This window comes from [Clostridium] ammoniilyticum (assembly GCF_025566905.1).
GTDB classification, from domain to species: Bacteria; Bacillota_I; Bacilli_A; order Erysipelotrichales; family Coprobacillaceae; genus Faecalibacillus; species Faecalibacillus intestinalis.
On sequence record NZ_JAOQJR010000001.1, the window covers coordinates 330,179 to 387,849 of the forward strand.

61 protein-coding genes (2 of these 61 running past the window's edge) are annotated in these 57,671 nt (G+C 29.9%); 45 read left to right on the plus strand and 16 right to left on the minus strand.

Going from position 1 to position 57,671, the window contains the following annotated elements; all coding sequences use genetic code 11:
• Positions 1-876: the 3' portion of a ketopantoate reductase family protein gene (locus OCV55_RS01665; protein WP_032090376.1), read on the plus strand. 72 nt of this gene lie to the left of the window's left edge; only the last 876 of its 948 coding nucleotides appear in the window; its start codon lies off the left edge, out of view; it ends in the stop codon at positions 874-876.
• A 218-nt stretch (positions 877-1,094) separates the two neighbouring features.
• Positions 1,095-2,438, plus strand: coding sequence for a magnesium transporter (mgtE, locus tag OCV55_RS01670; RefSeq protein WP_147579619.1), 1,344 nt, complete (start codon positions 1,095-1,097; stop codon positions 2,436-2,438).
• Between the two features lie 32 nt (positions 2,439-2,470).
• Here the strand turns inward: mgtE and OCV55_RS01675 are convergent, their stop codons facing one another.
• Complete coding sequence (locus OCV55_RS01675) at positions 2,471-3,322, minus strand: Cof-type HAD-IIB family hydrolase (RefSeq protein ID WP_147579620.1); 852 nt, start codon at positions 3,320-3,322, stop codon at positions 2,471-2,473.
• A gap of 124 nt (positions 3,323-3,446) precedes the next feature.
• Between OCV55_RS01675 and OCV55_RS01680 the strand changes: the two genes are divergently transcribed.
• Positions 3,447-4,793 (plus strand): MATE family efflux transporter, encoded by a 1,347-nt coding sequence (locus OCV55_RS01680; RefSeq protein WP_032090372.1) that lies wholly within the window; start codon positions 3,447-3,449, stop codon positions 4,791-4,793.
• Here the strand turns inward: OCV55_RS01680 and OCV55_RS01685 are convergent.
• Both OCV55_RS01685 and OCV55_RS01690 read right to left on the minus strand, forming a co-directional pair.
• On the minus strand, positions 4,790-5,719 hold the full coding sequence (locus OCV55_RS01685; RefSeq protein ID WP_147579621.1) for a 4-hydroxy-3-methylbut-2-enyl diphosphate reductase: 930 nt from the start codon (positions 5,717-5,719) through the stop codon (positions 4,790-4,792). The genes OCV55_RS01680 and OCV55_RS01685 overlap by 4 nt on opposite strands.
• Positions 5,720-5,740: 21 nt before the next feature.
• The gene (locus tag OCV55_RS01690; RefSeq protein WP_107029031.1) at positions 5,741-6,043 is read right to left on the minus strand and encodes a hypothetical protein; all 303 of its coding nucleotides are present in this window, start codon (positions 6,041-6,043) and stop codon (positions 5,741-5,743) included.
• A 138-nt stretch (positions 6,044-6,181) separates the two neighbouring features.
• Between OCV55_RS01690 and OCV55_RS01695 the strand changes: the two genes are divergently transcribed.
• The gene (locus tag OCV55_RS01695; protein WP_147579622.1) at positions 6,182-6,592 is read left to right on the plus strand and encodes a PTS sugar transporter subunit IIB; all 411 of its coding nucleotides are present in this window, start codon (positions 6,182-6,184) and stop codon (positions 6,590-6,592) included.
• Here the strand turns inward: OCV55_RS01695 and OCV55_RS01700 are convergent.
• The gene (locus OCV55_RS01700) at positions 6,584-7,510 is read right to left on the minus strand and encodes a DUF1848 domain-containing protein (RefSeq protein ID WP_147579623.1); all 927 of its coding nucleotides are present in this window, start codon (positions 7,508-7,510) and stop codon (positions 6,584-6,586) included. The two genes, OCV55_RS01695 and OCV55_RS01700, sit on opposite strands and share 9 nt — an antisense overlap.
• A gap of 120 nt (positions 7,511-7,630) precedes the next feature.
• Between OCV55_RS01700 and OCV55_RS01705 the strand changes: the two genes are divergently transcribed.
• A complete protein-coding gene (locus OCV55_RS01705) occupies positions 7,631-9,010 on the plus strand; it encodes a DEAD/DEAH box helicase (protein WP_032090367.1) in 1,380 nt (459 codons plus the stop codon).
• Positions 8,997-9,857 carry a deoxyribonuclease IV gene (locus OCV55_RS01710; RefSeq protein ID WP_147579624.1) on the plus strand — a complete coding sequence of 287 codons (861 nt, stop codon included), beginning with the start codon at positions 8,997-8,999 and terminating at the stop codon, positions 9,855-9,857. The genes OCV55_RS01705 and OCV55_RS01710 overlap by 14 nt, the downstream gene beginning before the upstream one ends.
• On the opposite strand, the gene OCV55_RS01715 is transcribed toward OCV55_RS01710, so the two are convergent.
• The 4 genes from OCV55_RS01715 to rpsT form a co-directional block, all read right to left on the minus strand.
• The gene (locus OCV55_RS01715) at positions 9,833-10,087 is read right to left on the minus strand and encodes a hypothetical protein (RefSeq protein ID WP_032090365.1); all 255 of its coding nucleotides are present in this window, start codon (positions 10,085-10,087) and stop codon (positions 9,833-9,835) included. The genes OCV55_RS01710 and OCV55_RS01715 overlap by 25 nt on opposite strands.
• A gap of 44 nt (positions 10,088-10,131) precedes the next feature.
• Positions 10,132-11,190, minus strand: a complete 1,059-nt coding sequence (gene ispG, locus OCV55_RS01720) for a flavodoxin-dependent (E)-4-hydroxy-3-methylbut-2-enyl-diphosphate synthase (RefSeq protein WP_119363562.1) — start codon at positions 11,188-11,190, stop codon at positions 10,132-10,134.
• A gap of 25 nt (positions 11,191-11,215) precedes the next feature.
• On the minus strand, positions 11,216-12,985 hold the full coding sequence (gene pepF / locus OCV55_RS01725; protein WP_147579625.1) for an oligoendopeptidase F: 1,770 nt from the start codon (positions 12,983-12,985) through the stop codon (positions 11,216-11,218).
• Between the two features lie 121 nt (positions 12,986-13,106).
• On the minus strand, positions 13,107-13,367 hold the full coding sequence (gene rpsT, locus OCV55_RS01730) for a 30S ribosomal protein S20 (protein ID WP_022002730.1): 261 nt from the start codon (positions 13,365-13,367) through the stop codon (positions 13,107-13,109).
• A 113-nt stretch (positions 13,368-13,480) separates the two neighbouring features.
• Here rpsT and gpr point away from each other — a divergent pair, with 113 nt between their 5' ends.
• Genes gpr through fmt form a run of 4 tightly spaced genes read left to right on the plus strand, consistent with a single transcriptional unit; the run spans position 13,481 to position 16,440 of the window.
• Positions 13,481-14,434: a GPR endopeptidase gene (gene gpr / locus OCV55_RS01735; RefSeq protein ID WP_147579626.1), complete on the plus strand. Its 954-nt coding sequence runs from the start codon at positions 13,481-13,483 to the stop codon at positions 14,432-14,434.
• 39 nt (positions 14,435-14,473) lie between these two features.
• Positions 14,474-15,190, plus strand: a complete 717-nt coding sequence (spoIIP, locus tag OCV55_RS01740) for a stage II sporulation protein P (RefSeq protein WP_032090361.1) — start codon at positions 14,474-14,476, stop codon at positions 15,188-15,190.
• Positions 15,187-15,471: a hypothetical protein gene (locus tag OCV55_RS01745; RefSeq protein WP_022002727.1), complete on the plus strand. Its 285-nt coding sequence runs from the start codon at positions 15,187-15,189 to the stop codon at positions 15,469-15,471. The genes spoIIP and OCV55_RS01745 overlap by 4 nt, the downstream gene beginning before the upstream one ends.
• 15 nt (positions 15,472-15,486) lie before the next feature.
• Positions 15,487-16,440, plus strand: coding sequence for a methionyl-tRNA formyltransferase (gene fmt / locus OCV55_RS01750; protein ID WP_032090360.1), 954 nt, complete (start codon positions 15,487-15,489; stop codon positions 16,438-16,440).
• A 10-nt stretch (positions 16,441-16,450) separates the two neighbouring features.
• Here fmt and OCV55_RS01755 read toward each other — a convergent pair whose 3' ends face one another.
• Positions 16,451-17,416: a D-2-hydroxyacid dehydrogenase gene (locus OCV55_RS01755; RefSeq protein ID WP_147579627.1), complete on the minus strand. Its 966-nt coding sequence runs from the start codon at positions 17,414-17,416 to the stop codon at positions 16,451-16,453.
• Positions 17,417-17,824: 408 nt separating this feature from the next.
• Here OCV55_RS01755 and OCV55_RS01760 point away from each other — a divergent pair, with 408 nt between their 5' ends.
• From OCV55_RS01760 to OCV55_RS01780, 5 genes are read left to right on the plus strand one after another with little or no spacing between them, the layout of a single operon-like run.
• Entirely contained in the window at positions 17,825-19,126 is a 1,302-nt protein-coding gene (locus tag OCV55_RS01760) for a pyrimidine-nucleoside phosphorylase (RefSeq protein ID WP_147579673.1), read from the plus strand.
• A 12-nt stretch (positions 19,127-19,138) separates the two neighbouring features.
• On the plus strand, positions 19,139-19,969 hold the full coding sequence (locus tag OCV55_RS01765; protein ID WP_147579628.1) for a Cof-type HAD-IIB family hydrolase: 831 nt from the start codon (positions 19,139-19,141) through the stop codon (positions 19,967-19,969).
• Positions 19,970-19,984: 15 nt separating this feature from the next.
• On the plus strand, positions 19,985-20,740 hold the full coding sequence (locus tag OCV55_RS01770; protein WP_032090356.1) for a MurR/RpiR family transcriptional regulator: 756 nt from the start codon (positions 19,985-19,987) through the stop codon (positions 20,738-20,740).
• Between the two features lie 13 nt (positions 20,741-20,753).
• Complete coding sequence (locus OCV55_RS01775) at positions 20,754-21,509, plus strand: MurR/RpiR family transcriptional regulator (protein WP_032090355.1); 756 nt, start codon at positions 20,754-20,756, stop codon at positions 21,507-21,509.
• A gap of 22 nt (positions 21,510-21,531) precedes the next feature.
• Positions 21,532-22,089, plus strand: coding sequence for an NUDIX hydrolase (locus OCV55_RS01780; protein WP_032090354.1), 558 nt, complete (start codon positions 21,532-21,534; stop codon positions 22,087-22,089).
• On the opposite strand, the gene bilS is transcribed toward OCV55_RS01780, so the two are convergent.
• The 4 genes from bilS to OCV55_RS01800 all read right to left on the minus strand — a co-directional run bounded on the left by bilS (position 22,086) and on the right by OCV55_RS01800 (position 25,212).
• A complete protein-coding gene (bilS, locus tag OCV55_RS01785; protein WP_032090353.1) occupies positions 22,086-22,523 on the minus strand; it encodes a flavodoxin family protein BilS in 438 nt (145 codons plus the stop codon). The genes OCV55_RS01780 and bilS overlap by 4 nt on opposite strands.
• Positions 22,507-22,857, minus strand: coding sequence for a hypothetical protein (locus tag OCV55_RS01790; protein ID WP_032090352.1), 351 nt, complete (start codon positions 22,855-22,857; stop codon positions 22,507-22,509). The genes bilS and OCV55_RS01790 overlap by 17 nt, the downstream gene beginning before the upstream one ends.
• Before the next feature lie 69 nt (positions 22,858-22,926).
• A complete protein-coding gene (locus OCV55_RS01795; RefSeq protein WP_147579629.1) occupies positions 22,927-23,820 on the minus strand; it encodes an ROK family protein in 894 nt (297 codons plus the stop codon).
• Positions 23,821-23,868: 48 nt separating this feature from the next.
• Positions 23,869-25,212 (minus strand): FAD-dependent oxidoreductase, encoded by a 1,344-nt coding sequence (locus OCV55_RS01800; protein WP_147579630.1) that lies wholly within the window; start codon positions 25,210-25,212, stop codon positions 23,869-23,871.
• Between the two features lie 101 nt (positions 25,213-25,313).
• On the opposite strand from OCV55_RS01800, the gene OCV55_RS01805 reads away from it, so the two are divergent.
• The 22 genes from OCV55_RS01805 to OCV55_RS01910 all read left to right on the plus strand — a co-directional run bounded on the left by OCV55_RS01805 (position 25,314) and on the right by OCV55_RS01910 (position 46,539).
• The gene (locus tag OCV55_RS01805) at positions 25,314-25,856 is read left to right on the plus strand and encodes an LOG family protein (RefSeq protein WP_147579631.1); all 543 of its coding nucleotides are present in this window, start codon (positions 25,314-25,316) and stop codon (positions 25,854-25,856) included.
• Between the two features lie 55 nt (positions 25,857-25,911).
• Complete coding sequence (locus OCV55_RS01810) at positions 25,912-26,646, plus strand: HAD family hydrolase (protein ID WP_147579632.1); 735 nt, start codon at positions 25,912-25,914, stop codon at positions 26,644-26,646.
• A complete protein-coding gene (locus tag OCV55_RS01815) occupies positions 26,646-27,440 on the plus strand; it encodes a MurR/RpiR family transcriptional regulator (protein ID WP_032090347.1) in 795 nt (264 codons plus the stop codon). Before OCV55_RS01810 ends, OCV55_RS01815 begins: the two co-directional genes overlap by 1 nt.
• A gap of 118 nt (positions 27,441-27,558) precedes the next feature.
• The gene (locus OCV55_RS01820) at positions 27,559-28,011 is read left to right on the plus strand and encodes a heme-binding protein (protein ID WP_032090346.1); all 453 of its coding nucleotides are present in this window, start codon (positions 27,559-27,561) and stop codon (positions 28,009-28,011) included.
• Complete coding sequence (locus OCV55_RS01825; protein WP_147579633.1) at positions 27,992-28,726, plus strand: HAD-IIB family hydrolase; 735 nt, start codon at positions 27,992-27,994, stop codon at positions 28,724-28,726. Before OCV55_RS01820 ends, OCV55_RS01825 begins: the two co-directional genes overlap by 20 nt.
• Positions 28,723-29,643, plus strand: coding sequence for a Gfo/Idh/MocA family protein (locus OCV55_RS01830; RefSeq protein ID WP_147579634.1), 921 nt, complete (start codon positions 28,723-28,725; stop codon positions 29,641-29,643). Before OCV55_RS01825 ends, OCV55_RS01830 begins: the two co-directional genes overlap by 4 nt.
• Positions 29,643-30,620: a Gfo/Idh/MocA family protein gene (locus tag OCV55_RS01835; protein WP_147579635.1), complete on the plus strand. Its 978-nt coding sequence runs from the start codon at positions 29,643-29,645 to the stop codon at positions 30,618-30,620. The genes OCV55_RS01830 and OCV55_RS01835 overlap by 1 nt, the downstream gene beginning before the upstream one ends.
• A complete protein-coding gene (locus tag OCV55_RS01840; protein WP_147579636.1) occupies positions 30,610-31,641 on the plus strand; it encodes a Gfo/Idh/MocA family oxidoreductase in 1,032 nt (343 codons plus the stop codon). Before OCV55_RS01835 ends, OCV55_RS01840 begins: the two co-directional genes overlap by 11 nt.
• A 1-nt stretch (position 31,642) precedes the next feature.
• The gene (locus OCV55_RS01845; RefSeq protein ID WP_147579637.1) at positions 31,643-32,419 is read left to right on the plus strand and encodes an HAD-IIB family hydrolase; all 777 of its coding nucleotides are present in this window, start codon (positions 31,643-31,645) and stop codon (positions 32,417-32,419) included.
• Between the two features lie 156 nt (positions 32,420-32,575).
• Entirely contained in the window at positions 32,576-33,289 is a 714-nt protein-coding gene (locus tag OCV55_RS01850; RefSeq protein ID WP_147579638.1) for a transposase, read from the plus strand.
• A 770-nt stretch (positions 33,290-34,059) separates the two neighbouring features.
• Positions 34,060-34,506, plus strand: coding sequence for a DUF6568 family protein (locus tag OCV55_RS01855; RefSeq protein ID WP_147579639.1), 447 nt, complete (start codon positions 34,060-34,062; stop codon positions 34,504-34,506).
• Positions 34,507-34,518: 12 nt separating this feature from the next.
• Positions 34,519-35,799 (plus strand): FtsX-like permease family protein, encoded by a 1,281-nt coding sequence (locus OCV55_RS01860; protein WP_147579640.1) that lies wholly within the window; start codon positions 34,519-34,521, stop codon positions 35,797-35,799.
• Positions 35,780-36,529 carry an ABC transporter ATP-binding protein gene (locus OCV55_RS01865; protein WP_032090339.1) on the plus strand — a complete coding sequence of 250 codons (750 nt, stop codon included), beginning with the start codon at positions 35,780-35,782 and terminating at the stop codon, positions 36,527-36,529. Before OCV55_RS01860 ends, OCV55_RS01865 begins: the two co-directional genes overlap by 20 nt.
• Positions 36,530-36,636: 107 nt before the next feature.
• Positions 36,637-38,043 (plus strand): ROK family protein, encoded by a 1,407-nt coding sequence (locus OCV55_RS01870; RefSeq protein WP_147579641.1) that lies wholly within the window; start codon positions 36,637-36,639, stop codon positions 38,041-38,043.
• 4 nt (positions 38,044-38,047) lie between these two features.
• Complete coding sequence (locus tag OCV55_RS01875) at positions 38,048-38,647, plus strand: MBL fold metallo-hydrolase (protein WP_147579642.1); 600 nt, start codon at positions 38,048-38,050, stop codon at positions 38,645-38,647.
• A 429-nt stretch (positions 38,648-39,076) separates the two neighbouring features.
• Positions 39,077-40,153: a M24 family metallopeptidase gene (locus OCV55_RS01880; RefSeq protein WP_147579643.1), complete on the plus strand. Its 1,077-nt coding sequence runs from the start codon at positions 39,077-39,079 to the stop codon at positions 40,151-40,153.
• Between the two features lie 493 nt (positions 40,154-40,646).
• Positions 40,647-41,819: an MFS transporter gene (locus OCV55_RS01885; RefSeq protein WP_147579644.1), complete on the plus strand. Its 1,173-nt coding sequence runs from the start codon at positions 40,647-40,649 to the stop codon at positions 41,817-41,819.
• A 178-nt stretch (positions 41,820-41,997) separates the two neighbouring features.
• On the plus strand, positions 41,998-42,567 hold the full coding sequence (locus OCV55_RS01890; protein WP_147579674.1) for a manganese efflux pump MntP: 570 nt from the start codon (positions 41,998-42,000) through the stop codon (positions 42,565-42,567).
• A 13-nt stretch (positions 42,568-42,580) separates the two neighbouring features.
• On the plus strand, positions 42,581-43,525 hold the full coding sequence (locus OCV55_RS01895) for a calcium/sodium antiporter (protein ID WP_119363531.1): 945 nt from the start codon (positions 42,581-42,583) through the stop codon (positions 43,523-43,525).
• A 77-nt stretch (positions 43,526-43,602) separates the two neighbouring features.
• Complete coding sequence (locus tag OCV55_RS01900; protein WP_147579645.1) at positions 43,603-44,442, plus strand: HAD family hydrolase; 840 nt, start codon at positions 43,603-43,605, stop codon at positions 44,440-44,442.
• Positions 44,430-45,143, plus strand: coding sequence for a DUF554 domain-containing protein (locus tag OCV55_RS01905; RefSeq protein WP_147579646.1), 714 nt, complete (start codon positions 44,430-44,432; stop codon positions 45,141-45,143). The genes OCV55_RS01900 and OCV55_RS01905 overlap by 13 nt, the downstream gene beginning before the upstream one ends.
• Positions 45,144-45,216: 73 nt before the next feature.
• Complete coding sequence (locus tag OCV55_RS01910) at positions 45,217-46,539, plus strand: NCS2 family permease (RefSeq protein WP_147579647.1); 1,323 nt, start codon at positions 45,217-45,219, stop codon at positions 46,537-46,539.
• 102 nt (positions 46,540-46,641) lie between these two features.
• Here OCV55_RS01910 and OCV55_RS01915 read toward each other — a convergent pair whose 3' ends face one another.
• On the minus strand, positions 46,642-46,860 hold the full coding sequence (locus tag OCV55_RS01915; RefSeq protein WP_107030335.1) for a hypothetical protein: 219 nt from the start codon (positions 46,858-46,860) through the stop codon (positions 46,642-46,644).
• Positions 46,861-46,984: 124 nt separating this feature from the next.
• Here OCV55_RS01915 and OCV55_RS01920 point away from each other — a divergent pair, with 124 nt between their 5' ends.
• Positions 46,985-47,248, plus strand: a complete 264-nt coding sequence (locus OCV55_RS01920) for a hypothetical protein (RefSeq protein ID WP_032090323.1) — start codon at positions 46,985-46,987, stop codon at positions 47,246-47,248.
• 42 nt (positions 47,249-47,290) lie between these two features.
• On the opposite strand, the gene OCV55_RS01925 is transcribed toward OCV55_RS01920, so the two are convergent.
• Positions 47,291-48,592 (minus strand): fused HPr family phosphocarrier protein/2-hydroxyacid dehydrogenase, encoded by a 1,302-nt coding sequence (locus OCV55_RS01925; RefSeq protein WP_147579648.1) that lies wholly within the window; start codon positions 48,590-48,592, stop codon positions 47,291-47,293.
• Between the two features lie 137 nt (positions 48,593-48,729).
• Here OCV55_RS01925 and OCV55_RS01930 point away from each other — a divergent pair, with 137 nt between their 5' ends.
• The 7 genes from OCV55_RS01930 (at position 48,730) to OCV55_RS01960 (ending at position 56,947) form a co-directional block, all read left to right on the plus strand.
• A complete protein-coding gene (locus tag OCV55_RS01930; RefSeq protein WP_147579649.1) occupies positions 48,730-50,295 on the plus strand; it encodes an L-lactate permease in 1,566 nt (521 codons plus the stop codon).
• A gap of 206 nt (positions 50,296-50,501) precedes the next feature.
• Positions 50,502-51,926, plus strand: coding sequence for an extracellular solute-binding protein (locus tag OCV55_RS01935; RefSeq protein WP_147579650.1), 1,425 nt, complete (start codon positions 50,502-50,504; stop codon positions 51,924-51,926).
• Positions 51,927-51,941: 15 nt separating this feature from the next.
• On the plus strand, positions 51,942-54,902 hold the full coding sequence (locus OCV55_RS01940; RefSeq protein ID WP_147579651.1) for a bifunctional diguanylate cyclase/phosphodiesterase: 2,961 nt from the start codon (positions 51,942-51,944) through the stop codon (positions 54,900-54,902).
• Positions 54,903-54,959: 57 nt separating this feature from the next.
• Positions 54,960-55,592, plus strand: coding sequence for an HD-GYP domain-containing protein (locus tag OCV55_RS01945; protein WP_147579652.1), 633 nt, complete (start codon positions 54,960-54,962; stop codon positions 55,590-55,592).
• A 69-nt stretch (positions 55,593-55,661) separates the two neighbouring features.
• Positions 55,662-56,042, plus strand: coding sequence for a D-alanyl-D-alanine carboxypeptidase family protein (locus OCV55_RS01950; protein ID WP_147579653.1), 381 nt, complete (start codon positions 55,662-55,664; stop codon positions 56,040-56,042).
• Positions 56,043-56,444: 402 nt separating this feature from the next.
• Positions 56,445-56,606: a hypothetical protein gene (locus OCV55_RS01955; RefSeq protein WP_175301072.1), complete on the plus strand. Its 162-nt coding sequence runs from the start codon at positions 56,445-56,447 to the stop codon at positions 56,604-56,606.
• 89 nt (positions 56,607-56,695) lie between these two features.
• The gene (locus OCV55_RS01960; protein ID WP_117346789.1) at positions 56,696-56,947 is read left to right on the plus strand and encodes a hypothetical protein; all 252 of its coding nucleotides are present in this window, start codon (positions 56,696-56,698) and stop codon (positions 56,945-56,947) included.
• Between the two features lie 187 nt (positions 56,948-57,134).
• On the opposite strand, the gene OCV55_RS01965 is transcribed toward OCV55_RS01960, so the two are convergent.
• Positions 57,135-57,671: the final stretch of a cation-translocating P-type ATPase gene (locus tag OCV55_RS01965; RefSeq protein WP_117481324.1), read on the minus strand. Its footprint extends 2,052 nt past the window's final position; 537 of the gene's 2,589 nt are visible here — the last part of the coding sequence; its start codon lies beyond the right edge, outside the window — the gene reads right to left on this strand; the stop codon is at positions 57,135-57,137.

The following is a 57,671-nucleotide window of genomic DNA, read 5'->3' on the forward strand; positions in this document are numbered from 1 at the left end:
AAAGTAAAATTAGGTGTTATTGGCGAAGGGGAACGTGCTAAACGTCTACAAAAGGGATGTTTGATCAATGATCAAATGTATTATCCTGAAGTATGGTCACCGACAGAAGCACATGGAGTGGATTTACTGATTGTTTCTTTAAAATATTGTGCTTTAAAAGATGCCTTAAAATCTATTCAAACGATTGTTGATGATCATACAATTGTCATGTCTTTAATGAATGGCGTAGATAGTGAAGAAATCATTGGAGAAGCCATTGGAAAAGAACATCTTATGCCATCTTTAATTAAGATTGCTTCACGTAAAGAAAATGGTTATCGTTTTGATCCTGAAACAACTATTGGAATTATTTTTGGAGAATTACAAGCACATTGTCAAAGCAAACGTGTACAAGCAATAGTATCATTATTTGAAAATACAGGAATCCACTTTCGTGCAAGTGAATATATTCAAGAAGAAATTTGGAGTAAATTTCGTTTAAATATTTGTAATAATTTACCTCAAGCTATTTTAGGTGCAGGAGTAGGATGTTATCGAGATAGTGAACATATGAAATTTATTCAAGATGGTTTACGTCATGAACTTGAAACTATTGCACACGCTAAAGGAATTGATTTAAGTAAAGCTGATTCTTCTTCGTCGCGAGGAAGTGCTGTGCCAGCAAGTGCTCGTTATTCAACATTGCAAGATTTAGATGCTAAACGTCATAGTGAAATTGATATGTTTTCTGGAGCGTTGATTAAAATGGGGAAGGAGCTTCATATTCCTACACCTTATAATGAATATACTTATCATATGATTAAAGCACTTGAAGAAAAGAATGATGGTTTGTTTGATTATGATCAAGAAAATCAAAGAAATATGTGTTCTAAATAAGAAGATACCAAATGTTATCTTCTTTTTTTATAAAATCAATCTTTTTATTATGTAAAAAATGATTTTTTTCTTTAAAAGTTTGAACATTATGATAAAATGAACAAGGTGGAGGTGGTAATAATGATAGTAGACCCGTTATCCGGTGGACACAATGGTAATAGTGAGGATCATTTACCACCGTCGGTAAAGTTCCTCTTTAAATAAGAGGGGGAAAATAAATGATAAAACAAATGACTTCTGAAGAATTAAAAAATTTAATTCTTCATGGGAATAAAGAAATAATTAAAGAAGTTTTAGAAAATATTCACCCGGCAGATATCCTTGATATTTTACATGAAGATGAAGATTCATCAAAAGAAATTTTAGAACATTTACCAAATGAAGTTATTGGTGATATTTTAGATGAAGAAGATGATGAAGAACTTATCTTAGAATGGTTGAATTTATTTTCAAAATACAAACAAAAACAAATCTTAGATGAAGTAAGTCATGACGTTATTACGGATGTTATCGGATCAATCGAAGATGAAGATGAAAAAAATGCTTTTTTAGAGTTATTGGAAGATGACGATAAAGAAGATGTCAAACAGTTATTACAATATAACCCAGAAACTGCTGGGGGAATCATGACAACTGAATATTTAGATATTCATGCAAATAATACAGTCAAAGAAACATTGTTATTTTTGCAAACAACGGAAGAAGAACCTAGACATTATCTTTATGTTGTAGATAAAGATAATGTATTAAAGGGGGTTGTTTCTTTAGGTGATATCGTTACAAGTACCTTTGATACACAAATGCTTGAGATTACAAATCAAAATGTTAAAGCTGTTTATTATTATGAAGACCAAGAAGAAGTTGCGAAGACTTTTAGTAAATATGGATATATTTTGATGCCTGTTATAGATGAACAACATCATTTATTAGGTGTTATTGATATCGATGATGTTATGGATGTCATCGAAGAAGAAACAACAGAAGACATGAACTTATTAGGAGGTGTTGGTTCTGAAGAACGTTTAGATTCAACACTTGTAGAATCTTTTAAAAACCGTATTCCTTGGTTGATTGTCAATCTTTTTACAGCAATTATGGCTTCAAGTGTTGTTAGTGTTTTTGAAGGAACAATTGCGAAAGTTGTTGCTCTTGCAACGATTAGCCCGATTATTACAGGAATGGGTGGTAATGCCGGAACACAAACTTTAACTATTGTTGTTCGTGGTTTATCACTAGGAGAATTAGATAAAGAAAATGCTCGCAAAGTTTTATTAAAAGAAATTGGACTTGGTATTTTAAATGGTGTTATCATTGGGGCATTAGTTTCAGCAGGGGCTTGGTTCTTTGCTGGTAATCCATGGTTTGGTGTTGTAGCTGGACTCGCCATGATTTGTAACATGATCGTTGCCACACTTGCAGGTTATTTTGTACCGGTTATTTTAGATAGATTTCATGTTGATCCAGCCCTTGCCAGTGGGGTTTTTGTAACAACATGTACAGATATGTTTGGCTTCTTTGCATTTTTAGGACTTGCAACCATTTTAATGTCACATTTACTCTAAAAAAAAACATTGGAAAAAAAGCCAATGTTTTTTTATATAAGTTGATATTTTTTCATGGTTTTATAAATACCATCTTCAGCAATATCATCACATACTTCATCAGCAATTGCTTTTAAACCTTCTTTAGCGTTACCAACAGCGATACCGATATGGCAATACTCTAACATATCAGCGTCATTCATGCCATCGCCAAAGGCAAAAGTATTTTCTTGAGGAATGTTTAAATGATTGATAAGTGCTTCAATGGCGCTTGCCTTGTTAACACCAACAACGGATAATTCTCCTGAGTCATCTCCAAAAGAAGGAACGGTACAATGAATAACATTGAATGCATCAGAAAAGTTATCTATAATTGTTTGAAAAGGAATATCTTTATTTTCTAAAAAACAAATTTTATTGACATCACTACGATACATACTTTCTCCCTCTATTAAAGATGTAATAAAGTGACTTGGTTGTTCAGCTTTTTTCTTTCTAGCCTTTTCGTCATTTTCTAAATCGCCATAAGTAATCATTTCTAAGCGAGATACTAAATTTTCACTAGCAAATAATCCACCATTACTTTCAAGATAGTAGTCATAATCATTTTCTTCAAAGAAATCAACGACACGATGTACATCTTTGTTAGATACTTTTTTATGATAAAGCATTTCATCACCAATGGTTACAAAGCCACCACCAGCACCAATGATGCCATCAAAACCGATATCTAAAATATGTGGGTAGATTTCAGCAAGTGATCTTCCTGTACATAAAAAACATAAATTCCCTTTTTTTCTTGTTTCTCTTACTGCTTTGATTGTTGATTCTGGTACATATTCTCTTGCAGGTCTAACATCAACGAGAGTACCATCAACATCAAAAAAGATAATTTTTTTATTCATAACTAACCTCCAACTTAATTTTATTATAGCGAAAAGAATGTATTGAAATTAATTTTTTTCATTTCGTGCAAATATTTTTGTTTTCAATAAAATAAGAGTAAAATTATAAATGGAAGGTGAATGTATGAAAGGAAATACACAGGATTTAACAAAAGGAAGTATTGTCAAAGCAATTATTTTGTTTTCAATTCCTTTATTAATAGGTAACTTATTTCAACAACTTTATAATGCAGTCGATTCTTATGTTGTAGGAAATTATGTTGGAAAAGTTGCTTTAGCGGCAGTTGGTGCAAGTACACCAATTATTAATATGTTGATTGGTTTTTTTATGGGCATTTCAACAGGGGCAGGAGTTGTCATTGCTCAATTCTTTGGAGCTGGTAATACTTGTAAAATGAAAAGAGCAATTCATAATAGTATCGCTTTAACTCTTGTTATGGGAGTTGTTTTAACGATTGTTGGTTTATTATTTAATGATCCAATTTTAAAAGCAATTGGTGTTCCTAGTGAAGTGTTTTCTGAAGCTTCAACGTATTTATCTATTTATTTTTGGAGTCTTATTTTTGTAATGGTCTATAATATGGGATCAGGTATCTTACGTTCGGTGGGAGATTCTAAAAGACCGCTTTATTTTTTGATTTTTTCAAGTGTTGTTAATATTATCCTAGACTTTTTATTTGTTAAATATTTTCATTTTGGTGTAGCTGGTGCAGGATATGCGACTTTAATTGCTCAAGCTATTTCAGCAATTATGGTCATGTATGTTTTAATGAAAACAGAGGATGATTATAAAGTTATTTTAAAGGAAATTGGTTTTGACAAAGAAATTTTATTAAAAATTATAAAAATTGGTTTACCTACAGGTTTTCAACAAAGTATTGTTTCTTTATCAAATGTCATTGTTCAATCTTATATTAATGTTTATGGAGCCTCTGTTATAGCAGGTTATTCTGTAACGATTAAAATAGATGGTTTTGTTAACTTACCTTTACAAGCTTTTAATATGGCTATTACAACTTTTGTTGGTCAAAATATAGGAGCTAAACAGTATGACCGTGTAAAAAAAGGAGCTTATATTACAACAGCATTAGCAACACTTACCATTGCTTGTTTTGTAGTAATTATGTATTTCTTTGGTCGTGATTTTATTGCTTTATTTAATCAAGAAAAAGATGTGATTGATGCTGGAAGATTGATGCAGTTAACATTCTTACCATTCTATATTGTTTTACCAATCAATCAAGTTATCAATGGAGTTTTACGTGGAGCTGGACGTTCAGCTGTTCCAATGTATGTGATGATATTCTCTTTTGTTTTCTTAAGACAAATTTATCTTTTCTTAATTACAAAAGTAACAAGTGATATTGTTTATGTCTTTTTAGGATGGCCTACAACATGGGTCGTATGTAGTTTGATTTTTATTATTTATTTTTTCAAAGTACAATGGTTACCACAAGAAAAAGATGCCTAGGCATCTTTTTGGTTTAATATTTTATTTTTATCAATGATAGGTTTTTGATATGTTTTAGAATCATTGATATCAAATTGTTTTAAATAATCAATTACTTGATTTGTAAGATATGTTGGTGTAGAAGCTCCTGAGCTTACAGCAGCGTATCTTTTATTTTTTAACCATTCAATTTCTAAATCTTCAATACTTTCAATCATATAAACATCACATGTATGATAATCATGAGCAATACTTGCAAGTTTTCTTGTGTTGTTTGAATGAGGATCACCCACAATAAAGATAATATCAACATCATCTTCAATGTTTTTAATAGCTTCTTGACGTATTTTAGTAGCTGTGCATGTTTCTTTTTCAATTTCTACAAAAGGTAAAATTTCTTTTGCTTTTTCGCATAAATCATAAACATCATAAAGAGACATTGTTGTTTGATTAGTCATAACATATTTTTTAGTAGGATCTATTGTTTTTAAATCATCTCTATTTGTTATTAAATGAATTCTTTTTTCATCAATTGAAATTGCGCCTTCTGCTTCAGGATGTCCCTTTTTACCAATATACAAAATTTCATAACCTTCATTTAATTTATCTTGAATAAGATCATGAGTTTTAATTACATCTAAACAAGAGGCATCAATTACTTCTAAACCTTTTTCTTTCGCTTTATCAAATACTTTTTGACTTGCTCCATGAGCAGTAATAATGACTTTTCCTTCATTGATTTCATCTAATAGTTCTAATCGTGTTTTTCCTTTGATATCAATTGTTTGAATTCCTAAATCTTCTAAGGCATTTACAATATATTGATTATGTACAATCATTCCTAGAATATAAACAGGTGTTGTTTGGTGTGCTTGTTTTTTAGCTATTTCAATTGCACGAACAACGCCTTTACAATAACCTCTAGGAACAATACCTTTTACTAACATCTTTTATCACCTCAAAGATGATTATAACATATTTTCAAATATTTCATTGTTTTCTTTAGAAATTGGTTTTAATTCCTTTTCTATTTCATCAAAATCTATGTCATTTAAATGATTCATTGCTTTTAATAAAGTCAAACCTTGTTTGGTATTATCAATTAATGGTTTTACTTGATAGATAATAGGAATAACTTGATTTGCGATTTGAATACCTCGTATCGTTGTATGAAGAGTATGTTGTAAATTAAATTTTTTAGGCATTCTTTGAAAATAAGGATACATCTGAGGTTGATAGTAATAATAATTGGGGTTTTGATAAGGATACATAAAATCACCTACTATAAAATATGATAAAAAGATAAAAAAGTGAAACTTAAAAAGATAAGATAAAAATTACAAAGAAAAATAAAAACCCTTACATTGAAATAGAGGGTATGTTATACTCACAAATAGTGAGGTGTTTAAATGATTAGAATATTATTATGTTGTGGTGGGGGCTTTTCTTCAAGTGCTATTGCAACAAGGATGAAAAAAGAAATTAAAGAAAAAAATTTAGAAGATAAATACAGTATTGAATTTTTACCATTTGGTTTAGGATTAAAAGAATTAGACCGTTTTGATGTTGTTATTTTATGTCCACATTTGAAGGTAGAATTAGATAGAGCTTTAAAAAATCAAACAATTGATAAACCACTTTATTTACTTCCATCTAAAATGTATGGACTCATGAAATTTGATGAAATCATTGTCGATATTGAAGATGTAATGAAAATGTATCAAGAAAATCCAGTCGTACCTTTGAAATTTCCTGGAGAAGATAATTTATTACGTATTACTAGAGGTGTTGCTTATCGCCACGCACATCCCTTAAAATAGGGAAAGTTGTCGATCAATATAAGAAACCTGTTTTGCTTCTTTAATAATATCGTCTTTTTGAAAGTCTCCAATTAAAAAAGGGGACTTTTTATTATGCTTTTTAATATTTTTTAAAACAGTTACACGATCGTAATTGGCATAACAATAAAGGCAACTATGTAAACACGTATTATAAACGCCAATATCATTATTTAATAAACAACGGCATCCTTGTCTAGCTTCATTTATTTTAGGTAGTTTTAATGAATGACCTAGAGCTCTTTCAATAATTTGTTGATTCATACATCCACTTGTATAAACACCTGTTGTTTTTAAAGCTTCATTTTCGTGACACGTATAGATTTCAAAGTTATATTTTTTTCCAATTTCTACAAATTTTTGACAAAGATAGACCTGATCTTTTTGATTTACTTCTTGAACTTCTTTAAAATTCTTTTTTGTTTTTTGATATAAATCGATAAAACTAATGACACATTGATGAGTATATCCAGTTAGTTTTTGACACATTTTTTCAAAGATTCGAAGATGATATTCAATGGTATAATAATCATTTAAAAAGATAGGGTCATAACGCCAACCAATACAATGACTTCCTATTTTTTTAGATAGTTCAATGAAGCTACGAATAATTTCATTTTTATTGGGAACATAGGGTTCAATCGTTTGATTGTAAGGGGTGATTGTTACAAACCAAAATTGTTTATAGTCTTTAATTAAATCTAGACGTGAAAGCATTGGTTTAGGATTTTTAGTACAAAAACAAATAATATCAATGACTTGAGGATCTAAAATATATTTTGTGACTTGATGAGGGAAATAGGGATTACGAACACAGACAAAACCTTCTTGAATACGATTAAAAAACCAGTCACTAAAAAAGGCAGGAATATCTGTACGATTACCAGTATTTAAGATCATCTAATCACCTCCAACAAGAATATTATAGAATAATTATAAAAATCCATCCATAATATTTGTTGAAATGTATCAAAAATATGGTATAATAACGTGACTAAAAAAAGAAAAAAGGAGGATTTTATGGCAACTTTTCAAGATTTTAAATTACAAGAATATTGTAATCAAGTAATTAAAGAGTTAGGTTTTAAAAAGCCAACCCCAATACAAGAAAAAGTCATTCCCCTTGTATTAAAAAATAGAGATATTATCGGGATTTCACAAACAGGGACAGGTAAATCACATGCATTTTTATTACCAATCATGTCTCGTATTGATGTCAATAAAGATTGTGTGCAAGCTGTTATTACAGCACCAACAAGAGAACTTGCTTCTCAATTATTTAATAACGCTAAAACATTTACAAAATATTTACCAGAATTACGTGTTTCATTGATTGTTGGAGGAAGTGACCGTCAAAGAGCTGTTAATAAACTTTCAACACAACCACACGTGGTTATTGGAACACCAGGACGTATCAAAGATTTATCTTTAGATGCGCAAGCTTTACAAATTACAACAGCAAAAACTTTTGTAGTCGATGAAGCAGATATGACATTAGAATTTGGTTATTTAGAAGATATTGATGCTGTGGCAGGAAAAATGGCTGATGATCTACAAATGATGGTTTTCTCAGCAACGATTCCACAAAATCTAAGACCATTTTTAAAGAAATATATGCAAAGTCCAATTACTATTGAAATCGATAGTAAACTTGCTACAACAGCCAATGTTGAACATATTTTACTCGCAACAAAGCATCAAGATCGTTATGATGTTTTAAAGAAGATCATGGCAACAATTGATCCTTATATTTGTATTATTTTCGCGAATAAAAGAACAGAAGTATCAAAGATTACGCGACAATTAAGAGAAGATGGTTATAAAGTTGGAGAAATTCACGGAGATTTAGAACCTCGTGAAAGAAAGAAAATGATGCGACAAATCAATAACAATGAATATCAATACATTGTTGCGACAGATATTGCTGCACGTGGAATTGATATTGATGGTGTTTCTCATGTCATTAATATGCAATTTCCAACAGAACCTGATTTTTATATTCATCGAAGTGGACGTTCAGGGCGTGGAAACTATACAGGTATTTGTTATAGTATGTATGATACAACGGATGAAAAAAATATTGCAATTCTTGAAAGAAAAGGGATTGAATTTAAGAATATGCAACTTAAAAACGGACAATTTGTGGATTTAGGACAAAGAGAAAAACGTAAAAAACGTATTCGTCAACAAACTGAACTTGAAAAACAAGTTCAAATGATTATCCGTAAACCTAAAAAAGTGAAACCAGGATATAAAAAGAAACGTAAATATCAAGTTGAACAAGTTGTACGTAAACAAAAACGTGCGATGATTCGTGATGATATCCGTCGTCAAAAGAAAGAACGTGCCCGTCAAGCACAAATCGCTAAACGTATGGAGGAAGGCAATGATAATTGGTAGTCATGTCTCAATGTCTGGAAAAGACATGCTTTTAGGTTCAGTAAAAGAAGCTTTATCTTATGGTGCTAATACGTTTATGTTTTATACAGGTGCACCACAAAATACGAGAAGAAAAGCCATTAGTGAATTAAAGGTGGAAGAGGCAAAAGCTTTAATGAAGGAAAATAACATTGATTTAAAAAATGTTGTTGTTCATGCACCTTATATCATTAATCTTGCTAACACGGTTAAAGAAGAAACTTTTGAATTAGCTGTTAACTTCTTAAAACAAGAACTCCAAAGATGTCAAGATATTGGGACATCGATTCTTGTTTTACATCCTGGAAGTCATGTAAAAGCTGGAGAAGAAGTAGGTCTTCAACAAATCATTAAAGGTTTAAATGAAGTATTAAAAGATACACCTTATCAAGGAAAGATTGCCTTAGAAACAATGGCAGGAAAAGGTAGTGAGTTAGGAAAGACATTTGAAGAAATCAATTATTTGATTTCTCATTGTGATTATCCTGAAAAATTAGGTGTTTGTTTAGATACGTGTCATATTCACGATGCAGGTTATGATTTATCAAATTTTGATGCAATCTTAGATGAATTTGATCAAGTGATTGGTTTAGATCGTTTACTTGTTGTTCATTTAAATGATTCTAAAAATGTTAAAGGGGCTCATAAGGATCGTCATGCAAATCTTGGCTTAGGTGAGATTGGTTTTGATATTTTAAATGGGATTGCTCATAATGAAAGAATAAAAGATGTTCCTAAGATCTTAGAAACACCTTATATTGATGGTAAAGCTCCTTATAAAGAAGAAATAGATATGTTGAAAAATCAAGAATTTAGAAATATTGAATGATGATTTTGAAACAAAGATTTCAATTTTAAACTAGTGGCAACACTAGTTTTTTTCATAATTGATTGAAATAGAATAGGTAAATAATGTTCACTACAGAGTAAAAAACGGTTTTGATCTATCACTTGATAGATTGCCTTCAAATCTTCTTCATTTAGCTCTAATGCTTGTATTTCCTTATTGCTTCTAAAATCTTCATACGATAAAAAATGTTCAATGAATAAATTTTCCATAGTTTTACGCCTCCATAGTTATATATATGAAAAAAAGATGGTTATTATGAATTAACCATCTTTAAAATTTCATCTTTGAGCGTTTGTACCATATCTTCTTGTTTAACTTTTTTAATAATTTTTCCTTTTTTGATCAATAATCCTTCTTTAACACCACCTGCAATACCAATATCGGCATTTTTGGCTTCACCTGGACCGTTAACTGCACAACCCATAATGGCTACGGTAATATCTTGATGGATATTATTTAAGAAATCTTCAATTTCTTTAGCGACTGGAATCAAATCATATTGAATTCTTCCACAAGTTGGACAAGACACAAGGGTAGGAACATTTTTAATTAGCCCCAATTCTTTAAGCAATGTTTTTGCTACTTTAATTTCTTCTACAGGATGATCACTTAAAGAAACACGAATCGTATTTCCAATTCCTTGATATAATAAAGTACCAATACCTAAAGAAGATTTAATTGTTCCTCCAAGTTTTGTTCCTGCTTCTGTAACCCCTAAATGAAGGGGACAATCAAAGGTTTCACTAGCAAGTGTATAGGCCTCAATTGTAAGCATTGTATCGGAAGATTTTAAAGAAATACAATAATCATGGAAATCTAGACTTTCCAAAATATCAATATGTTTCTTTGCACTTTCAATCATTCCTTTGGCAGTAGGACGACCATATTTTTCTAAGATATCTTTTTCTAAAGAACCACTATTGACACCAATACGAATAGGAATATGATGTTCTTTACAAGATTCAACAACGGCTTTTACCTTTTCAATACTTCCAATATTTCCAGGATTGATACGAATTTTATCAATTCCTGATTCAATCGCAATCAAAGCTAAACGATAGTCAAAATGAATATCGGCAACTAAAGGAATATGCACTTGTTTTTTAATATCTGCTATCGCATATGCATCTTCTTTGTCAAAAACAGCCATTCTAACCATTTCACAACCGGCATCTTCCAATTCTTGAATTTGTTTAACGGTTGCTTCTACATTTTTAGTTTTGGTATTTGTCATGGATTGAATAATGACATGATTATTACCACCTAATGTTAAATTTCCTACTTGAAACGCTCTTGTTTGTTCTCTTTTCATTTCTATCACCTAATACTATTATAAATTATTTTACCAGCTTTTCAAATTCATTTAACAAATCTTCAAAATAATGGAAAGCATCATCATAAAGAGCGTCATCTAAAGGATCAACACCCGCATGACTTAATAAGTCAACAGGAGATTCTTTTCCACCTGATTTTAAGAAGTTTAAATAACGTTCAACTTGTTGCGTGTCACCATTTAATATACGTTTCACGATAGCTAAAGCAACAGTCATTCCTAAAGTATATTTATAAACATAATAATCATAATAGAAATGAGGAACATAATAACAAGACCAACCTACAAGTTCATCCATTTTTACATCTTCACCAAAGTATTCTTGATTCAATTTTGCATAAAGATCAGTCATGATTTTAGAAGACATGGGTTCATTGTTTTTAGCCATTTCATGAAGACGGTGTTCAAAGTCCGCAAACATTGGTTGTCTAAAAATAAGACCAACACAATTTTCTAATTGTTCATAAATATAATAAGCTTTTTCTTCTTTAGATGAAGCATGATCCATCATATAGTTGATAAGTAAAGTTTCATTAACGGTTGAAGCGACTTCAGCGACAAAGATACGATAATTACTATTAATATAATCTTGATTATGGCTTGATAAATACGTATGCACACTATGACCTAATTCATGGATCATAGTTGATAAAGAATTATAATCGCCAATGAAATTCATTAAAATATAAGGTTGTGTTAGGTAACTTCCGCTACTATAAGCGCCACCACGTTTACCAACAGTAGGATAGTAATCGATCCATCTTTCCTCTTTAGCACGATTAATAATAGCTAAATAATCTTTACCAAAAGGTGCTAAAGCTTGATTAATGATGTCAAAACATTCTTCAATTGTAAATTTCTTAGAAACACTTTTTACAAGAGGAACTGATAAATCATAATTATAAAGTTCATCTAGCCCAAGAATTTCTTTTTTTAAATGATTATAGCGATGGAATAAATAGCGATATTCATTATTTGCTTTATCTAAAATTTTAAAGAATAAATCAGTAGGGACATCATCATTAAAAACACTTGCTGCAAGTGGTGAATCAAAATGACGGATATCACTATAAAAAGCATCTTTTTTCATAACCCCTGAAAGCGTAGAAGCAAAAGTATTTTCAAAACGCTGATATTCTTTAAAGAAATGATGGTAGGCTTGTTTTCTAACGTCTCTATTTTTATTCTTTAAAAATTCATTAAGTGTCGCTTGATTTAATGTTTTCTTTTGACCATTGACTTCAACATCTTCAAATTCTAGGCGTAAAGAATCAAAAACTTGTTCTGCTAATTCAGATATATTGTCTACTTTTGCAACCAATTCTTCTTGTTCTTTATCTAATAAATGAGGTTTAAATGCTAAAGCATTTTCTAAAGAATACCGATAAGATTTTAAACGTTCATCTTTTAAATATTCTCTTACTGTTTCATCATTTTCAACGATTTCATTATCAACAAAAACAAGTTTAACACTTGATTGTTGAATGAGTGACATCACTGTTGCCAACATCTTTTGATATTCTTGATTTTTAGGTTCTACATCGCAGTTTAAATGCGCAAAGCAATAGGCTTTACTTACAAGCATGGACATTTCGTCACGCTTTGATAAAAAACGTAGAAACGTTTCAATGCTTTCTGTAAGCTTTCCTTGAAATGAAGTCAATTCATCAAGTAATTGTTGACTGACTTCTATATCATGATAAAACTCTTGAGGATCTTGATAAATTTTAGAAAGATCCCAAGTATATTTTTCTTCTATATCTTTTCTTTCCATAAATACATCTCCTTGTAATGTAAAAATATTTTACTCTTATTTTATTTCAAAGTCTATTAACATTATAATCAAGAAAAGAAAGAATAAACAAAAAAACCAGACATTTGTCTGGTTTCAATGATTAGATTGAGTTAACTAATTTAGCTAATTTAGATTTTTGTCTAATAGCGTAGTTTTTATGATGGATTCCTTTGTTTACATAAGAATCTAATTTGCTAGAAGCGATTACTAATGCTTTTTCAGCAGCTTCTTTATTTCCAGCTTCAACTTCAGCTCTTACGTTTTTGATTGCAGTTTTTAAAGCTGATTTATAAGAAGCGTTTTTAGCTCTTTTTTTGTTATCGTTTTTATAACGTTTAATTTGTTGTTTCATATTTGCCATGATCTTTCACCTCGCTTTGCAATTTGCCATTTCATTATATATAAAAAGTCAAGTAATTGCAACAATTTTGTGTAATTTGTTGGAAATAAGGTAATAATTTTTAAGGTGAGAATATGAATAAGTACAATACACATAGTGATTTGGCGAAAGAATCTTTAGAATTATTAAAGGAAGGAAAACATTATAAGCGCTTTATTGAAAAAATGGATAATTTTTCAATAGAAACCTATGAATTTTTAGAAGATACGGATTATTTGAAAAAGGGAAAGTATATCGAAATTTTTTTTAAAGAATCTTTTATGTCAATTAGTCAACATGTGACTCGACTTTTAAAAGAGATGATAGATCAAAATGATTATCCCCGTATTTTAATTATTGGACTAGGAAATCCTTATTTAACCAGTGATGCCATTGGACCACGTACCTTAAGAGACATTCGTGTGACTCATTATTTAGATGATGGTCTTAAGTTAGAAAATCATTATTATGATATTTTATCATTGACACCAGGTGTGATGTATCAAACAGGAGTTGAGACAGTTGAAGTGATTCAAGCAATGGTTGATCAGTTTCAAATTGATTTAGTGATCGCTATTGATGCTTTATGTGCAAGAGATTATCAAAAATTAGGACATGTGATTCAAATTAATAATGTTGGGATTCATCCAGGGAGTGGTATTGGTAATCATCGTCAGGCCATTCAAGAAGAAACTTTAGGATGTCCTGTCATCGCAATTGGTGTTCCTACAGTGATTTATGCCAGTTCCATTGTAAGAGATGTTTTTCAATTAATGAAAGACTATTTTGGGGATGCTTTGGATATAAAAAATAAATTAAAGATTGGTAAAAGAAAGAAATATGAAGGAGAGCTTTCTGTAAGTCAACAACAGTATTTATTAGGGCATGTAGGAAGTCTTGAACAAGAAGAATTAGAATCGTTGCTTTATGAAATACTGACACCAGTTGATCGTAATTTTGTGATGTCTGATAAACAAATTGACGAAACGGTAGAAAAGGTAAGTGCCATTCTTTCAAAGGCTTTAAATGACTTAAGGTATAATTCTTGATTTATTTCATATATTTGAATACATACAAGGAGAGCGCCTATGAAAATAAAAGTATCTATTCAAATTATTTTCAAAATAATGATCATTGTTTTAATGATTATCTATTTACCTTCTTATAGTCATCAAAATGTGAAAGTTTTTAAAGCAATTTCAACAACGGAAGCCTTGCAGACAAGCGTACCAGTTACCTCAAGTAAGAAAATTCATCTATATAATACACATCAAGGAGAAGAATATGTTGGATATAATGTAAAAGAGGGAGCAAGTTATTTAAAGGATTGTTTAACAAAAGAAGGTTATTTTTGTGATGTTGAACAAAATGATTTTGAAAACTATAAAAATATACATCGAATTGCATATAATCAATCTTATGTTGTTTCAAAGATGTATTTAGAAAATTCTTTAAGAGAAAATGGGCAATATGATTTAGTCATTGATTTTCATCGAGATAGCCTTGATAAAAAATATTCTACACTGGTTTATAATCAAAAAAGTTATGCTAAGATTTTGTTTGTCGTAGGAAAAAGTAGTGGAAAATTTGATATGGTCAATCAATTATCTACAGAACTTTCTAACAGGGCAAATGAGAAAGTGCCAGGATTATCTAAAGGAATTATGGTAAAGAAAAATCATTATAATCAAGGAATTTGTGATCATACGATTTTAATTGAATTTGGAGGACAAAATAATACGAAAGAAGAAGTCCAAAATACAATCGAAGTGATGTCTCAAGTAATTAAGGAGTATTTACAATGAAAGAACTTTTAATTGATTTTACAATGGTCGGTTTATTATTATTTTGTATGAATGGTTTGTTGAATAATCATTATATTCAAAATGAAATGGTTTCTAAAAATATTGTTGCTTTTGAACAAAATGTACAAAAACAAAAAGAAGTTAATTCAGATGAAGGTCTCTATGATAATCAAAAAGATAATACACTTTCTTTAATTGTTAAAAAGATAAGTCAAATTTGTATCCAAATAATTCAAACAATTGTCTTGCTTATCTCTCAATTTATTAGTAATATCTTATAGAAGGAAGTGAAAAAAATGAATCAATTAAAAATCGTATTTATGGGAACAGCAACTTTCTCTGAAGCTGTTTTAAAAAACTTAATTCAACATGATTACAACATCGTCCAAGTTGTTTCACAACCAGATCGTCGTGTTGGAAGAAAAAAAGAACTTAAAATGCCTGAAGTTAAAGTTGTGGCCTTAGAACATGATATACCCGTATTTCAACCACAACGTATCAAAGATGATTATCAAGCCATTATAAATATGCAACCTGATTTAATTATTACAGCTGCTTATGGACAAATGATTCCACAAGAAGTTTTAGATTGCCCACGTCTTGGATGTATTAACGTTCATGCGTCATTACTTCCAAAATATCGTGGAGGAGCACCTGTTCATTATGCCATTTTAAATGGAGATGAAAAAACAGGAGTAACAATTATGTATATGGTAAAAAAGATGGATGCAGGAAATATCATTTATCAAAAAGAAACGCCTATTTCTAATGATGAAACAGTAGGAGAACTTTATGATCGTTTATCTATTTTAGGAGCTGAAGCGATTATTGAAGCAATGCCTGCTATTATTGAGGGGACAAATGAATCCATTCCTCAAGATGAATCAAAAGTAACATATTCTCCTGTTATTTCTAGAGAACAAGAAAAAATTGATTTCAATAAGCCAGCAGTAGAAGTTTATAATCATGTAAGAGGATTAAATCCTTGGCCTGGAGCTTATACAACGTATCAAGGAAAAACAGTAAAAATCTATCAAGGGCTTGTACATAATTGTCCAAATGCTATGACACATCACGCACACCAAGAACCTGGAACAATCGTGAAGATTTTTAAAGATGCTATTGGTGTAAAGGTACAAGATGGGGTTTATATTATTACTGAATTCCAATTAGAAGGTAAGAAACGTATGCTGGTAAAAGATTATCTTAACGGGCATAATATTTTTGAAGTTGATCAAAAGTTTGAATAGCGCTGAGGCGCTATTTTTTATATGTGACAACTTTTCGATGACCTGTTTGAAAATCAACTTCATTTTCTAAAGTTTCATGATTTTTTAAATGTTCAATATTTCTAATAACAAGCTCTGTATAATAATTACGAACACTTTGCCAAGCAAAACCACCTGAACTATGAGGAGTAATTAAAACACGATCATAGCTCCATAAAGGTGAAGTTGCAGGTAAAGGTTCTTCTTCCACAACATCTAAACCAACACCATAAAGATGCCCTTGATTTAATACTTCTATTAAATCTTTATTACTGATGGCACTTCCACGACCAACATTGATTAAGACAGCATCTTTTTTCATTTTTAATAATTTATCTCTGTTAAAAATATGAATTGTTTCTTTGCTTTGTGGAAGTGATAAAATCACAAAATCGCTTTGTGGTAAAATTGTATCTAAATCATTGATTGTTGCGACTTCATCAACATAAGGAAGCTCCTTTTGGACTCTTCTTTTAATAGCGGTAATATGACAATCAAAGGCTTTTAGTCTTTTCGCAATTTCATAGCCAATATCACCATAGCCAACAATACAAACACGACTATGATAAATTTCTTTTCCTTGCTTTGAAGGAAGCCAATTTCCTTCTTTCATTTGTAAAGCATACGTTTTTAAGCTTTTACAGAAAGTAATCATCATACCAATAACATGTTCACTAATGGCAATCCCATAACTTCCACTGGCATTAGTAAGTTTAGTGGTTTTATTTAAAATACCTTCTTTAATATATTGATCGCTTCCTGCACTATTAAGTAAGAGAGCTTGTAAATGTTCTTGATTTAAATTTAAATCAAGATGTGGATTTCCCACAATGACATCAACTTGATCAATATCTTCTTGAGTTGGTCTTCTTTTAATAAGAACAGTATCATTTATAAAATATTCTTGGATTTTTTTACTTTCGGCCTCTTGTAATGGGGCACATACTAAGATTTTCATAAATTCACCTCCAAGTACATTTTATCAAAAATTATTTTTTTCGCCAATTGGCACTAAAAGACTTGTTTTTACTTTCTTCAATACCACGATGTCCATAAGTTTCCGCCATATCAAAAAAAGTACAATCAAATTGATAAGCTTCTTGAATAGCTTCAATACCTAACTTTCTTTTGGTTGGTACTATGTCAAGATTTTTTATTATCGCTTGAATGTTAGATGAATGTCCATCCTTCTTTAAAAGAAGATTATTTTTTACCTTATGGGATTGTCTGTAGGAGAAATTCTTCTCAAAAAATGGAAGAATTTCTTTCTATGATTGAAAAGATTCTCTCGAAGTTATGAAAGTGTTTTCAAAATAAAATAAATTATAGTAAAATAAGATTAGATTGAAATAAAGGGGAAATGGCAATGAGAATGGTTGATTTAATAGAATATAAAAAGAATAATGGAGAATTCAATCAGCAACAAATTCAATTTATTATAGATGGTTATGTTGATGGAAGTATTCCTGATTATCAAATGTCAGCATTATTAATGGCAATTTGTTTTCAAGGACTTACTACAAAAGAAACGGCAATGCTTACACAAGCTATGGAATATAGTGGAGATATTATCGATTTATCGAAAATTGAAGGAATTAAAGTGGATAAGCATTCAACTGGGGGTGTTGGTGATAAAACATCTCTTGTATTAGGACCAATTGTTGCGGCTTGCGGTGGTAAAGTAGCTAAAATGTCAGGAAGAGGTTTAGGACATACCGGTGGAACATTGGATAAATTAGAATCGATACCAGGTTTTAATATTTATGTATCAGAAGAAGATTTTATCAAACAAGTCAATGATATTGGTTTAGCCATTATTGGGCAAAGTGCCACACTTGTACCCGCTGATAAAAAAATTTATGCTTTACGTGATGTTACTGGAACGGTTTCATGTATTCCTTTAATTGCTTCATCCATTATGTCTAAAAAACTTGCCAGCGGGGCAGATACGATTTTATTAGATGTCAAATATGGAAATGGTGCTTTTATGCAAACGTTAGAAGATGCTAAAAAGCTTGCTCAAACAATGATCGACATTGGAAAACATTGTCATAAAGATACACGTGCAACTATTTCAAGTATGTCACAACCTTTAGGAAAGGCAATTGGTAATAGTTTAGAAGTCATTGAAGCAATTGAAACGCTTAAAGGGAATGGACCTCAAGATTTAGAGGAACTTTGTTTAAAAGCAGGAAGTACAATGCTTGTTCAAGCAAAACTTTATCAAGATGAAAAAGAGGCGTATAAAGCATTACAAGAGGTAATTTCTAATGGAAAGGCTTTAGAAAAACTCAAAGAAATGGTTCAAAGACAGGGTGGAAATGTTTCATATATAGAAAATCCTGAACTATTTGAAAAACCAAGTGTTATAATGGAAATAACTTCAAAGGAAACAGGTTATGTCAAAGCATTAGAAGCAAAGAATTTAGGAATTGTTTCAATGAAATTAGGTGGTGGTCGCATGACTAAAGATGAAGATGTTGATCATGCTGTAGGACTTGTTTTAAATAAAAAAATAGGGGATCATGTAGAAATCGGTGAAACGTTATTGACTGTTTATGCAAGAAATAAAGTGAGTCAAGAAATCATAGAAGAAATTTATCAAAGTTATACAATTGTGGATGAATTTGTTGAAAAACCTATTTTGATTGAAGAAATCATGAAGTAAGAGGTAAGAAAAATGAAGTATGTATTTTTTGATATTGATGGAACAATTCGTGGGAAAAGTAGAGAAATTACAAAAAGAAATAAAGAAGCTATTTGTAAGTTAAGAGAAAATGGACATAAGGCTTTCTTATGTACAGGAAGAGCACCTGTTTCGATTACACAAGATATTTTAGATGTAGGTTTTGATGGTGTTATTTCAGCAGCGGGAAGCTTTATTCAAATTGATGGTGAGTATATCTATGAAAACTTTTTAGATAGTAAGCTTTTACAACAAGCTATTGTTTTATTTTCTAATGCACAAGTTGGCTTTACTCTTGAAACGAAAGATGAACTTTTTCAATCAGGTTATGCTAGAGAGTATATGGAAAGAAGACAAATCAAAGATACACAAGCCAATCCAGAATTAGCTCGTTTCTTTGAAAAACGTAATCAAGCCTTCAAACCAATTACTGAATATGATCCTGGTAAAGATAAAGTGACTAAAATTGTTTTTATTGCATATGATAAATATGCATTGCTTGATACAGTGCCTCATTTAAGTAAAGATTTTAATGTCGTTGTCTTTTCTAAACCAGAAGATGATTTTATTAATGGGGAAATTATTTCAAAGAACTGTACGAAGGCAGATGCCATTGAAAGAGTGATGGATTACTATCATGCCAGTATGGAAGATACAATTGCTTTTGGAGATAGTATGAATGATTATCAAATGCTTGAAAAAGCAAATCAAGGAATTGTTTTTGAAGGAGCAAAGGAAAAGTTATTAGATATTGCTTATGATACTTTCAAAGATCCTGATCAAGATGGAATTGCCTTAAGCTTAGAAAAACTAGGCTTAATATAGAAAGGAAAGGTACGTATGGGAAATGTACTACTTGCAAGAATACTTGAATACTTTAATGGAACTCTTTTTTTAGATGATAATTATCGATTTTGTGTATTCTTTATTGAAAATTATATAGATTTTTATAAAATGACATTAGAAGAAGTGGTTGAAAAATCAAAGATTTCTAAAGAAGCAATTTTAAATTTTTTAAGTCATTTGGGATTTGATGATTATGCTTCTTTCCAAGATAAGCTTTATGCCGATGTTATTTTAAGACAAGATCAAATTCGTTCAAGAATGCTTGGTTTAAAAATGGATGATCTTTTTAAACAAGTGCATTTATGTGATGATAAAGAAAAATTTATTGAAGATCTCGATCATATTTGTCATGATATTTCAACGTCTAAAAGAGTGGTTATTATTGGAGCACTTTATCCAATTTCTATTGCCGTTGAATTTCAAACAGATTTGATTACTTTTGGAAAGCCTGTTTTCCAATATCATTCTTTTGATACACAATTGGATCTCAATAAAGATGATTATGTTATATTTGTTTCGGCAACAGGAAGAGCTTATGATGCTTTCATGAATGATCATCAAGATTTTGATATCAATAGATCTCAATTCTTACTCATTACACAAAATAAAAAATATAAGAGTCAAATTGGGGATGAACGTGTGATCTATGTTGCAAGTTCAAGACATGATAGTATTGATTTTAACTATCGTTTGATGACAATCTTTGATATTATGCGAGTAACGTATTATAAAAAATATCATTTTATTTAAAGGGGAGGATGTTATGAATATACTACTTTCAAGAATTTTAAAATATTTAAATGGTACATTGTTTCTTGATGATGCGTATCGTTTTTGTGTATTCTTTATCCTTCATTATCAAAACTTTGGAGATTATTCGTTAGAAGAAGTTGCAAATGAATTAAAGACAACACCAGAAAGTATTTTAAACTTTTTAAAATATTTAGGTTTCTATGATTATCAAACATTTGTAGAAACTTATTATAAACATAAACGAATACGTCTTGAACAGATTGAAGAACGTATGGAAAATCTCAATATTTGTACGTATGTTGAACGCATTAAAGTTTCTAATGATAATAAAGAATTTTTAAAGAAAATAGAAGAAGTCTGTACAAAAATCCATGAATCAAAACGAGTAATTCTTGTAGGGGCTCTTTATCCTATGTCTATTGCGGTAGAATTTCAAACAGATTTAATTTCTTTTGGGAAAACAGTTTTACAATATCATACGTATGATAAAGATATGATTTTTAATGAAAATGATTATGTTATTTTTACTTCTTCTTCAGGAAGGTCTTTAGAAGGCTTTATGTATACAAGAACAAATCTTTCATTACAAAATACGACATCTTTGCTTATTACCCAAAATCCAACCTATGCAAGAAGGAAATTAACTACAGATACGATTCAAGTACCAGGAAGATTTGATGGTATTAACTTTAACTATCAAATTATGACGATCTTTGATTTAATTCGTGTGATGTATTATCAAAAATATATTGAAAAACAGGGATAACCTGTTTTTTTAAGGAGAAGCAATGAAACAAAAACTACTCAATTATCAACCTTTTAATGAACAAGAAGAAAAAGATAAAGAACTTTTACTTAAAGTGATTGAACAAAAAGATGTTCTCACACGTAAAAATACAATAGGACACTTCACTGTTTCTTGTTGGGTTTTAAATCAAAGTCATGATAAGGTTTTAATGTGTTTTCATAAAATTTATAATTCTTGGTGTTGGCTTGGAGGACATGTTGATGGGCAAAAAGATTTTAAAAAAGTGGCATTAAAAGAATTTCAAGAAGAAAGTGGTTTAAAACATGTTCAGTTTTTAAAGGATGACCCTTTTTCAATTGAAGTTTTAACTGTTAATGGACATATTAAAAATGGAGTTTATGTATCCAGTCATCTCCATTACAATATTACCTATTTAATGGAAGCTGATGATCAAGAAAGATTAATTATTAAAGAAGATGAAAATAAAGGATTACAATGGTTTGACTTTGAAGAAGCTCTAAAAGCTTCTACAGAACCATGGTTGGTCGAAAATGTTTATAAAAAATTAAATAAAAAAATAGAAAAAGGTTATCATTAAACGATAGCCTTTTTCAAATTTTCTAAATCTTCTTCATTTGGATGATTTAGTGCTTCATAGTAGTTTTCAATAAGTAAATCAATATTTTTTGGTGCCTTGTCACTTTCTTTTAAAGAAAGATAACGTTGAAGAACAGAGTCAGGCATCTTTCCTTGACACATAAAACTTCCAACAACTTCATTGGTTGAATCAATGCTTTCTTTCACTTTATTTATAATACGTTTAAAATATTCTTCACTTTTTCCAAAACCAGCAGTTCCAAAGAGAAAGATTTTTTGATGATGCAATGTTTTTAAATAATCTAAAGCTTCTTGATTGGCGTTTCCTTTATCTGTCCAAAAACCAACATAGATTGTTTTTGAATCATTGATATTGTCTTTTAAAAAATCTCCAAGGAGTTTGGTGTTTCCTGTTTGACTAAAATAATGAATCATCTTTTACAACTCCTGCAACTTTTGTAATAGGCATTGCAAAGGCAATCCCTGTATTATGTTTTTTTAAACCACCCAAAGCTTTATCAATTGTATCAAAAACAAGATCTGTTTGTTCATCGTTAATAATGAAAAACATTGTTTTACTATCAGGACGTGCTTGTTCAAGGAAAAGTCTTAAAGAACCTAAGATATAACTTTCATCACTTTCTTGAATATAAGAAATCATTCCCTGAGAATCAAGAATCGTTCCACCACTTACTCCTGCTTTTTTTAAACTTGTTAATAAATTTTGTAAAAGTTCTGTTTTATGTAAAACAACAAATACTACTTGCATAATTGTCACCCCTCAATGTTATTGTACACTGATTTTAGTTTTTAAAAAAGATATTTCTCAAAGAGAAAATTATTTAAAAGTTTGAATGTGTTGGTAAAGAGCACCAATTAAATTAGCGTCATTTCTAAATTTACAAGGAACAATTTCAGGATGATAAACATCAAAGTGTAAATTATCAAAAATTTCATTCATATTTTTATTAATGAGTTCAATAAGTAATGGTTGGGCAGATATACCACCACCAATAGCCATTTTTTCACAATCAAAAATAATGTGTACATTAAAGATTTGAGTTGCGACTTCCTTGGCAAAAGCATCGATTCCTGCAATGACTTTTTCATTACCCTTATTAGCCATTTCAAAGATTTCAATTCCAGTATATTCTTTGTCTGTTTCAAGTGCCTCTTGAACACGTTGTAATAACCCAGAAATACCATTTCTCGTACACCAAGCATGATTCCAAGTAAAAGGATCTAAGTTGTTTGTTTTAATAAAAGAAAATTCACCCGCTGAAAAATGTTTTCCTGTATGAACTTTATGATCTTTAATCAAACATCCACCAATTCCTGTTCCTAAAATAACCACAGCGCCATCTTGAATATCTTGGAGATTTCCAAAACCAATTTCCGCATTGGCGGCACATTTAGCGTCATTACCAATTGTAATGTTTGTTGGACAACGCTTCTTTAAAACTTCTACAGTTTCTAATTTATCAATATAACGTAAAGCACCACCAGTATATTGATAGCCTCTTTCAGGATCAATGATACCAGGCATAGAAAGAGCCATACCATCTATCTGATCTTGAAATTGATCATAGATTTTTCCAATTGTTTCAATAAAGTTTTCAAGGGTGTCCATAGGAGTTGGTACACTTGATTTTTCTAAAATAGTTAAATCTTCTTGCAATAGCGCATATTTGATGGCACTGCCACCAACATCTAATGTTAAATATGTTTTCATAAACTTCCTCCCATACATTATTATATAATAGAAGAAATGAAATAGGTATCATTTTTGTTTATTCATATCTTTTAAACAAGGCCCTTCAATAAGTTTTCCATAACAATCAAAAACAGATTGATGACAGGGACAATGCCATATTTGATTTTTTTCATCAAAAGAAAGTAGACCTTTTAAATGAGGACAGTAGGGAGAAAAATAATGATAAATGCCTTGCTTATCTAAATAAACAGCATAGAGTTTATGATTGATTTTCATTAATCCTCCTTGACCTCTTTGTAAATTTTTCTTGGTACGAAAATGAAATTTGACATAACCAAGATAAAGGTGATGAAGCATTTGTTTCAAATATATTTTAGAATAGCTTAAAGAATAATAATGACAAGAAAATAAGGAAAGATAGGCATTATCGTTATTTAAATAAAGATCTTTAATGATTTTAGACGCTAAAAAAGAATTTGTCATACCCCATTTTTGAAAACCATAAATAAAATATTCATGTTCTTTATAACACCCCATATAAGGAATACCTCTTAAAGGAATCGTATCTTGTGCAAACCAGTCTTTACTCTTAGAATTAATAACTAAAGCATGATTTTTTAAAGGACGATAACTTTCTGTAAGATCAATAGAGAGGGTACATTGATTTCCTGTTCTTTGTTTTAAATCAACATTTTCTAAAGATTGAAACATTTTTAAAAAGTAGAAACCTTTTTTTATAAAAGGATAACGCGAGGCATGAATGAGATCTTGGCAGATAATACGATGTCCTTGTACATAGACAAGAAAATCGTTTTTTCTTTTTATGATTTTATCAACACGACTATGTTCATAAAATTGAACATTTTTCTTTTGACAACATTCCACAAGATGATAGAGATATTTTAAAGGATGAAAGATATATTGATGATGCAAACTGATTGTTTTTAAATGTTTTTGATTGTCAAAAACAGTTTCACCAAAGAGGTGTAAATAATGTTGTTCTTTTTCAAGCATTCCAACATTTTTTAAATCATCGGTATATAAAGACATCGTACATTCTTTTAAACAACAATCGATTTTTTCTTTTTCAATTAAATCTTTAATACCTTTCATTGCTTCTTTTTGACTTTGATAGTAGAGATAAGCTGTTTCAATATTATAATGTTTTACAAGTTTTTGATAAATAAGACCTTGTAAAAGAGTAATTTTAGCCGTTGTATGTCCACTGGTATGACTACCTAAAAGATTCTTTTCAACAATAGTTATTTGTTTACCTGTTTCTTTTAATTGATAAGCGCATGAAATGCCGGATAGACCACCGCCAATAATAAGAATATCGGTTTTTATATCTTTATTTAATTGTTTAAAACAAGGATGTTGACTTGTCTTTTGCCAATAAGATTCATTCATAAAATCACCTGCTTTATTATGAAACAAAAACGCATTTTTTATACAGAAAATGATATAATAATCAAAAGGATAAAAAAGATTTATAAATTTTGGAGGTATACATGAATATAACAGTTTATTTAGGGGCAAGTAATGGAAATGATCAAAATCTTTTTTTAGCAGCAAGAAAACTTGGAAAGTGGATTGGCGAAAATGGACATACACTTGTTTATGGAGGCTCTAAATGTGGTTTAATGGGAGAACTGGCGGAAAGTGTATTAAAGGCAAAAGGAAAAGTCATAGGAGTTGAACCACAATTTTTCATTGATGCCGGTTTTGATTATCCTAAAATAACACAATTAATTGTGACACAAGATATGAGTGAAAGAAAAACAAAAATGATTGAATTAGGGGATGCTTTTATTGCTTTTCCAGGAGGAACAGGAACTTTAGAAGAGATTACAGAAGTCATGTCTAAAGTTTCATTAAAACATTTAAAGACACCTTGTATGCTTTATAATTTAAATGGATATTATGATGATTTAAAGAAACTTTTAGATAAGATGATTACTTTTGATTTATCCTCTAAAGAAAAACAAGAAGGTATTTATTTTGTGGAAAATTTAGAGGAAATAAAAGAAATATTAAAAAAAGAAAATCGATGAAAATGATTTTCTTTTTTTACAAAATCAACTACAATAAAGGCATTGGAGGATTATTATGAAAGTACTAGCAAGTGATTATGATGGAACATTATTATTTAATGAAAAATTTAAAGAAGGGGATTTAAAGAAAATCAAAGAGTTTCAAAAAGCGGGTAATTTATTTGGTTTATGTAGTGGAAGGCCTTTTAAAGGCATCTATGAATTTTGTAAGCCTTATATTGATTTTGATTTCTATATTCTATGTACAGGAGCACTTGTACTTAATAAAGAAAGAGAAGTTATTTATAAAAGTACGATTTCTAAGCATTTATTACATGAATTTTATGATTGTTATCAAAAAGATTATGATATTTTTATTCAAGCTAATATGCAAATCTATACATTTTTAAAAGAAGACTTAGGTCCAATGGTTAGACAAGTTATTACTTCTTTAGATGAAGTAGAAGGAGATATTTATGGTTTATCCATGAATGCAAAAACAGATGAAAACGCTAAAAAAGTGTGTCTTGATATTGAAGAACATTTTCCTGAATTAACTGCACATCAAAATAAAGAATATATTGATATTACTGAAAAAGGATGTTCTAAAGGTTTAGGAATTTTAAAATTAAAAGAATTAATGCATTTAGAGGAAGTTGCCGGAATTGGAGATTCGTATAATGACATTCCTATGTTAGAAACAGTGGATCATTCTTTTACTTTTCCAACATCACCAGAAAGTTTAACATCGATTGTTGATGATGTAGTTGATAGTGTGGAAGAAGCGCTTGATATTTTAATGAAAGAATAATGAAAATATTACAACAACTTAAAGAAAATCATTATACTGAATCAGAACAACAAGTCATTGATTATTTATTAGATCATTTAGAAGATTTAACTTTACTTTCAATCAATGATCTGGCAAAAAAGAGCTATACTTCAAATGCAACGATCATTCGTTTATGTCATAAAGTAGGCTATCAAGGTTATCGACAATTTAAATTGGCTTTATTACAGGAACTTGAAGCTAATAAATATATGGTAAGTCAAGTAGACTATACAATCCCATTTCAAGTCAATGAAACAAGTGAACAAATCATTCAAAACATGTTTTCTCTTTATCAAGAAAGTATTCAACAAGTCTATCATCATTTATCTATTGAGACCTTAAATAAAATAGCAACATTGATGGTACAAAAGAAAAGAGTTTTTATTTATGGCTATGGCGATAGCCAAATAACAGCAGCAAACTTTATTAATAAACTTGCAAAGCTTAACTTATTTCCTGTCTTAGCAACTCAATACGGGGAAGAAATCTATATTTCCAAACAATTACAGCCAGGAGATTTTGCTTTGTTTATCTCTTATAGTGGAGAAAATACATCCCTTTTAGAATGTATGAAAATCTTAAATCAAAAAGGAATTCAAACAGCTTTGGTTACTGCTAATCTTCAAAGTCCACTTGTTGTTTATAGTCAATATCAGATTATGATTCCTGACTATGAAAAACAAAACAAGATTGCAACCTTTTATTCTCAACTTGCTTTTATGTACATCTTAAATAATTTACATGCCCTTATTTATCATCTTAAAAATAAGTGAACCAAAAGTTCAGTTTAACTGAGCTTTTTTTCATTTACCTTGAACCTTATTTCCATAATGAGATGCATCTCTTAAAAAGAGAAAGAAGATATGTTATAACAAAATTGAGGTGAAAGAGATGACAAAAGAAGAAGTCTTACAATTAGAAAAAGAACTTTCTTTTCAAGAATTCAATAATCATGATGCCTATCAATTAGGACAAATCATTGTAGATCATATTGAAAAGAATCATTTAAAAAATGTTAGAATCCGTATTGTTTTAGATAAAGATATTATTTTTCAATATTTAATGGATGGTAAAAAAGGAGTCATTTGGCTTGATCGTAAACAAAAAACAGTTGAAAAATATGGACATAGTAGTTATTACATCTATTTAGAAAATGAAGAAAATAAAACGTATCAAGAAGATGAAAAAGATGAAAGTCTTGTTATTTGTGGAGGAGGTTTTCCTTTAATTATTCATGATGAATTAAGAGGAAGCATTCTTGTTTCAGGGCTTGTCCATGATGAAGATCATCAAGTCATCGTTGATTGTTTAAGGAAACTAAAAGATGAAGGCACTTGCAAGTGATATAGATGGCACACTTGTTTTTAATCAACAAATAAAAAAACAAGATAAAGAGGCTATTGAAAAGTATCAAAAAAAACATCTTTTTGGAGTATGTAGTGGAAGACCTCGATGTGCCCTGTTTGATTTAGAAAAGCTAAAATTAGATTTCTATATTCTTTCTTCAGGAGCAATGATCTTAGATAAAGGTTTAAATATCATTCAAGATTTTTCAATGAAAAAAGAAATCGTTCAACAAATCTTTAATGAATATAAAAAGAAAGCACACATCATTTTACAAACAGGAAATGCAGATGTCTTTTATGCAACCCTTAAAGAAGATTATAATCCTAAATTAAAAATCATTTCTTCTTTTAAAGAAGTAGAGCATGAAATAATTTATGGCATATCTCTTGTTTTTAAAGATGACAAAATAACCAAGAAAGCTTGTCTTGAAATTAATCAAAAATATCAAGAAGTTGAAGGTTTTCAAAATAGAAATTCAATTGATATTGTAAGAAAAGGCTGTTCAAAAGGAACAGGGATCAAAATCATTAAAGATTATTATCACTTAGAAAAGGTAGCAGGAATAGGGGATTCCTATAATGACTTACCGATGTTAAAAGTCGTAGATACAGCCTTTACTTTTAAAACATCCCCTCAAGAAATACAAAAACAAGTACATTATTGTGTTAATGATATTGCTGAAGCAATAGCGTTATTGGAGGTAGAAAAATGAATTTTGGAATTATAGGTTATGGAAACATAGCGCGTAAGTTTGTTAAAAGTATTACTTATACTAGTGGGGGAAAAGTGCATGCCATTGCCTCACATTCTTTAGATGAAAACGACAGTTACTTACAAAGTCATCCTTTAGTTAAACTTTATCGTGATTATGAGGAACTTTTAAAAGATGAAGATATTGAGGCCGTTTATATTGCAGTTCCTCACTATGAACATAAAAAATGGATTATAGAAGCCATTAAACATCATAAAGCGGTTTTATGTGAAAAACCACTTGTCTTAAAAAGTGAAGATATTGATGAAATTAATCAATATGTTAAAGAATATCAAGGCTATTGTTTAGAAGCTTTTAAAACAAAATTTAATGTAGGTTTTGATCATTTAAAAGAAGATTTAAAGTTGATTGGAAAATTAAAATCAATTGAAGCAAACTTTTGTTTTGATGGGACAGATAAAAAAGATTCTTACTTGTTTGATCCAAAACAAGGTGGGGCTTTAAATGATGTAGGAAGTTATGTCGTTGGTTTTGTCCTTGGTTTAGTGGATGCACCAGTTGAAAGTGTTGAATCTCATATTGAAAAAGAAAATGAGATTGAAATGAATTTTAAAGCAACTTTAAATTTTAAAAATGAAATTCAAGGAAAAGTAGAAGGTTCAATTAATTATAATAAAGAACGTTATGCTTTAATTAAAGGAGAAAAGGGAGAAATCTATGTCCCAATGTTTAACCGTGTAGTTGAATACACAATTCATTTAGAAAATGAAGTCATTCAAAAAACATATCCAATTGAAGGAGATGACATGACTTTAGAAATACAAGCTTTAATTAATCATAATCAATCAACACATACATTACAAGATTCAAAAAAATTACAAGAAACAATTGAAAAAATTAGAGAGGAAGCAAAATAATGAAACTAGGAATTTTAGGAACAGGAATGATCGTTAAAGATGTTCTTACCATGTATCATGAACTTGGCGTTGAAAAGACTTATCTTTTTTCAACAAAAAAATCAAAATCACAAGCATTAGAACTAATTGAAAAATATCATTTAGATAAAGTTTACACAGATTATGATGAATTACTTCAAAGTGATGTTGATACAATTTATTGTGCTTTACCTAATCATCTACATTATGAATTTTCAAAAAAAGCTTTAGAAAATGGTAAAAATGTCATTATTGAAAAACCAATTACAGCGAATAGTAAAGAATTAGAAGACTTAATTGAAACCGCCAATAAAAAGAATTTAATGATTTTTGAAGCTATGAATTTACATTACACACCTGCTTTTCTTTCATTAAAAGAAGATTTAAAGAAATTAGGAGATATTAAAATTGTTTCATTTAACTATTCGCAATATTCATCAAGATATAATGCTTTTAAAGAAGGAATAATTTTACCAGCTTTTGACTTTCATAAAGCTGGTGGAGCTTTAATGGATTTAAATGTTTATAACATTCATGCTTTAATCGATTTGTTTGGGAAACCTGTTTATCATAAATATATGGCAAATATTGAAAGAAATATTGATACAAGTGGGATGATGATTTTTGATTTTGAACATTTTAAAGCTTTATGTATTGGGGCTAAAGATTGTAAAGCGCCTTTAATGAATACGATTCAAGGAAACTTAGGAGCAATCGTTGTTAAATGTCCGTTAAGTCAAATGACAGAATATGAAATCTGTTATAACGATGGGACAAGTGAAATAAAATCTTTTGAAAAGAAACATCGTTTAATTTATGAATTTAAAGAATTTATAAGAATGATTAAAGAAAATGATGTTAAAAAACAAAAAGAAATGTTAGAACTTTCATTATTGATTTCTAAATTAATGGAAGAAGGAAGAATGCAAGAAGGGATCGTGTTTGATAATGATAAATAATAAAATTGTTTTAGGATATATTGGAAATGGAAAAAGTACCAATCGTTATCACTTACCATTTGTGATGCAAAGACCGGATAAGTTTATTGTTAAAACAATTTATAATCCACGTATTCATCATGATATATGGGATGAAATTGAAGGAGTCAACTATACTGAAAATCAAGATGATATTTTCTTAGATGATGAAATTGATATGGTGGTTGTATGTACAGGACATCATTATCATTATGAATATACTAAAAAAGCACTTGAACATAATAAACATTGTTTATGTGAAAAGCCTTTTATGGAAAATAGTGAACAAGCTAAAGAAATCTTTGCACTTGCAAAATCAAAAGGACTTTATTGTTCAGCTTATCAAAATAGAAGATATGACAGTGACTTTTTAACTGTACAAAAAGTGATTGAATCAGGGAAATTAGGAGATTTATTAGAATTAGAAATGCATTTTGATTACTATCGTCCTGAAATACCTGAAAGTGTTGATCATTTTGATCCAGCAATGTCTTATTTATATGGACATGGTTGTCATACTTTAGATCAAGTCATTTCTTATTTTGGAAAACCTGATGATATTCATTATGATGTAAGACAACTTTTAGGAACAGGTCGTATGAATGATTATTTTGATCTTGATCTTTATTATGGAACATTAAAAGTATCCGTTAAATCAAGTTACTTTAGGGTAAAATCAAGACCTTCTTTTATCGTTTATGGTAAAAAGGGAATGTTTGAAAAATATAGTAAAGATCGACAAGAAGAACATTTAAAACTTTTCCATATGCCTACTAATAGTGATTTTGGAAAAGATTTACCAGAACATTATGGAACCCTTACTTATTATGATGATGAAGGCATTTATCATGAAGAAAAAGTTCCAACAGTTGACGGCGACTATGCACGTGTGTATGATGGTATCTATGATAGTATTGTAAATGGTAAGGAACAAGTCATCCAACCATGGCAAACAATTCTACAAATGGAAATGTTAGAAACAGGAGTAAAGGATTTAAAATAGTATGAAAAAATATTTTTTCTTTGATATTGATGGAACACTAACTGATTTAAAAACACATCAAATTGTCCCAAGTGCCAAGATTGCTTTAGAAAAGCTTAAACAAGCAGGTCATTTTGTTTGTTTGAATACAGGAAGAGCCCATTATAAAGCGGAAAAAACAAGAAAAGAATTTAATTTTGAAAATATGGTCTGTAATGGGGGCAATGGAATTGTATTAGGTGGTATTTTAAAAGAAAATATCCCCTTAGATAAACAAGGAGCTTTAAAAATCATTCAAGAAGCTAAAGAAAAAGGGATTGGTTATTTAGTAGCAATCAATGATAGTCAAGAAGTCTATGGTGAAAATGATTTATTTATTCAACAAGTAGGCTATCGTAAAGAACCAACAACTTATATTTTAGATCAAGATTTTGATTATACACAAGTAGAAAACTTTTATAAAATCTATCTTGCTTTAGATGAAAAAGAAGAAGCTTCTTTTCAAAACAAAGATCAATTAGGCTCATTACGTTTTGAAAAAGAATACTTAATGTTTCAACCAGATAATAAAAAAGGCGGTATTTTCAAAATGATGGAAATACTCCAAGCACCTATTCAAGATGTAGTTGTCTTTGGTGATGACTATAATGATCTTGATATGTTTGATAAAGATTTATGGACAGGTGTCGCTATGGGAAATGCCTGTGATGCTTTAAAAGAAAAAGCAACTTACATCACAGATAAAAATGTTGATGATGGTATTTATAATATCTGTGAAAAAATGGGTTGGTTTGAATAAAAAATGAAGAGGCTGTAACAAAATAAAATAAACCGCCAAAAATAGAAAAAGAACAATGAAACAGCAAAAACTGAAACATTGTTCTTTTTTGTTGTATAATTTATATATGGAAAACAAAATTCTAAAACAAATGATTATAACGCATTACAACTGTCTTTGCCAATAGATTTAGGTATTAAAATTGATGAAGATGATATGGTTATTTCTTTCCTAAAGGCACTAGAAGGAGTGAATTTGTCTAAACATTTCAAAAAAGGTAAGTGTCGAGGAAGAAAGGAATATGACAGATGTAAGCTTTTGAAGGTTGCACTTTTTGCCTATATGTTATGCGATAATGATTTGAGATCCATGGAATCATTATGCAGATATGATATTCGTTTCATGTACATAATGGGTGAAGAAAGACCCAGCTTCATGGCTTTTGAAAGACTTTTAAAAGACTATCTCGTTAAGAATATTGATGAGATATTTTTTGAACTTTCAAATAGTATAGGTGCTTTAATGAAAATAAATAAAGAAATTCAGTACATAGATGGAACAAAACTGGAAGCAGATGCAGGAAAATATACATTTGTCTATAAAACAAGGATCATCAATGCAAGGAAAAAACTGTGGCAAAAAATAAGTGATTCAATAGCTGATATCAATAAAAACAGAGGATTAGGATTCAATCAAAATGATAAATACTGTGCTCAAGAAATAGGATATATCGTACAATATCTTTTTGAAATCATGAAACAAGAGATGCTGAAGATGCCGATTTGGATAGGTATACAAGAGATAGTCTTATTAGAATCGGCGATTCGGATCAGGCTGAGGCTGTTAGAAGAAAACTTGATACACATACAAGTAAAGAACTTCCTAAACTAAAAAAACAGAGAGGTATTAAGAACGATGAGATAACCGGTGAGCCATTAGGTAAAAATGCTGCATTTCATCATTCGAATGAGAAAGAGCTTTTTACGGATCCAGTCGACGTTCTCGATGAAAATAAAGGTATTAACGTAAATAATGATACGCACAAAGAAATTCATAAACAGAACATCAGGACTACGGATGAGCTTAAAAAGAAATCGGTAAGTATAAAGAAAGTGATAGCAAAATAGAATTTGTCCGACGGAATGGTGCAACTTTTTTGCATTTGCGTTAAAGGGTGTAAAAAAATATGATTACATCACCACGTGCGCGAATGTTAATGCGATGCAGGATTTCAATGCATGTGGAAACATGCATTACACTTGGGAAAAAATATGTAGATGAATTCATGTTTCAATATAGGGAGTATTTGATATTATGATTTTATTTGATTTGGTTATAAATATTATTGAGGTTTTAATTTAAAAAAATAAGATTAATATTTGTTAATTTTATTAGGCAATTAGCGCAGCATTTAGATGTTCGATATAAAGTGACACAAGATAATGGGTTATGTATTTTTAAAAGCATTCAATCAATGAAGTAGGTTTAAATTACCTACTTTTTTATTTTCGTGCCATAAAACTGACTTCCATGCCAGAAAGATACTGATTTAAAAGAAAATAATAAGTGTAGAGAGGAAATATAAAAAATATTTCAAAAAGTACTTGAGTATAAAGTGACTCTATAGTCTATGTTGAAGGTGTCAAAGGAGGAAATGACTTATGGAAAAGAGTAAAAAGACATTAAAAATGTTAGGAATTTGTATTATTGGACTTGTAATTGTGGTAGCAGTAAATATGTTGAAGAAACCAGAAGATCCATTTAAAAATCCAAAAGATGTTGGATTTAGGTATCAACATATAGAAGAAAAGAATCTATTAAATAATTCTGAAAATGATACGTATTTTGTATATTTCTATGAAACAGGAAATAAACAATGTGAAGAAGTAAATGATGATGTCAAAAAAACTTTAAGTGGGCATTCAAATCTTTATTTTTTCAATGTTGAAGATACTACATTAAAAACAGGAAAAGATTTTGATTATAAAAACGTTACAGATTATAAAGATATTACAATAAAACAAGTACCAATGCTTATTCATGTAGAAAACAAAAAGATTGATCATGTTTATTACAAAGCAAGTGATATAAAAAAAGCATTAGAATAGTAGGTGAAAGTTATGTTGAAGTTTGCATTAGAAATGTTGTGGACAGAAAGAAAAAAAGCATATGGCTTGATTGTTTCTATTGTCACAACACTCAGTATTTGTTTATTGTTTTTACATTTTATTATTAATCCATATCTCGCTAAAAAGGTGACATATGATGATATTCTTGATTTTAGTGAACCTTATTGCATTATGTTGATGGGATTGTTTATTTTAATGGTTTGTGTTTCATTGATTTGTTATTCATGTAATTATTATATGAAACTTCATGCTAGAGAAATAGGAATGCTTAAAATGGCAGGATTTAATCAGGGTAAAGTAGTGCTTTATCAATTGATTCAAATGATTATGATCATAGTTGTTTCAGTAATAATCACTTGTTGTTTATCACTAGTGACAACACCAATCTTTTTAACAGTTGTTTATCGTTATTGTCATATTCATCAAAGTATTTTCTATTTTAATACAAGATTATTTTCAATGATAGGAATTTTAGTTGTTTGTATTTTAATTGTTTTAATTGGAATGCAAGTGAATTATATCAACAATAATTCTTTATCATCGCTCATTAAAGATAAATATATTACAACACAAAAAGAAGATCATCGTGTATTTGTCATACCTGATTATATCTATATTTTAGGTTATTTCTTAGGACTTTATGCGATGTATGTAGGAGAAGAATTAGATGCAGGATTTGCGATTGCTTCTTGTATTGGGGCTATCAGTGCTTATGGTTTGTTTTATTATTTCATTCCTCATACTTTAAATGAAATGGTTGATTCGTTGAATCTAAAAGGAGAAGATACGATTGTTTTAGGTGATTTAGCCTTATTTATGCAACAAAGTAAATTACTCATTGTCTTTATTATGTTAGCTGTCATTTTAATACCAACATTTATTTTCTCATCGCTCCATATGAAGATGTTGCATATTGCTTTACACATTGGTGCTATCTTAATTAATTTTGTTTTATGTTTAAGTGTTGTCAGTCGTTTTGATATCGATGCTTTAGAAAAGAAAGAACATTTTAAAAACTTATGTAAGATGGGACTTACAAATCAAGATGTCAAGAAAATATCTTATAAAGAAGGAAATGGATTTTATGTTGTATTATGGATTTTTGCAGGTATTTATATTTTAAGTATTGCTTGTACGTTTTTAATTCGTGCATCAATTGATTTAGGACTTGTTGGTATTGTTTTACTTGAGTTTGTTGTTCCTTATGGAATGGCTGAATTGATTGTTTATTTAAAGAAAAGAGGTCAAAATTATGAGTTACATGGAAATTAGAAATTTAAAGAAAGTTTATAATCCTTATGGCATTCATCCTAAGGTGGCTTTAAATGGATTAGATTTTGAAGTAGAAAAAGGAGATTTTATTTGTATTATGGGAGCCTCTGGTTCAGGAAAAACAACACTTGTTAATATCTTGTCAACGATTGATGAAGCAACTCATGGACAAATTTTTCTTAATCAAAAAGATTTACTTCTTTTATCAGAAAAAGAAAAAGCAAATTTAAGGAAAGAAGAAATTGGTTTTATTTTTCAAAATTATAATCTTATTGAATCATTAACAATCAAAAATAATATTTTATTTTCATTAAGACTAAATAAAGTAGATCAAAAAATACAATTAGAAAAATTAAATGAACTTACAAAAATGTTAAATATTGAAGAAATCATTGATAAATATCCATCCCAATGTTCAGGTGGACAACAACAAAGAGCAGCGATTGCTAGAGCGTTGATCAATGATCCAAAGATTATCTTCGCTGATGAACCAACAGGGAATCTAGATAGTTTAAATGCCAGAGAACTGATGGAATATCTTGTAAAAATCAACGAAGAAAAACATACAACGATTATCATGGTGACGCATGATAGCTTTGTGGCTTCTTATTCAAAGAAAGTTTATTACATGAAAGATGGACATTTAGACTTATCGATAGATCGTCTTACAAAATCACAAGATGATTATTATAAAGAAATCGTTAAAGTTACAACACAAATGCATTTATAAAACAGGAGCTTTTCCTGTTTTTTATATAGAATTATTTTTTCTAATTTTGTAAGAGCTTTCAATGATATGCAATAGTGTGTTAAAATAGCAATAAAGGTGGGATTGAAATGGATGATTTTTTAAGAGAAATACAAACCTCTCTATTTAGAGAATGGATCAATAATCAAAAAAGAGATTATTATCATCTTCATCAAAGTGAAACAGATCCAGATGCAATTATTATAGAAAATGAATATTGTTATAGCTATGTAACATTTAATCCACAATGTATTATTGAATTATGTGTAATGAATAAAAGAACAGATGAAATGGCTTTTTATCTCCATTTTCAATTCAAAACGCTTAAACATGCCATTTCTTTGTTTGAAGAAATGGATCAATGTATTAAAAAAATGATAGATCAACCGATCTGTCGACTTTTACTATGTTGTAGTGGTGGAATGACAACAACCTTTTTTGCAGATAAAATAAAAAATGGTATAAAAGTATTAAATTTAAATATGGAAGTAGCCGCTACTTCTTATCAAAAAATATATAATGTTGCTCAAAACTATGATGTTATTTTATTAGCACCACAGGTATCTTATGTTAAATTACAAGTTGAAAAAGTCTTTAAAAACAAACTTGTTTTAAAGATACCAACACAAATTTTTGCTTCTTATAATGTGGGTGCATTGATTACTTTTATAGAAGAGTCTTTAAAACATAAAGAAAATAAATATAATGGTTATGTTGAACCATTAGCTTCAATGATGGAAATAAAGACAAATAAAAATGTTTTAGCGGTATCTATTAACGCTAATGGTGAAAATAGTCATATTTCTTATCGTTTATATAATTCACATCAAGATATTGTCTTAGACAGTAATATTATTAAAAGTAATATTAAACTTCAAGATGTATTGGATGCTTTGGATACAGTTGTTTTACAAAATGAAATGATTGATGTGATTTCTATTGCTTTACCGGGTGTTATGGTTGAAGGAAATGTTTATTCAGGGATTATAGAAGGTGGTAATCATCAATTAAAAGAACGCTTAGAAAAAAGATATGAAAAAGAAATTTATTTAATTAATGATGTTAATGCCGCGGTTGTTGGTTATTATGCTTCACAAAATGAATATAAATCACTTGCTTTTTTATTTCAACCAATTGGACGTATGGCTGGAAGTGGGATTGTTGTAAATGGACAACTGGTAAGAGGAATGGATCATTTAGCAGGTGAAGTAGCATTATTACCTTTAAATCTTTCGGATGCTTATTTAACGCTAGCTAATACTCCAGAAGGTACTTTGGAGTTGGTGACTAAAAATATCATGAGTATTATTGCGATTGTGGCACCTGAAGCGATTGTTGTTTATAGTGATTTGATTTTAGATAGTCAAGATGTTAGTGATGAAATCAAAAAAGCATTAAGTCAATATCCTTTAAAAGTGTATCCACAAATTATTAAAGTAGAAAATATCTTAGAATATATATTATTAGGAGCAATGATTTTAAGTGCAAAGGAGTAAGAAAATGAATATTATTTGGCATGGACATTCATGTTTTGAAATAACAGGAAAAGATGGAACAATTGTTTTTGATCCTTATCAAGCAAATTCAGTTCCAGGATTAAATTCTTTAAAATTGAAGGCAAATCTTGTGTTGTGTTCTCATGAACATGATGATCATAATGCAAGAAATTGTGTAGAAGTAGCACCAAAAGATTTTAAAGTGACATGTATTGAAACCTATCATGACCATCATCAAGGAAGTCATCGAGGTAAAAATACGATTTATATCGTTGATTTTGAAGATCTGAAAGTTGTTCATATGGGAGATATAGGTTGTATGATGGATGATGTTTCAAAACTTAAAAACTGTGATGTCTTGATGATTCCGATCGGTGGCTATTATACAATTGATACTAAAGAAGCTTTAAAATATATTGAACGTATTCAACCACGTATTGTCATACCAATGCATTATTGTAGTCATGAATTTGGTTATGATGTATTATCAACTAATGAAGGATTTATTCAAAAATCATCAAATATTGTTTATGTTGATGATTATTTAGAAGTTCATAAAGAAACAAAAGGACAAACGATTGTATTTAAAAAACCAAGGAATTAATTTTCCTTGGTTTTTGTTTTGACACCCCATGTCTAAAGACAGGGGATTCTTGTTGCCTGCCAGTATTGATGGCTGACCAGTTCATTTCTAATAGGATGGGTATTTACGATTTCATGACTTAGCTTATGATCTATATCTTTCATGATACGTTGTTCTTTGTTGTTGATTTTAACAACTGCCTTAGGCTTCTTAGCTTTTTGAAATCTTTTTCTAAGATTATTGTAGTGCCTTTTTATATATTTATTTTTTTATCGTTTCCATAAAACTTGATACTTCCTTCTGATTCTATTTTATAAAGAATTTTATATAATGTCTAATACTTATAATTTATGTTTTTAATGCTTTTTAGGCATTAAAATAAATATGATTATATTTCTTTAATTTTTTAGATAAACGTATTAAAATAGTTAACAGTAGGGGGATAAAGAGATGAGATTAGAAAAAGTACTTAAAGAAATGCAAAAAAGACAATTAACACATTTAATTATTAATGATCCATCATCAATTGATTATTTAATCAATTATAAAAATAATCCAGGTGAAAGAATGTATTTACTTCTTTTATCAAGTGATGGACATCATAAATTATTTATGAACAATTTATTTTATTTAGATCATGAACTTGATATTGAACAAGTATGGTATAGTGATACAGATAATTATCTTCAATTACTTGCAGATGAATTTGATGGAGCATGTTCTATTGGAATCGATAAAAACTTTCCAGCAAGATTCTTAATTCCTTTAATGAATTTAGTAGATGAATGTCATTTTGAATTAGGATCTGAATGTGTTGATCGTGTGAGGATGATCAAAGATGAAAAAGAACAACAACTCATGATAGAAGCTTCAAAAATCAACGATTTAGTTGTCGATGAAGTCATTAATATTTGTGCTAAGGGAGACTTAACAGAAGAAGAAGTTTCTAAACAACTTGAAGGAATTTATCAAAAACATGGGTGTGTAGGAAATTCCTTTGAACCAATTGTTGCCTATGGTAAAAATGGTGCTGACAACCATCATAGTGGAGATGACAGCCGTTTAAAAGCTGGTGACAGTATTGTTATTGATATTGGTGGTTTATATAAAGGATATTGTAGTGATATGACAAGAACTGTTTTCTATAAAGAAGTATCACCAAAACAAAAAACAGTTTATGAACTTGTTTTAAAAGCGCAAAAAGCAGCTGAAGCAATGATTAAACCAGGTGTTAGACTTTGTGATATTGATAAATGTGCTAGAGATATCATTGCTGAAGGTGGTTATACGGTTGAATTTAACCACCGTTTAGGACATTTCATTGGACGTGACGTTCATGAATGGTGTGATGTTTCACAAAACTTTGATTTAGAAGTTCAAGAAGGAATGACTTTCTCTATTGAACCAGGTGTTTATTTACAAGGTGAATTTGGAGTTCGAATCGAAGATCTTATACTTGTTACAAAAGATGGATGTAAGGTCTTAAATAGTTATCCAAAAGATTTAAGAGTTATTGGTAATGACTAATTAAAAGCATAGGTTAGAAAATCTAATCTATGCTTTTTAAATACTCTAAAAATAAAGCAAGTGTTTTAGAGTGGTTTTGATGATACAAAGCACTACTTGCTCCTAAAAGACCAAGATTTAATTTATTAGATCATTTAAAACAACTTCATGTAGAATTTACTTTAGAAAATAAAGTTGTCAAAATTAATTAAGATAGTATTGTTTATGAAAAACATAATCAATTTGAAATACTTTCTCATTTTGATACGATTGTTTTAGCTTTTGGTTCTAAAGCAAATCAAGATCTTTATCAAGAAATAAAAGGGGAACATGTTCATTTAATTGGCGATGCAAGTAAAGCGGGCGATGCTAAAAAGGCTATCTTTGAATCTACTCAACTTGCTTTAAAACTTTAGAAAGGGAAAACCCTTTCTTTTCTTTTTCAAATTATGAAAATAGCATCATCTTAAAAAAAATATGTTAGAATGTATTTTACGATTAGGGAGGAAGAAATATGTCACTAAAAGCAAAATATAATTTTTTACATTTATTTTATTGGTTTACTGGATGTTGTATTAATGGTTTCATTGCCGTTTTCTTACAATCAAAAGGTTTATCAAATACGGAAATTGGAATTGTAACAGGTGGTTCTTGTGTTGCTACAATTTTCCTATCACCATTTATGTCATCTTTAATTTCTAAAATTAAAGGCATGACAATCAAAAAATTAATGACATTTTTAATGTTAACAACAGTTTTGTTATATATTGCGATGGCTTTTTTACCAATACCAGCCTTTTTAGTTATGATTTTCTATGTCATCATGTATGCATTAAATATGTCAACAGTACCTATGCTTACGATGATAGCAATGAATTATATCAATGAAGGAACATATGTTAACTTTGGACTTGCGCGTGGAATTGGTTCAGCTTCGTGGGCGACAAGTGCTTTGGTTTTTGGACAAGTCGTTTCATTTTTAGGAGCTAATATTTTATCAATTGCCTACTGTGTCTTTGCCTTAGTGACATTATTTATTTTATATCATTTACCTGAATCAAAGATTACAAAGACAAAAACAGAAGAAGTTCAAGAAGAAGGCTCTGTTGTTACTGTTATTAAAAAATATAAAATCTTCTTTTTCTTACTTTTAGGTTTTTGCTTTATGTTTTCTGGAGCAACAGCGATCGGTACTTATTTAATTAATATTGTTAAAAGCTTAGGTGGAAATACGTCACTTTATGGGGTAGCTATGTTTGCGATGGCCTTTAGTGAATTACCAGTCATGATGACTGTACCAAAACTTATGAAGAAATTTAATAGTGTGACCCTTATTTTAGTGGCTTCTATTTTCTATATTTGTCGTAACTATACCATTGGGTTAGCACCAAATCTTATTATTTTAATTATTGGAATGATGTTCCAAGGACTTTCTTATGGATTATTTACAGGGGTTATTACTTACTATGTGACTTATAATCTAGATACCCAAGATCAAATGTCAGGACAAACAATGATTGGTATTATGACATCAGGAATAGGGTCAACTTTAGGAAATGTTTTAGGTGGTATTTTACAAGATACTATAGGTTTAAATGCGTTATTCACTTTTGTTTATTTAATGACAGCTCTTGGGGCCGTTATTATCTTTATTTGTAAATTTGTAAGTGTAAAAGTCAAAAAATAACTTGCTTTTACTTAAAGACTTTGATACTATCAAGATGTTGAATGAGGGAGTAGTACACGTCTTAGGACGCGGTTTGTCAACATCATGGCGTAAGCCTGGCAAATCTTAAAGAACGAGACTCATGCATAAGTTTTTTTATGCATGGGCCTCTTTTATTTTAGGAAGAAAGGAATTTGGTATGAGTTTGTTTATTGAAATCTTTTTGATTGGAGTAGGTCTTTCAATGGATGCTTTTGCAGTATCTATTTGTAAAGGTTTATCAATGAAAAAGATAAAAAAGAGAGATGTTTTTATTATTGCACTATTTTTTGGAGGCTTTCAGGCTTTAATGCCTTTTATTGGATGGTTTTTAGGAAAAGGTTTTGAAAGTTATATTACGAGTATTGATCATTGGATTGCTTTTATTTTATTAGGTATTATTGGTGGTAAGATGCTTATTGATGGAATTAAAGCAGAAGATGATGAAGAAACAGGAGAATTTAAATTAGATTTAAAGGAATTATTTTTACTTGCGATTGCAACATCGATTGATGCTTTAGCTGTAGGAATTACGTTTACTTTTTTAAATTATCCAATTGTGGAATGTATGAGTATTATTGGTTGTACAACTTTTATTATTTCTTTTATTGGTGTTTATATTGGTAAGATTTTTGGGTCAAAATATGAACATAAAGCAGAAATTGCTGGTGGGATTATTTTAATTGTAATTGGTTTAAAGATTTTATTAGAACATCTAGGAATATTTTAAAGGAGAGAAAGTTATGACAAATGTATTTGTATCATTATTAGTTCTTATTGTTGGTTTTATTTTATTAATGAAAGGAGCGGATTTCTTTGTAGAAGGAAGTTCTTCTATTGCCACAAGATTTCATATTCCTTCATTAATCATCGGTTTAACAATTGTGGCTATGGGAACAAGTTTACCTGAATGTGCTGTCAGTATTACAGCATCAATGGATGGAAATAATGCTTTAGCGGTGGCAAATGCCGTAGGTTCTAATATTTTTAATTTAATGGTTGTTTGTGGTATATCTGCTTTATTTGTACCGATTGCAGTGCAAGTAAATACGCTTAAAAGAGAATTTCCATTTTCTGTTTTATGTGCTATTTTATTAATGATCTTAGGTTATTTTGGGATGATCTTAGGACATATTGATGGAATTGTTCTTTTGATTTTATTTGTAGGATATATTGTTTACATGATTGTTTCGGCTAAAAAAGCCATGAATACATATCAAGAGGAAGAAGAAATTAAAGTTATTTCAATGGGATTAAGCTTGGTTTATATTGTTGGTGGAGCAATCGCTATTAAATTTGGTGGAGATTTTGTAGTAGATAGTGCTTCCAATATTGCTTTATCTTTAGGAATGTCACAAAACTTAGTCGGTCTTACCATTGTTGCTCTTGGAACTTCTTTACCAGAACTTGTTACTTCAATGGTAGCTGCTAAAAAAGGTGAAGTAGATATGGCTCTTGGAAATGTTATTGGTTCAAATGTTTTTAATATTTTATTTGTTTTAGGTATTGCAGCAACAATTAGTCCAATTACTTTTATCTTTGAAAATATTATTGATATTCTTATTTTAACAATTTTTTCTTTAATAGTTTTATATTTTGGATTTACGAAACATAAAATTGATCGTAAAGAAGGAATTATTATGCTTCTTCTTTATGTCGCTTACTTAGCCTATATCATTATACGTTAGAGAGCATTGCTCTCTTTTTTTGTTGCTAAAAGAAAGAAAAACAATTAAAATAGAGTCATTGAAAAAGGGGTAGAAGCATGAAAAAAATAGTATTTTTAGATATAGATGGAACATTAGTTACACCAAATTATCCTTTATCAGCTCTTGTAAAAAAAGGAATTAAAAAAGCAAGAGAGAATGGACATTTGATTTTTTTATGTACAGGAAGAAATCGTGTCGGTATTGAAAGTATTATGTCAGATGATTTTGATGGTTGTATTTGTTCAGCGGGTGGTTATCTTGAAATTAAAGGGGAAATGATTGAAACAACTTATTTAGATAAAGAAGAAGTTGAACAAGCAAGAAAAGTTTTTGAGCAAAATCATATGCTTTATAATTTAGAATCAACTTATATGACTTTTGCTAGTGATGAATTACGTCATTATTTTGCTCATGCCTTGTTAGGTGATGAGGGTACTAATTCAGAGTTTGAAAGATTAAAAGAACAACAAAGGAAAGAATATCATATGATTGATATAAGCAAATATCAAGATCAAGGAATTCATAAACTTTGTTTCATTGCTTTTAATAGAGAAGATATTGAAAAAACAAAAATACTCTTACCAAATTACCATTTTATTGTTCATGAAATGTTTAGCCAACATTCTATCAATGGTGAAATCATCAAAAAAGGAATGGATAAGGGTCTTGCTATTAAAAAGGTCGTTGAAACACTTCATATGAAAATGGAAGATACGATTGCTTTTGGTGACAGTATGAATGATTATGAAATGTTACAAGTTTGCAATTATGGTGTAGCAATGAAAAATGCATGCCAAGAGTTAAAAGCAAGTGCTGATAACATTTGTGAAAGTGTTGAAAATGATGGTGTGTATTATGAAATGGAAAGGTTAGGATTGTTTGAATGTTTGGATTAGGAACAATTGTTAATACTATAGCTGTTGTTGTAGGTGGTATTATTGGTTTGTTGTTAAAAAATGGTTTAAAAAATAGGTATCAAGAAACGATTATGCAAGGAATTGGTTTAGCAGTTTTGTTTGTCGGTATTTCAGGGGCGATGACAGGAATGTTAAAGATTTCTAAATCAATAATAGAGTCAACGGGTTCTTTAATTCTTGTTTTATCTTTATGTTTTGGAGCTTTAATAGGAGAATTTATTAATATTGAAAAAAGAATTGAACAGTTCGGTTTTTATTTAAAAAGTAAAGTAAAAAGCAATGATTCTAAATTTATTGAAGGTTTCGTTTCAACTTCACTTGTTATATGTGTAGGAGCCATGGCTATTGTTGGTTCTTTTCAAGATGGTTTACTACATGATCCAAGTATCTTGATTTCAAAAGCGGTCATGGACTTTGTTATTGTTATGGTCTTTGCTTCAACATTAGGTGTGGGAACTATTTTTTCCGCAATTCCTATCTTTGTTTATCAAGGATTACTGACAGTTTGTGCTTCTTTTCTAGCACCTTATTTTACGATGACGATGATTTCTAATATTTCTTTTGTGGGTTCGGTTTTAATATTTGCGGTAGGGACAAATTTATGTTTTCATACAAAAATTAAAGTAGGCAATCTTTTACCAGCGGTATTTATGCCCTTGTTATTAGCACTTTTTATGTAAGTGCTTTTTTTGTTTGCTTGTCAATTGTCTAAAAATAATGTACGATAATAACGTTTGAAGAAGGGGGAAATTTATGTTAGACAAGTTTTTTAAGTTAAGTGAAAAAGGCACTACAGTAAAAACTGAAATTTTAGCAGGTGTGACAACATTCTTAGCAATGGCTTATATTTTAGCAGTCAATCCAGCAATGCTTGGTGAAACGGGAATGTCTGTTCAAGGGGTATTCCTTGCAACTGCTATTGCTTCTGCTGTAGCTACCATTATTATGGGACTTGTTGCAAACTATCCAGTGGCTTTATCTGCTGGTATGGGTGTGAATGCTTTATTTACTTATACAATTTGTTTTGGTATGGGCTTATCTTATAAAGGAGCCTTAGCCTGTGTTTTTGTCTCAGGTATTATTTTCTTAGTTATTTCTATTACAGGAATTAGAACAATGATTATTAATGCTATTCCTGCACAACTTAAATTAGCAATTGGGGCAGGTATTGGTTTCTTTATTGCCTTCATTGGTCTAAAAAATGCAGGTATTATTGTCGCAAATGAATCAACATTTGTCGGTCTTGGTAACTTACAAGAACCAACAGTTATTTTAGCAGTAGTTGGTATTTTAATTACTTTATTATTTTTAACTAAAAATGTTTCTGGAGCTGTTTTCTATGGTTTAGTTGTTACAGCTGTTGTGGGAATTTTTGCTGGAGTTTGTGGTGTTGAAGGAATGCCAGAAATTCCTACTGGAGTTATTTCATTTGACTTTGATTTTTCATTAGTAGGAGCATTTGCTTCAGGACTTGGAGAATTAACTTCACATCCACAATGTTATGTAGCCATCTTTTCATTATTATTTGTTGATTTCTTTGATACTGCAGGGACTTTAGTTGCTGTATGTAACAGAGCAAACTTAGTTGATGAAACTGGAAATCTAGAAAACGTAGATCGTGCTTTATTAGCTGATTCAATCGGTACAGTTATTGGTTCTATTGCTGGAACTTCAACTGTTACATCATTCGTTGAATCAACTTCAGGTGTTGAAGTAGGGGGAAGAACTGGTTTAACTGCGGTTACTACTGGGGTATGCTTCTTATTATCTGTTTTCTTTTCACCATTACTTTCATGTGTTACAAGTGCAGTGACAGCGCCTGCATTAATTATTGTTGGTATTTTAATGGCACAACAATTAAAAGGTATTGAATGGGATAATCTTGTTTATGCAGCAAGTGGATTCATGACAGTTATTTTTATGATCTTAGCTTATTCTATTTCAAATGGTATTGCTATTGGATTTATTACATATACCGTTTCTATGATTGGTGTTGGTAAAATTAAAGAAATTAAGCCAATCGTATGGATCTTAGATATCTGTTTTGTAATCTTCTTAGTGTTCTTACCTAAATAGTGAAGAAGTGAGTTTTACGCTTAGGCGTAAGACTCTTTTTTTATTTAAATGAAAAGGATGTTTTGTACATCCTTTTCAATATGATAGGGTTAGAGTGTAAGATTACATGCCTCCGGGACTGCGGAAAGTCATATGTGCTTGTGCTCTTGAAATTTCATAGTTGTCACTATGAACATCTCTGGATAAATCATGAAGTTCTTTTGTTTTTAAGTAAGTTTCTTTGTTTTCTTTACCTTTATTTTTTCTATCTTGGATGAATAAATAAAGATAAATTCCAATAATGATGATAATAATAAAAACTACTAAATAAATAAGCTTCATATAGATCACCTCTTATCTTTATTATATTATAACATTATTATGTGTAAATATTATGTACTTACAATTGAAAACACAAGATTTACACAAGTAAGTATTATAATTTATAAAAAAGGAGGGATTATGTATGTTTGATGTTCATCTTACGACAATTAAAGTGATTGATATTGAAAACAATAAAGTGGTGATTGATAGTACTTTTGGAGAAAAAGAATATGTTTTAGATAAGATTAAAAATGGAGTTAAATTTGAACTTCCTAAATACAAAAGTGCCTTACAATATCAAGAAAAAAACGATATATGTTATGTATTCACAAACAACCAAGGTAAAAAGCTATTTACTGCTTTAGATTCAAAATTAACTCAAGAATTATTAAAAATAATATCGTAATTTTAAATAATAAAAAAGGAGCCACACTTGGCTCCATTATTATTATGCTTTACATTCAGCGCTTCCTAATTCATTACCTTCATTGAAGTTACGTGCATTTTCCATTGTAACAACAGCGATTGCTTGTAAAGCTTCACGAGTAAAGAATGCTTGGTGACTTGTTAAAACAAGTTGAGGGAACATTTGTAAACGAGCTGTGATATCGTTTGTGATAGCAACATCACTTTTATCTGTATAAACGTTATTATCTTCACCTTCATATACGTCTAAAGCAACAGCATGGAATTTACCTTGTTTTAATGCTCTGATTAATGCTTCAGGATCAATGATAGGTCCTCTGCTTGTATTAACTAACATAACTGTATCTTTCATTAAAGCGATTGTTTCATCATTAATTAAATGATAAGTTCCATTATCTCCCATAATTAATGGACAGTGTAAAGAAATTAAATCAGCTCTCTTTAATAATTCTTCTTTACTTACATAAGTTAATAAACCTTCATCAACTAATGCTTGGTTAGGATAAGCATCCCATCCTAAAACTGTCATACCATAACCTTTACAAATTCTAGCCATACATTGACCGATTTTACCAGTACCCATGATACCAGCAACTTTATTATGTAGGTCTAAACCTAATAAACCACTTAAAGCAAAGTTGTTATCTTTAACTTTTGTATAAGCTTTGTGTAAACGACGGTTTGCTTCTTGTAGAATTGCCATTGCATGTTCAGCAACTGCATATGGTGAATAAGCAGGAACACGTAAAACTGTAATTCCACATTCTTTTGCAGCTTGTAAATCAACATTGTTGAATCCAGCACAACGTAATAAGATTAATTTAACACCACATTCATGTAATTTTTCAACAACTGGTCTTGAAGCGTTATCGTTAACGAAGATACATACAGCATCATAACCTTGAGCTAAACCAGCAGTTTCAGGTCCTAATTGAGAATCAAAATATTTGATATCTGAATTGTAAGTTCCTTGACCTTTATCTTTTACTAATTCACTAAAGAAAGTTCTATCATAATCTTTAGTTCCAAAGAATGCGATTTTTAAAACATCTACAGGTTTCTTTTCTTCAAAAGCACCATGTAATAATTCTTCAATTGCTTTTGCTGCAACTTCTTCGTCATCACCATCGATATCAACTCTTAAAGTATCACCTTTTTTAGCACCTAATGCTAAGATTTGAAGAACGTTATCTCCATCAGCAACTTTTTCGTCTAAGTAAATTCTTACTTGGCTTTTGAAATTCACGCAACATTGAGCAAGCAATGCAGCAGGTCTTGCATGAATACCTAATGTGTTATTAACTACATAACTAATTTCTTTCATTTTAAATCTCCTCCATTTTGCAAGACCATTTTAGCACAAAAAATATGAGAATAAAGAAGAAATTGAGAAAAATTACAAAAGTAATGGAAATTTTATAAAATATCACTATAATAAGCTTGTCAAGAGGGGGAAAAATAATGCTAATTATTAATTTTATCTTAGGTTTATTACCTATTATCTGGTTAGTAATCGCTTTATGTGGTTTAAAATGGCCAGGATATAAGGCTGCTTTAGGTGCCTTAATTATTGCTGCTGTTGAAGCATTAACATATTTTGGATTCTCTATGTCAGATACATTAACTTCTATTTTAGAAGGTTTTGCATTTGCAATGTGGCCAATCGTTATTGTAATTATTGCAGCTGTTTTTACGTATAACTTATCTTTACGTACAGGATCAATCGATATGATTAAAAAATTACTTACAAGTGTATCCGCTGATAAACGTGTTTTAGTTTTATTAATTGGATGGTCATTTGGTGGTTTCATGGAAGCTATGGCTGGATTTGGTACAGCTGTTGCAATTCCAGCAAGTATGTTATGGGTTTTAGATTTTAATCCAATTCTAGCATGTCTTGTTTGTTTAGTTGCCAATGCAACACCAACACCATATGGGTCAATTGCTATTCCTACAGTAACACTTGCAACAAACTTAGGTTTAGAAAATAACTTAATTGCTTTTGCTACTTCATGTGCATTAAGTGTTTTAATTATTTTAACACCATTTGTAATGGTTTATATTTTAGGAAAAAGTACAAAAGGAAAATCTTCTGCCTTTAAAGGCATTGTACCAGTTGTTTTAGTTTCAGGATTATCTTTCTTAATTCCAGAAATGGTTGTTTCATATTTTGTTGGTGCTGAACTTGCGGGGGTTGCAGCTTCAGTTATCTCATTAGTATGTACAATTTTAGCTAGTATGAAATTTACAAATCCAGACGCTATTCCTGATGAATATCGTTTAGAAGTAAAAAAAGGAAGTCCTTTAAAAGTAGGAAAAACTTTACAAGCATTATCACCGTTTGTTTTAATCTTTGTTGTTTTATTACTTACAAGTAATTTAGTACCACCAATTCATGATGCGTTATCATCATTTGCGACAAGTGTAAAAATTTCTACATTCAAAAACGCAAGTATGACAACATTTACATGGATCAATACACCAGGTGTCTTAATTATTTTATGTGCAATTGTTGGTGGATTTATCCAAAAAGCAAAAGTATCAGAAATGGTTGCTGTCTTTATTGCAACATTAAAACAAATGATGTTTACAATTTTAACAATGTTATTTATTTTAGCAACAGCTCGTGTTATGCAATATTCAGGAATGATTGCTGCCGTTGCCGCTTTATTTTCAGTATTTGGACCTGTTTATCCATTCTTTGCCCCAATGTTAGGAGCATTAGGTACATTCGTTACAGGATCAGGTACAAGTTCAAGTGCTTTATTTGGATCAGTTCAAATGTCAACTGCTGCAAGTATTGGTGCTAATAAATATTGGCTTGTTGCCGCAAACAGCTTAGGTGTTGCTACTGGTAAAATGATGGCACCACAAAGTATTGCTATTGGATTAGTCGCTGTTGATGAAGCGGGTAGAGATGGAGAATTACTTAAAAAAGTATTACCATACGCTGCTTTATTCATTATTATTAGTGCACTCGTATGTTTCTTTGGACAATACGTATGGGCAATCTTTGGAATTGCTTAAATTAAAAATAAAAGATTTAGGAAGTGTTTGTAAAAAGATACTTCTTTTTCTTTTGGTAGATTTTAAATTATTATATGAAAAGAGAAATCACAGTAAATGATTTCTTTTTTAATTCATTGTAAAAAGCAAATATGTATTAATTTCATAGAAAATTCTCGATAAAAAGGAGATTTTATGAGATAATAGGTGCCAAGAAGGTGGAAAATATGAAAAAGGGAATTATGAGTAGTTTTATTATTTTAGGGGTTTTATTATCAGGATGTGGGAGTCAAAAAGAAGAACTTTATTCTTCATCAAATCCTGTTGATATTACAGTATGGACCTATTATAACGGAGATCAATTAAGTTCGTTTAATACGTTAGTTAAGAAATTTAATCGTACACAAGGGAAAGAAAATGGGATATATGTTGAAAGTGTTTCTTGTGGAACGGTAAATGATTTGGAAAAAAACCTTAAAGATTCTATTGAAAAGAAAGTAGGAGCAAGTGAGATTCCAGATATGTTTTCAGCCTATAATGACATTGCTTATACAATTGATCAAATGCATGGTATTGTTGATTTAAATAAATATTTTAGTGATGATGAACTTGATGAATATATTGAGGGATATGTTCAAGATGGGGATATTTTAAATAATGGAAAATTGAAAGTTTTTCCTGTTGCAAAATCAACAGAAATTTTAACAATCAATAAAACAGATTTTGATGTTTTTGCAAAAGCAACCAATGTAAGTTCTAAAGATTTATCAACAATTGAAGGACTTGTAGAAGTTTCACAAAAATATTATGAATGGACGGATAGTTTAACACCAAAACCAAATGATGGAAAAGCATTCTTTGGTCGTGATGCGATGGCAAACTATATTTTGGCGGGTTCTATGCAATTAGGACATGAAATCTTTAAAGTTAAAGATGGAAAAATGAAACTTGATTATAATGAAAAAGTGGCACGTAAATTATGGGATAATTATTATATTCCTTATATTAAAGGTTATTTTACTGCTTCTGGTGTCTTTAGAACAGATGACATTAAAACAGGAAATATTATTGGTTATGTTGGATCGAGTTCTTCAGCAACTTATTTTCCTAAAACTGTAACAAATAGTAATGATGAAACATATTCAATTAAAATGGAAACCTTACCATGTCCTCAATTTAAAGATAGTAAAAATTATGCGATTCAACAAGGTGCAGGAATGGCTGTAATGAAAACAACAAAAACAAGACAACAAGCTGCTGTAGAATTTTTAAAATGGTTAACAGATGCTAAACAAAACGTGCAATTTTCTAAAGAAACAGGATATCTTCCTGTTAAAAAAGAAGCCAATAAAGTAGAACCACTTGTTGATAATAATGACAATAAGGATACCCAAAAAGTTGTAGAAGTTTCAATTGACACAGTTAAAGAAAATACAATGTATTCTCCAAAAGCCTTTAAACAAGGAACAAAAGCAAGATATTACTTACAATCAATGATGTCAGATAAAGCAACTGAAGACCGTCAAGTTGTTGAAACTAATTTAAAAAATGGGCAAGATCTTGATCAAGCAACAGCCTCATTTACTAGTGATGAATACTTTGAACACTGGTATCAAGAAACAAAAATGCAATTACAAACATATGAAGATTAATAGGAGATTATCGTTATGAATAAGATGGAAAATTCTAAAACGGTATATCGGACGATTTTAAGGCCACTTTTAATAGTGCTTCTTGTTGAAATTGTCTTAATGACAGGGAGTTATTGGTTTTTGGGGATTAATGGCCAGCTTAATAAAAATGCTAGAGATATTTTGATACAACAAACAGAAAATAGAAAAAGTTATCTACAAAATGAAATGATTCAAAAGTGGTCTAATTTATCAACGATTTCACAAACAATCAATGAACGTACCCAACAACTTATTGATCAAGATGTCATTTCTTTACAAACATTGGATTCTTCAAGTAAAGCAAGTGCACCGCTTTTAAATGAGATTTCTAAGGAACTGATTTCAACGCTTTATAGTAAAGAAACAACAGGAATTTTTGTTATCTTAAATACACATGATTTAAGAGAAAATAAAGATAATAAACCAGGAATTTATATTCGAAACGATGATCCTAGTACGGTTTCTGTAAAAGAGTATGGAGATTTACTTTTAGAAAAAGCACCTGTGGAAGTTGTTCGTTCTCTTAATATTTCAACGGATACGCATTGGGAATCGACCTTTGATCTTTCAACAGAAGAAAACACTTTACTCTATAAACCTTTTGAAAAGGCATATCATGATAAAATAAAGATGGAAGCAAAGGAATATGGTTATTGGAATGAAAAAAGCTATCATTTAAAAAATAATGAGAATTCTGCAATCTCTTATTCGATGCCACTTATTTTACCAGATGGAACCGTTTATGGAGTGGTGGGTGTTGAACTTCTTACTTCTTATTTAGAAAATTTAATGCCGATCGATGAACTTAAAAATGATAATCAAGGAAGCTATGTCCTTTCTGTAGAAACGAATGCTCAACACAATTCTTTAGTTGTTTCCTCGGCATCATTAAAGCGTAAGCAATTAAAAAAATTCTATTTAACAGAAGATTATGATAAAAATAATTTTGTATTTTTAAATGGGAAAGAATACTATGCAGCAATTCAAAATTTAGATATTTATAATAGTAATGGTCCTTTCTCCAAACAACAATGGCAATTGATGTCACTTGTTGAACGAAATCAACTTTATTCATTCGCTAATCATTTTTTTTACCTACAAATTTCAATGATTATATTAGGAGGAATTGTTTCATTAATTGGAATCTTTTATGTGTCTAGAAAAATATCTGGATCAATCAGTCGTCTTTCTAAAGAAGTGGATAATTCAAGACTCGTAAAAGAAATACCAGAATTACACGCGACAGGTATTCAAGAAATTGATCAGTTTTCATCCGCAATTATTGATTTAAGTCAGGAAGTTTTGGAAACGTCGACAAAATTCTTAAACATTATGAATATGGCAAGTATTGATATTGGTGGTTATGAAATTAAAAAGGGAAGTAAAAATGTTTATGTCACAGACAATTTCTTCTTGTTGCTTGGTATTGATAAGGTCACTCTTCCTTTAACTTATGAACAATTTGAAGAATTATTTAAAGAAGTAGAAAGGGATTATCAAGTTGAAATTAAAAATGAAAACGAACGTATTTACTGTATAAAAAAATATGTAGGCTTACGTTATGTACGTTTGAAAATGAGAAAAGAAGCAGATCGTGAAATTGGTATTGCCGAAGATATTACGACAAGTTATTTAGAAAGACAACGTATTGAACATGAACGTGATTATGATGTTTTAACAGGATTGTATAATCGTTTTTCTTTCCAAAGACACATGGATTATCTATTTGAACACTCTGAACAACTAAAAAATGCTGCTTTGGTGATGATTGATTTAGATAACTTGAAAAAAATCAATGATGCCTTTGGACATGATTGGGGCGATAACTATATTCGTCAATGTGGAAAATGTTTCCAAGAAAATGTTCCTGAAAAAACAATTTGTGCGCGTGTTTCAGGAGATGAGTTCTATTTATTCTTATATGGTTTTGACAACCAAGAAGAAATACGACAAAGACTTATTTCAATGACATCAATTATGCAACATAGAACAGTTTTATTACCTAATGGCAATAAAATGAATTTAAGTGCCTCTATTGGGATCTCTTGGTATCCTCAAGATAGTATTTATTTTGACTTTTTGAAAAAATATGCAGATTTTGCAATGTACCAAGTTAAGAAATCTACAAAGGGAAACCTTGCAGAATTTGATAAGGCCCTTTATGAAGATGAAAAACATGATCGACAAATGCATTTAGAGTTCTATCAATTAATTGAAAAGGAACAATTAACATATCATTTCCAACCGATTCTTTCCGCAAAAAATGGAGAAATTATTGCTTATGAAGCTTTAATGCGTAGTCAACTTGCTACTTTGAAAAATCCTGAAATGATTTTAAGAATTGCACGTGAGGAAAATAAACTTGAAGATGTAGAAAGAATTTGTATTTTTAAATCAACAGAAACTTTTGATCAATTAAGAAAAAATAAATTAGTTAAAGAAGATGCTTTATTATTTATTAATTCTATTGCATCGGTGTCTTTAAATGATGAAGACCGTGAACGCTTCCATCGCTATTTTAGTCATATTCAATCACAAATCGTCGTAGAAGTAACAGAAGAAGAAAATATGTCAGAAGAAGCTTTGATTCGTAAAAGAGGAACCAAAGGTTTTTCAGGAATGTTTGCATTGGATGATTATGGTAGTGGTTATAATACAGAAATTAATTTATTAAATTTAAGTCCAAAATACATAAAAATTGATCTTACTATTGTAAGAAATATTGATAAAGATTTTGATAAGCAACAACTTGTTTCAAATATTGTTGAGTATGCACATCAAAGAGAGGGTTATATTATTGCAGAGGGTATTGAAACGAAAGAAGAACTTCTTAAAGTCTTAGAGTTAGGGGTGGATTATTTACAAGGCTATTACTTATCTTATCCTCAATTAAACCCTCAAGAAGTTTCTAATGAATCTATTAAAACAATTGAAAATTATTGGAAGAAAAGATGATGAAAAATCATCTTTTCTTTGTTATAATTGTTAGCGTTTGATAACATGAGGATAGAAATGAGCAGACATACAAGAAAATATCAATGTAAAAAAAGTACATTGTTAGAGTATCATGAAATTATTGAATGTATCATGACAGCACTTGACGCTAAAAGCCCTTATACAGCAGGACATTCAAAAAGAGTAAGTGATATGGCAGAAATTCTTTGTGGATTACTCGGTTTAAATAGAAGTGAAACACGGATGATTCATATTGCTGCCCATTTGCATGATATTGGGAAAATAGGAATAGATGACGCGGTTTTAAATAAAGAAGGAAAATTAGATGGGCGAGAATGGGAAATGATGAAGACACATCCTCAAATTGGTGCAAACCTTCTTGATAAATCTCATTTATTAGCACCTTTTAGTAAAATTGTTTTACACCATCATGAACGTTTTGATGATAAAGGATATAGTTATGGACTTAAAGGAAAAGAAATTCCTTTAGGATCACGTATTATTGCTTTATGTGATTCAATTGATGCGATGTCATCAAAAAGAAATTATCGTGATATACAATCATTTGATTTTTGTTATCATGAAATAGAAAAGAATTTAGGAAAAATGTATGATCCACAAATTGGACAAGCGGTTTTGGATCATTGGCCTCTTTTTGAACAGTACATATTAAAATCAAGGGAAAAGTAATTTTCTCTTTTTTTTCGTTTTTATCAAGAAATTGACAAAAAAACATACAATGTCATGAGGTGGTTTTACATGTTAAAAAAAGGATTATGTTTGTTCGTGGGGATCATGATGCTTTTTTGTCAAATCAATGTTGTTCATGCAACGAATCTTGCAAGTGGGGCAGAAAGTGCTGTTTTAATAGATGCTCAAAGCCAACAAATTTTATATCAAAAAAATGCGACAAAAAAGCTTTATCCGGCATCGACAACAAAGATTATGACGATGATTTTATTGTTTGAAGCCATTCAAGAAAAGCGTTTGAAATGGGATGATATTTTAACGTGTTCAGCTTATGCTTCAAGTATGGGAGGAAGTCAAGTCTATCTTGAAGAAAATGAAACAATGAGTGTCTTTGAACTCTTTAAATGTATTGCAATTGCTTCGGCTAACGATGCAAAACACATCGGGTAACTGTTTATATTGGAATGTTAAATATTGACTTATCAAAGTACAATGATGAGTTTCATCATAGTTATGGAAATTGCAAAGTGAAGATACATATTGTTTATTAATGAGGGCGTGTTCGCTCCAAAATTCAACCGTGTGCGATTTGTAAGGAAAAATAAAGGAATAATGCCATTATGAATTATAAGAGAACGTGTGGCGAAATATGAAAGAAATCTTAAAATGAAGATTTCTTTTTTAACGTTATGAGGATATATTAATTATTCAAATCATGAATTTGACTGTGCAGGTTAAAGGCTAGGTGTAAAAGTGGGTGTAGGATCTTTAATAACAATTGAATTTATCTTGATAAAATGGGACTAATTTAGAAATAAAAGAGGGTGTAAATAACATTAATAGGAGGAGATTATGGCAGAAACTAGAGAAAAAATAACATTTTTGGTATCAAAGGAGCAAAAAGAAAAACTTATACAATATATCAATATATCTAACGATAAAGGAATAACTGATTTTATACTATCGGCTATGGAGTTTTATGGTGGGTATTGTATGACGAGTCAAAAAAGTTAAGTGTGTAATCTTAACTCAAAAAAATTATATATACAAGACTAGATGTTTCATGATTATTCATCGATAATGCTAGCAAGGAGTGGATAGTCATGAATGAAAAAGTCAAAGTGATAAAAGTAGAATTAAAACAAGAATATGGTGAAGAAAAATTAAAAACATATTATCCTGAAGATGTAGAACTTGATGATATTATTATGAGTGTTTATAGTTTATTAAATTTTACAAGTATTATGTTCGAGTACAGTTCTTATCAATTTGATTTAGACATGTCACAAATAAAAACTTGTCTTTATGAGTCAAAAGAAAACATAGAAAATATGCTACAAAAAATCAGTAATTAAAAAGATATGATTTTCTTGTAAGAAAACCATATCTCTATTTGTTTATTGGGATGAGTCTGTCTATTTGATATCACTAGAGGAGTGCCACTGTGTCATACCTGTAACTACTTTTATAACATCTCGTTACAGAGAACATAAATATATTATGCAATCATTTATAATATATGTTGATGCATTTTATAAAATTTTATTTATTAATTTTAACAGATGACCAATATTTTTTAGTCTGAATAATTATAGTAGGAATCAATGCAAATGCATAAATAACAAATAATTGAGTTATCGAGATTGTTTGAATCATAAATAAACTGTGCATAAATGGCACGAATAAAATGACATGCAGTAAAGAAAATCCAATTAAGAATGCATAGATGCTTGAACGATTTGTATAAAAACCAATCTTTGTTAATGGAAGATTGCTACGACAATTGAAACCATGTAATAGACGAGCTAGACAAATTGTAGCAAATGCCATAGTAGATGCAACAAGAGGATCTTGTTTTAGTCCAAATAAATAAGCACACATTGTACAAATTGCAATTATAATACCTTCAAAAGTGATTTGTAAAACAGTTTGTTTGTTTAGAATAGAATCGGAAGAACTTCTTGGTTTTTCTTTTAAAACACCATTTTTTCCTGTTTCCATACCAATTGCGATGGCAGGTAATGAATCTGTAATTAAGTTCATAAATAGTAGGTGTACAGGGAAGAAAGGTGTTGGCAA

What these genes read in the sequence shown, in the direction of transcription:
- mgtE (WP_147579619.1), top strand. Translation starts at nt 1,095, where the DNA reads ATGATAAAACAAATGACTTCTGAAGAATTAAAAAATTTAATTCTTCAT.
- OCV55_RS01675 (WP_147579620.1), bottom strand. Translation starts at nt 3,322, where the DNA reads ATGAATAAAAAAATTATCTTTTTTGATGTTGATGGTACTCTCGTTGAT.
- OCV55_RS01680 (WP_032090372.1), top strand. Translation starts at nt 3,447, where the DNA reads ATGAAAGGAAATACACAGGATTTAACAAAAGGAAGTATTGTCAAAGCA.
- OCV55_RS01685 (WP_147579621.1), bottom strand. Translation starts at nt 5,719, where the DNA reads ATGTTAGTAAAAGGTATTGTTCCTAGAGGTTATTGTAAAGGCGTTGTT.
- OCV55_RS01690 (WP_107029031.1), bottom strand. Translation starts at nt 6,043, where the DNA reads ATGTATCCTTATCAAAACCCCAATTATTATTACTATCAACCTCAGATG.
- OCV55_RS01695 (WP_147579622.1), top strand. Translation starts at nt 6,182, where the DNA reads ATGATTAGAATATTATTATGTTGTGGTGGGGGCTTTTCTTCAAGTGCT.
- OCV55_RS01700 (WP_147579623.1), bottom strand. Translation starts at nt 7,510, where the DNA reads ATGATCTTAAATACTGGTAATCGTACAGATATTCCTGCCTTTTTTAGT.
- OCV55_RS01705 (WP_032090367.1), top strand. Translation starts at nt 7,631, where the DNA reads ATGGCAACTTTTCAAGATTTTAAATTACAAGAATATTGTAATCAAGTA.
- OCV55_RS01710 (WP_147579624.1), top strand. Translation starts at nt 8,997, where the DNA reads ATGATAATTGGTAGTCATGTCTCAATGTCTGGAAAAGACATGCTTTTA.
- OCV55_RS01715 (WP_032090365.1), bottom strand. Translation starts at nt 10,087, where the DNA reads ATGGAAAATTTATTCATTGAACATTTTTTATCGTATGAAGATTTTAGA.
- ispG (WP_119363562.1), bottom strand. Translation starts at nt 11,190, where the DNA reads ATGAAAAGAGAACAAACAAGAGCGTTTCAAGTAGGAAATTTAACATTA.
- pepF (WP_147579625.1), bottom strand. Translation starts at nt 12,985, where the DNA reads ATGGAAAGAAAAGATATAGAAGAAAAATATACTTGGGATCTTTCTAAA.
- rpsT (WP_022002730.1), bottom strand. Translation starts at nt 13,367, where the DNA reads ATGGCAAATATGAAACAACAAATTAAACGTTATAAAAACGATAACAAA.
- gpr (WP_147579626.1), top strand. Translation starts at nt 13,481, where the DNA reads ATGAATAAGTACAATACACATAGTGATTTGGCGAAAGAATCTTTAGAA.
- spoIIP (WP_032090361.1), top strand. Translation starts at nt 14,474, where the DNA reads ATGAAAATAAAAGTATCTATTCAAATTATTTTCAAAATAATGATCATT.
- OCV55_RS01745 (WP_022002727.1), top strand. Translation starts at nt 15,187, where the DNA reads ATGAAAGAACTTTTAATTGATTTTACAATGGTCGGTTTATTATTATTT.
- fmt (WP_032090360.1), top strand. Translation starts at nt 15,487, where the DNA reads ATGAATCAATTAAAAATCGTATTTATGGGAACAGCAACTTTCTCTGAA.
- OCV55_RS01755 (WP_147579627.1), bottom strand. Translation starts at nt 17,416, where the DNA reads ATGAAAATCTTAGTATGTGCCCCATTACAAGAGGCCGAAAGTAAAAAA.
- OCV55_RS01760 (WP_147579673.1), top strand. Translation starts at nt 17,825, where the DNA reads ATGAGAATGGTTGATTTAATAGAATATAAAAAGAATAATGGAGAATTC.
- OCV55_RS01765 (WP_147579628.1), top strand. Translation starts at nt 19,139, where the DNA reads ATGAAGTATGTATTTTTTGATATTGATGGAACAATTCGTGGGAAAAGT.
- OCV55_RS01770 (WP_032090356.1), top strand. Translation starts at nt 19,985, where the DNA reads ATGGGAAATGTACTACTTGCAAGAATACTTGAATACTTTAATGGAACT.
- OCV55_RS01775 (WP_032090355.1), top strand. Translation starts at nt 20,754, where the DNA reads ATGAATATACTACTTTCAAGAATTTTAAAATATTTAAATGGTACATTG.
- OCV55_RS01780 (WP_032090354.1), top strand. Translation starts at nt 21,532, where the DNA reads ATGAAACAAAAACTACTCAATTATCAACCTTTTAATGAACAAGAAGAA.
- bilS (WP_032090353.1), bottom strand. Translation starts at nt 22,523, where the DNA reads ATGATTCATTATTTTAGTCAAACAGGAAACACCAAACTCCTTGGAGAT.
- OCV55_RS01790 (WP_032090352.1), bottom strand. Translation starts at nt 22,857, where the DNA reads ATGCAAGTAGTATTTGTTGTTTTACATAAAACAGAACTTTTACAAAAT.
- OCV55_RS01795 (WP_147579629.1), bottom strand. Translation starts at nt 23,820, where the DNA reads ATGAAAACATATTTAACATTAGATGTTGGTGGCAGTGCCATCAAATAT.
- OCV55_RS01800 (WP_147579630.1), bottom strand. Translation starts at nt 25,212, where the DNA reads ATGAATGAATCTTATTGGCAAAAGACAAGTCAACATCCTTGTTTTAAA.
- OCV55_RS01805 (WP_147579631.1), top strand. Translation starts at nt 25,314, where the DNA reads ATGAATATAACAGTTTATTTAGGGGCAAGTAATGGAAATGATCAAAAT.
- OCV55_RS01810 (WP_147579632.1), top strand. Translation starts at nt 25,912, where the DNA reads ATGAAAGTACTAGCAAGTGATTATGATGGAACATTATTATTTAATGAA.
- OCV55_RS01815 (WP_032090347.1), top strand. Translation starts at nt 26,646, where the DNA reads ATGAAAATATTACAACAACTTAAAGAAAATCATTATACTGAATCAGAA.
- OCV55_RS01820 (WP_032090346.1), top strand. Translation starts at nt 27,559, where the DNA reads ATGACAAAAGAAGAAGTCTTACAATTAGAAAAAGAACTTTCTTTTCAA.
- OCV55_RS01825 (WP_147579633.1), top strand. Translation starts at nt 27,992, where the DNA reads ATGAAGGCACTTGCAAGTGATATAGATGGCACACTTGTTTTTAATCAA.
- OCV55_RS01830 (WP_147579634.1), top strand. Translation starts at nt 28,723, where the DNA reads ATGAATTTTGGAATTATAGGTTATGGAAACATAGCGCGTAAGTTTGTT.
- OCV55_RS01835 (WP_147579635.1), top strand. Translation starts at nt 29,643, where the DNA reads ATGAAACTAGGAATTTTAGGAACAGGAATGATCGTTAAAGATGTTCTT.
- OCV55_RS01840 (WP_147579636.1), top strand. Translation starts at nt 30,610, where the DNA reads ATGATAAATAATAAAATTGTTTTAGGATATATTGGAAATGGAAAAAGT.
- OCV55_RS01845 (WP_147579637.1), top strand. Translation starts at nt 31,643, where the DNA reads ATGAAAAAATATTTTTTCTTTGATATTGATGGAACACTAACTGATTTA.
- OCV55_RS01855 (WP_147579639.1), top strand. Translation starts at nt 34,060, where the DNA reads ATGGAAAAGAGTAAAAAGACATTAAAAATGTTAGGAATTTGTATTATT.
- OCV55_RS01860 (WP_147579640.1), top strand. Translation starts at nt 34,519, where the DNA reads ATGTTGAAGTTTGCATTAGAAATGTTGTGGACAGAAAGAAAAAAAGCA.
- OCV55_RS01865 (WP_032090339.1), top strand. Translation starts at nt 35,780, where the DNA reads ATGAGTTACATGGAAATTAGAAATTTAAAGAAAGTTTATAATCCTTAT.
- OCV55_RS01870 (WP_147579641.1), top strand. Translation starts at nt 36,637, where the DNA reads ATGGATGATTTTTTAAGAGAAATACAAACCTCTCTATTTAGAGAATGG.
- OCV55_RS01875 (WP_147579642.1), top strand. Translation starts at nt 38,048, where the DNA reads ATGAATATTATTTGGCATGGACATTCATGTTTTGAAATAACAGGAAAA.
- OCV55_RS01880 (WP_147579643.1), top strand. Translation starts at nt 39,077, where the DNA reads ATGAGATTAGAAAAAGTACTTAAAGAAATGCAAAAAAGACAATTAACA.
- OCV55_RS01885 (WP_147579644.1), top strand. Translation starts at nt 40,647, where the DNA reads ATGTCACTAAAAGCAAAATATAATTTTTTACATTTATTTTATTGGTTT.
- OCV55_RS01890 (WP_147579674.1), top strand. Translation starts at nt 41,998, where the DNA reads ATGAGTTTGTTTATTGAAATCTTTTTGATTGGAGTAGGTCTTTCAATG.
- OCV55_RS01895 (WP_119363531.1), top strand. Translation starts at nt 42,581, where the DNA reads ATGACAAATGTATTTGTATCATTATTAGTTCTTATTGTTGGTTTTATT.
- OCV55_RS01900 (WP_147579645.1), top strand. Translation starts at nt 43,603, where the DNA reads ATGAAAAAAATAGTATTTTTAGATATAGATGGAACATTAGTTACACCA.
- OCV55_RS01905 (WP_147579646.1), top strand. Translation starts at nt 44,430, where the DNA reads ATGTTTGGATTAGGAACAATTGTTAATACTATAGCTGTTGTTGTAGGT.
- OCV55_RS01910 (WP_147579647.1), top strand. Translation starts at nt 45,217, where the DNA reads ATGTTAGACAAGTTTTTTAAGTTAAGTGAAAAAGGCACTACAGTAAAA.
- OCV55_RS01915 (WP_107030335.1), bottom strand. Translation starts at nt 46,860, where the DNA reads ATGAAGCTTATTTATTTAGTAGTTTTTATTATTATCATCATTATTGGA.
- OCV55_RS01920 (WP_032090323.1), top strand. Translation starts at nt 46,985, where the DNA reads ATGTTTGATGTTCATCTTACGACAATTAAAGTGATTGATATTGAAAAC.
- OCV55_RS01925 (WP_147579648.1), bottom strand. Translation starts at nt 48,592, where the DNA reads ATGAAAGAAATTAGTTATGTAGTTAATAACACATTAGGTATTCATGCA.
- OCV55_RS01930 (WP_147579649.1), top strand. Translation starts at nt 48,730, where the DNA reads ATGCTAATTATTAATTTTATCTTAGGTTTATTACCTATTATCTGGTTA.
- OCV55_RS01935 (WP_147579650.1), top strand. Translation starts at nt 50,502, where the DNA reads ATGAAAAAGGGAATTATGAGTAGTTTTATTATTTTAGGGGTTTTATTA.
- OCV55_RS01940 (WP_147579651.1), top strand. Translation starts at nt 51,942, where the DNA reads ATGAATAAGATGGAAAATTCTAAAACGGTATATCGGACGATTTTAAGG.
- OCV55_RS01945 (WP_147579652.1), top strand. Translation starts at nt 54,960, where the DNA reads ATGAGCAGACATACAAGAAAATATCAATGTAAAAAAAGTACATTGTTA.
- OCV55_RS01950 (WP_147579653.1), top strand. Translation starts at nt 55,662, where the DNA reads ATGTTAAAAAAAGGATTATGTTTGTTCGTGGGGATCATGATGCTTTTT.
- OCV55_RS01955 (WP_175301072.1), top strand. Translation starts at nt 56,445, where the DNA reads ATGGCAGAAACTAGAGAAAAAATAACATTTTTGGTATCAAAGGAGCAA.
- OCV55_RS01960 (WP_117346789.1), top strand. Translation starts at nt 56,696, where the DNA reads ATGAATGAAAAAGTCAAAGTGATAAAAGTAGAATTAAAACAAGAATAT.